Source organism: Flavobacterium sp. WC2430 (genome assembly GCF_040822075.1).
GTDB lineage: Bacteria > Bacteroidota > Bacteroidia > Flavobacteriales > Flavobacteriaceae > Flavobacterium.
Window position 1 is genome coordinate 1 of sequence record NZ_CP162007.1, and the last position, 57671, is coordinate 57671.

Genomic DNA, 57671 nt, shown 5'->3' on the forward strand with positions numbered 1-57671 from the left:
ATGAACAAAACTGCTCAATCAGTATGGGAAAACTGTTTGTCTTTTATAAAAGACAACATTCAAGACCAAGCATTCAAAACTTGGTTTGAACCGATCAAATCAGTTGAACTTACCGATAACGCATTATATATTCAAGTTCCAAGTAAATTTTTCTACGAATGGTTAGAAGAACACTATGTGAAATTATTAAAAGTTGCCTTAACTAAGGAACTTGGTAAAAACGCAAAGTTACTTTATAAAATTAAGATGGAAAACACTTATGGTAATAAACAACCGTTTACGGAACAATTACCAAGTGCCAATCGGGCTCCAATGAAACCACAAAATGTTGACGCCCCTTTTAAAAACTTAGATCCAGAATTAAAAAATCCTTTTGTAATTCCAGGAATTAGAAATTTAAAAATTGAATCCCAACTTAATGCCAACTATAGTTTTGATAATTTCCTTGAAGGAGATTCTAATAGGTTAGCTCGCTCAGCGGGTATGGCTGTTGCTAATAAACCTGGAGGAACGTCATTTAACCCGTTATTGATTTTTGGTGGCGTAGGACTTGGTAAAACACACTTAGCGCATGCTATAGGAGTTGAAATCAAAGACAAATACCCAGATAAAACTGTTTTATACATTTCTGCCGAAATATTCACTCAACAATACATTGATTCCGTTAAGAAAAATAATAGAAATGACTTCATTCACTTCTATCAATTGATCGATGTTTTAATTATTGATGATGTTCAATTTCTATCGGGTAAATCAGGAACACAAGATGTCTTTTTCCACATCTTCAATTATCTACACCAAAACGGAAAACAAGTAATTCTTACTTCAGACAAAGCACCAGTTGATATGCAAGATATTGAGCAACGCTTATTATCTCGTTTCAAATGGGGATTGTCTGCTGAATTACACCAACCAGATTACGAAACTAGAATTTCAATCTTGAAAAACATTCTATATCGGGATGGTGTGGAGATTCCAGAAGAAATTATTGAATATGTAGCACGCAACATTAAATCAAATGTGCGTGAATTAGAAGGAGCAATTATTTCCTTAATTGCACAATCTTCTTTCAATAAAAAAGAGGTTACAATTGAACTTGCCAAAAGTGTGGTAGAGAAATTTGTGAAAAATGTAAAACGCGAAATTTCTATTGATTACATTCAAAAAATTGTTTCTGATTATTTCCAATTGGATTTAGAAACATTACAATCAAAAACAAGAAAAAGACACGTGGTACAGGCGAGACAACTGGCTATGTTTTTTGCTAAAAAATTCACTAAAGCGTCCTTAGCCAATATTGGTTCGCAAATTGGAGATCGTGATCACGCAACAGTATTACACGCTTGCAAAACAGTTGACAATCTTGTGGCAACCGATAAACAATTCAAGAAATTTGTTGAAGATATCCATAAAAAATTAACGTTATAAACGCATCATGCCCGTAAAAATTTTAATGGTTTGTTTGGGCAATATTTGTCGATCACCGTTGGCAGAAGGTATATTAGCTTCTAAACTTCCAAAAGAAAAATTTACAGTAGATTCTGCAGGAACTGGTTCTTGGCATATTGGCCACGCTCCAGATTCTCGCTCCATTGCTATAGCAAAAAAGTACAAACTAGATATTTCAAAACAAAAAGGAAGACAATTCAAAACTTCTGATTTTGAAACTTATGATTACATCTATGTCATGGACAAATCCAATTATGACGATGTAATCGAATTATCTAAAACTCAAGAACAAAAGAATAAAGTACAAATCATTTTGAACGAATTGTACCCCAACGAAAATGTAGATGTACCTGATCCTTATTTTGGTATGCCCAATGGATTTGATATCGTTTACAATATGCTAAATGAAGTTTGCGAAATTATAGCTGCAAAAATTAAAGAGACCCACTCATAATTTTAGGAGTCCTTTTTTACCTGCAAAACAAATTCATTTCTTTATTAATGCCGTTCTTTGCATTTCTAAATTAGATTAAAAACATAAATCGATCAAAATGAAACCAAATACTTTACTAGGAAAACTCTATTTAATCCCAACTACAATGGGGGATTGTGACCCAATGGATGTTTTGCCTCAAACTGTTAAAAGGACCATCGATTTTATTGACCATTATATTGTAGAGAACGACAAAACAGCTCGAAAATCGATTAAAGAAGTTAATCCCGAAAAAAAACAATCGGACTTAGTTTTGTTTACTCTAAACAAACGCACTGAAGTAAAAGAACATCTTGATTTTATCAAACCATTATTAGAAGGTAAAAACATGGGATTAATGAGTGAAGCCGGTTGCCCTGGTGTTGCTGATCCTGGTGCTGTTATCGTAAAACTAGCACATGAAAAAGGAATTCAAGTAGTTCCCTTAGTTGGCCCCTCTTCTATTCTATTAGCCATGATGGCTTCAGGAATGAATGGTCAAAGCTTTACCTTTCACGGGTATTTACCTATTGAAAAAGACGAGAAAAGAGCCAGTTTTAAAACTTTAGAACGAATTTCTTTCGAAAAAAATCAATCACAAATATTTATTGAAACCCCTTATCGCAACAATAAATTACTCGAAGATTTATTACTGACCTTGCATCCTGAAACACACTTATGTATCGCTACAGACATTACATTACCAACAGAATACATCAAGACTAAAAAAATTGCGGCTTGGAAAAAAGAAACGATTGATCTACATAAACGTCCTACTATTTTTATTATTCATAAAATGTAATTTTTAAACTATAAACTTTTTTATATAATAGAAATCTCAAAACCATATCCATTTTCCTATAAAGTAACTGCTTTGTACGGAAATGGATTTTTGCTTTTTATTAATAATAGTCTTCAGCACTTTTTAATTTATAATATTAAATGGCATAAAATTCATTTTATTATCAAAAAATTAATATTAAACACTGATAATCAATATTTTATACTTAAATTTAATATCCCCTTATCTTAACCAAAAATCATCATTATAAATTTAAAAAAATTTAATTATGAAAAACAAGATTTTAAAAGGAGGATTAATGTTGGTTACTATGTCTTTACTGATAGCCTGTAATCAAAAAAAAGAGGCACCCATGACCGTAATTGACAAAGACGCAATCAAAACCGAAATTCAGTCGATGGAAGATGCATTTGCAACTAACTTTAATGCGAGAAGCACCGATAACATCATGTATTACGCTGATGATGCCATCAGTTTTTCAAATGAAAAAAAACCTTTAGAAGGGAAAGCTGCCATTCAAGCTTCAATAAAAGAGGATTTAAAAACTTTTCCAAAAGGAGCCAAAATCAGTTTTGAAACTAAAGAAGTTCATGTTTCAAATGATGCCAATCAAGTGGTAGAAATTGGCGGCTATGAGGTCAAAGATTCCACTGATGCAAAAATCATGAGCGGCAACTTCATTAGCCTATTTGAAAAAAAAGACGGCAAATACATTTGTATTCGAGACATGGGAAACTCTGATATGCCTAAACCAAAAAAATAAAATTCTATTATATAAACACAAAGTAAAGTACTTATAACAAAGTACTTTACTTTGTGTTTCCGTTTTAAATAAATACAATGTCGATTACAAAAAAATGAATCCAAAAAATGTATTTCTAAACTCAAATCAAATACCTACTTTTAGATCATTAAAAAAAGAAGCATGTCAAAACTCCCCAACATTGGTACAAGTATTTTTACAGTAATGTCTAAAATGGCAACAGAATATGATGCTGTCAACCTTTCACAAGGCTTCCCAAATTTCCCTGTAGACAAGCGTTTGACTACTATTGTAGCTCAGTTAGCCAGTGAAAATGTACATCAATATTTACCAATGGCAGGTTATCCTCCATTGTTAACCAAAATTGCTCAACTAACCTACCGTTCTTATAAAAGAACCATTCGAACAGACACTGAAATTCTTGTTACTGCTGGTGCGACCCAGGGTATTTTTACCACCATTCAAGCTTTAATTAAATCTAATGATGAAGTCATTATCTTAGACCCTAGCTATGATTGTTATGAAGCGCCAGTTCTTTTATGTAATGCAAAACCAGTGCGAGTTCCTCTTAATGATAATTATACTCCCAACTGGGAAAAGATAGAAAATGCGTGTTCTTCAAAAACAAAAATGATTATTATCAATAATCCGCATAATCCAACTGGGAAAATTTGGATTCATTCTGATTTTGAAGCATTAGAAAATATATTACAAAAATATCCTGAAATGATTGTTCTCTCAGATGAAGTGTATGAATACATCACATTTGAAAAAAAACATATTTCAGCTCATACACGTGAAAATATATTAAATCGTTGCATTATAATTTCTTCTTTTGGAAAATCCTTTCATGTTACCGGCTGGAAAATTGGCTATCTCATCGCTCCTGAACATTTGATGAAAGAAATCAAGAAAGTGCATCAATTTTTAGTTTTTAGTGTGAATAGCATTTGTCAGGTGGCTATTAGCAACTATTTAGACTTAGTATCTGTTGAAGAAATAAGTCAATTATATATTGAAAAACGGAACTATTTTTGCGCTTTATTAAAAGAGAGTCGGTTTAAATTACTGCCTTGCGAAGGCACTTATTTTCAAGTTGCATCCTATGCTTCTATATCAAATGAAAACGATGTTGATTTTTGCAAAAGATTAATCACAGAGCATGGAGTCGCGGCAATACCCATCTCTACTTTTTATGAAAACAACAAAGACAATCACCTTATTCGTTTTTGTTTTGCAAAAGACAATGCAACTTTAGAAAAAGCGGCAAAAAAACTATGTGCAATTTAGGTGTAGTCAATTACTTGATTTTATATGCATGCATACTATTTAATTTGTTATATTTACAATAAAAAAATTATATCATGGGTTATACAGATAAAATGTTACGCGATGATGCATTAAAAGGCAAAGTTATAGTCGTAACCGGAGGAGGAAGCGGTTTAGGTAAAGCAATGACAAAATATTTCTTAGAACTAGGTGCAAAAGTAGCAATTACGTCAAGAGACCTAGAGAAATTAAAAAATACAGCCTCTGAATTAGCATTAGAAACGGGTGGAACCTGTTTGCCTTTACAGTGCGATGTACGTCATTATGAAGAAGTCGAAAACATGCTGCAAGGGATTTTGAAAGCTTTTGGAAAAGTAGATGTACTTTTAAACAATGCTGCTGGAAACTTCATCTCTCCTACCGAAAGATTATCTGCAAATGCATTTGATACTGTAATTGATATCGTATTAAAAGGAACTAAAAACTGTACACTTGCTTTTGGAAAACATTGGATAGATACTAAACAAACATCATCAACTGTTTTAAATATTGTAACTACCTACGCATGGACAGGATCAGCTTATGTTGTGCCAAGTGCCACTGCCAAAGCTGGAGTATTAGCTATGACCAGAAGTCTGGCTGTAGAATGGGCAAAATATGGCATCCGAACTAATGCAATTGCACCAGGACCATTTCCTACTAAAGGAGCCTGGGATCGATTATTACCTGGAGATCTTGCCGAAAAATTTGATATGGCTAAAAAAGTGCCATTGAAGCGTGTGGGAGATCATCAAGAGTTAGCCAACTTAGCTGCCTATATGGTTTCTGATTTTTCTGCCTACGTAAATGGGGAAGTAGTTGTAATTGATGGTGGTGAATGGCTTAAAGGTGCTGGACAGTTTAATTTATTGGAAGCCATTCCAGAAGAATTATGGGACCAACTTGAAATGATGATTAAAGCAAAAAAGAATAAATAACTAAAATCAAAATTATTATAAAAAAAGAGCGCTAATTAATTAGCGCTCTTTTTTTTAAAGTTAGGCATTCAAAGCCATCAAAATCTCTGTTTTCAATAACCCGCTACCTCCACCGTAATGCTGTACCACTGCAGTATTAGAATTTTGTTTCCTAAAAAACAAACGCAAATGGGTTTCGCTTTCTTCAGTAATTCCAGGTCCCAATAAAACTATTTCGAATTTTTTTTCTTGAAAAAGAACTTTAGCTTCTTCATCATTCAAAACACCAATCCCAGACCAATCAGCATTTGCATTAATTAATCGGACTACCGTACGTAATATCTCAAAATTTCTGCCTACGTATAGAATATTTATATTTCCCATAACTATATCTAAAAAAACCTCAACTACATGAAGTACCTGAGGTTATGCTAAAAACCGATTATTCTTTTATAAATTGAAGTTCTATTGCCAATTTAACTTCTTCACCAACTAGTACACCACCAGTTTCAAGAGCTGAATTCCAAGTTAATCCCCAATCTTTTCTATTAATTTTACCTTCTAATGAAAGAGCTAATTTTGTATTTCCCCAAGGGTCTTTCATTAATCCACTAAATTCTGCTGGTAGCTTTACTGATTTTGTTACCCCATGCATTGTTAAATCACCTATCAATTCATATTCCCCTTCATTAATTTTAGAGAATGAAGTTGCCGAAAATTTAATTGTTGGAAATTGCCCTGCATCAAAAAAATCAGCGCTTAATAAATGGGTATCTCTATCCGCATTACCAGTTGCAATTGAATCGATTGCTCCGGTAAATTCAATTTTTGCATTTTCGAAATTCGAATCATCGGATTCGATTGACGCATCAAATTTTGTAAATTTACCTGAAATAGTAGTAAACATCATGTGTTTCACTTTAAAACCAATTTCTGAATGTGTTGGGTCAATTGCCCATTTTGTTGTTGACATAATAGTATTATTTTTAATTATTTAATTTATTTCGTAACTGATTATAATTTCATGGGTACTTCCATCAAAAGAATTTCGGCATTATCAGAATTAGCAATAAGATTGAATGAATCCGTATCAGTTATTCCCAGACCATCACGCTCATTTAAAGTAATACCACCAATAGTAAAGTCTCCTTTTAAAACAAAAGCATAAATACCGTTTCCTGCTTTCTTTAATTGGTATGAAGTCGAAAAATCTTTATCAAATTTTCCAATATGAAACCAAGCATCTTGATGAATCCAAACGCCTTCATCTTCTGGATTTGGAGATAAAATTTGTTGTAGATTATTGTGACGATCTTTCAAGTCCAAAGTGATTTGGTCGTAACGAGGTGTTACATTTTTTTTATTTGGATAAATCCAAATTTGCAAAAACTTAACCAACTGGTCTTTATTTTTATTATACTCACTGTGAAAAATTCCAGTTCCTGCACTCATCGCTTGAATATCTCCTTCTTTAATTACAGTAGTATTTCCCATACTGTCTTTATGTTCTAAATCGCCTTCGAGCGGGATAGAAATAATTTCCATATTATCGTGTGGGTGTTTTCCAAAACCCATTCCTTGACTTACTCTATCATCATTCAAAACGCGCAACACACCAAAATTCATACGTTCCGGATTGTGATAACCCGCAAAACTAAAAGTATGAAATGACTCTAACCATCCATGATTAGCATGTCCTCTGCTATTTGCTTTATGCAAAATAGAATTTGAAATCAAACCTTCTTTAGTACTATTTGTATTTTCCATTTTCGCTTTTGTTAATTATTATGATACAAAGTTGCGACTAAAAAGAAACTAAAGCATTGAACTAGGACAAGAAATGAAAATAGTTGAAATTAATTTTTAGCGAGTTTTGTTCTAATTTTACTTAGAAACTCAGGAGATATACCTAAAAAGGAAGCGATATAATGTTGCGCTACACGCTGAGAAAGTGTAGGATATTTATCTAAAAACTCCAGATATTTATCTGTTGCAGTTTTAGAAATAGCATTAAACAATCGTTTTTGTGTTACTGCTAGATTGCGTTGCATTAATATACGGAAAGCCCTTTCAAATCTTGGTGCCTTTGCAAATAACACCTCTTTAGATTCGGGATTGAACATAAAAAACTCACAATCTTCTAAGGTTTCAATAAATACATCACTCGGACTGTCCTCATAAATACTAAATGAAATATCACTTACCCAAGCATTTTCAATTGCTAATTGCAAAATCACTTCTATACCATTGGAATCTATATAATACTTGCGAACACAACCTTTTACAACAAAAGCTTCAAAATTGCATTTTTCACCTTCATGTAAAAGAATTGTCTTTTTTGGAATTTTTTTATTTTCTAATAAAGAATTAAAAATGCTCAATTCCTCTTTTTCAAAAGTGACATAACGGCTTATATTTTTATTGATTTGAGTATACAAAGTATTATTTTTAGGAAATTAAAGGTACTAAATTAATTCAAAAACTGGCGGGTAAATTGGCATTATAACTGAGTATCTCTTCGGTCAAACTAAAAATTAGTTATTTAATCTATAATGAATAATACGGATTTCCATTTTTAGTTTAAAAAAATTAATAAATACTAATTCTAATTTAGCAATTCTCTATTTTTCAATCTATAAATTCCTATTTTTGCTTCATCAATAAATAACTCAACTATTATATGCTTATTATAGGAATTGCAGGTGGAACTGGAAGCGGAAAAACAACCGTAGTTCATCAAATCATGAATGAATTACCCGAAACAGAGGTAGGAATTATTTCACAAGATTCATATTACAAGGAAAATCACGGTCTTTCATTCGATGAAAGAGCACTAATCAATTTTGATCATCCACGTGCAATTGATTTCGAGTTATTAGTCACACATCTTAAAGAATTAAAAGAAGGAAATAACATCAATCAACCCGTGTATTCTTTTGTGACGCACAATCGAAGCGATGATACTGTTTTTACACATCCTCGAAAAGTGATGATTGTGGAGGGTATTTTAATTTTAGCAAATCCAGAATTAAGAGATTTATTTGATGTAAAAATATATGTTCACGCCGATTCTGATGAAAGATTAATACGTCGAATGAAACGTGATATTGCTGAAAGAGGTCGAGATATGGAAGAAGTTTTAAACCGTTACCAAACGACATTAAAACCTATGCATGAACAATTTATTGAACCAACAAAAGCATTTGCAGATATTATCATTCCTAATGACAAATACAATACAGTAGCTATTGATGTAGTTCGGGCAGTAATAAATCAAAGAATTCTATAATTTTATTGTAATTTTATCAGAATATAGGATTCTAGAATTTAATTGCAATGGAAGGCATAAACTAAGCATTATTTTACGTTTTCAACTTTAGTTATGTTAATAAAACATTGGCTATTCGTTTAATAAGGACTTTAAAAAAAAAAGAAATGACAAATCCACATAAAGACAAACCTTGGTTTAAATTTTTAAGTAATAAATACATTTGGGTATTGCTTTTCTTTTCAACTTGGATGGTTTTTTTGGACAACTATTCCTATTTTGACCATCGATTTTTAGATACTCAAATCAATGAACTTGAGGATAATAAAGAATATTATCAAGAGGAAATAAAAAAAGACGAAGAACAAATTAAAGAACTAAAAAACCCAGAACAAATAGAAAAATATGCTCGTGAAAATTACTATATGAAAAAAGATAGTGAGGATATTTATCTGATCGAATTTGAAGGTGACAGTATAGAGAACAGCAATAAACCCTAAATTATAAAAACCAACAATTAAAATGGCTACTAATCTATTTGAAGATTTCGATCCTGTTTCTTCCAAACAATGGAAACAAAAAATCCAGTTTGAACTTAAAGGAGCCGATTATAATGATACCTTAATATGGAATTCTCCAGAAGACATTAAGGTAAAACCTTTTTATCACAAAGATGAGTTTACCAAAGCTTTCCCAATAACCACAAAGGCTTCCAACTTTAAAATTTGCCAAAATATATTTGTTTTTGATATTGAGAAATCAATAGAAAGAGCATTAGATTCTTTAAATAGAGGTGCTGAAAGTCTTCGTTTTACTATTGAAAATGATACTATTGACATTACTAAACTTTTAGAAAGTTTGCCATTAGAAAATATTTTTGTTTACTTTAATTTAAATTTTATTTCAATCGATTTCGTGAATAAAATTGATGCCATAGTAATACAAAAAAAAGCGATTGTATTTATCAATTTAGATCCAATAGGACAATTAGCCAAAGAGGGAAACTGGTTTACAACGAAAGACAAAAACAATTTTGACACACTTAATTTAATTACTACTGCCGTACCAAATTATTCATTATTAAGCATTTACACTAGTTTATATCAAAATGCAGGTGCCAATATGGTACAGCAAATTGCCTATAGTTTAGCGCATGCCAATGAATATTTTAATAGAATTCCTATTATCAATCAACCCATTGTTTTTGAAGTTGCAGTAGGTACCAATTACTTTTTTGAAATTGCAAAACTTCGAGCATTACGCCTTTTATTTAAGCTAATTGCAAAAGAATACAACCACAATGTGGATTGCCATTTATTTGTTACTCCTACAAAACGCAACAAAACCATTTACGATTACAATGTAAACATGTTACGTACCACAACCGAATGCATGTCGGCAATTATTGGTGGTGCGGATACTATTGCTAACTTACCTTATGATTCTTTGTATCATAAAGACAATGAGTTTGGAGATCGCATTGCTCGAAATCAGCTGTTAGTATTAAAAAATGAAAGCTATTTTGATAAAGTAAATAATCCCGCTGATGGAAGTTATTATATAGAAACACTCACCAATCAACTGGCCGAAAAATCGTTGACTTTGTTTAAAGACATCGAATCCAATGGTGGTTTTCTAAAACAATTGAATGAAGGAATCATTAAAAGAAAAATTCAGGAAAGTGCTGATAAAGAGCAAGATCTTTTTGACTCAGGAAAAGAAGTATTGTTAGGTACCAATAAATACCCAAACAAAGAAGATCGCATGAAACAGGATTTAGAACTTTATCCATTTGTAAAAATCAATCCAAGAAAAACGTTGATAACCCCTATTATAGAAAAACGCCTTGCCGAGAAAACGGAACAGGAACGTCTCGCATTAGAGTAATTTTCAATAAAAGGAATCAATTAAAAACGCACAAAAATTAGAGTCAAAATGATACGAAATGACCTCAGACATATTAAATTAGAAAGTACTAAGACAATAGAAGACAATCAAAATTCATTGTCTGAAAATTTCTTAACGGCAGAGGGAATCGAACTCAAACCAACCTATTCTGAAAAGGATATTGAAAATCTAGCGCATTTAGATTTTGGAGCTGGCTTTGCGCCAAATTTGCGCGGACCATACACTACGATGTATGTGCGCAGACCATGGACAATTCGTCAATATGCTGGTTTTTCAACTGCAGAGGAAAGCAATGCTTTTTACAGAAGAAATCTTGCAGCTGGTCAAAAAGGATTATCCATCGCATTTGATTTACCTACCCATCGGGGATATGATTCAGACCATGAACGTGTTGTAGGAGATGTTGGTAAAGCTGGAGTAGCAATAGATTCGGTTGAGGATATGAAAGTATTATTCGATCAAATCCCATTAGATGAAATGTCAGTTTCCATGACTATGAATGGTGCAGTATTACCCATTATGGCTTTTTACATTGTGGCAGCCGAAGAACAAGGAGTAGCTCCAGAGTTCCTTTCTGGAACGATACAAAATGATATTTTGAAAGAGTTTATGGTGCGTAACACTTACATCTACCCACCAACTCCATCCATGAAAATTATTGCCGATATTTTTGAATTTACAAGCAAGAAAATGCCAAAATTCAACTCGATATCTATATCGGGATATCACATGCAAGAAGCAGGTGCTACTGCCGATATTGAATTGGCTTACACATTGGCGGATGGATTGGAATACATTCGCACTGGACTAGCAACGGGAATGAAAATTGATGAGTTTGCCCCTCGTTTATCTTTTTTCTGGGCGATTGGAATGAATCACTTCATGGAAATTGCTAAAATGCGTGCTGGACGAATGATATGGGCCAAACTAGTGAAACAGTTTAATCCAAAAGATGATAAATCATTAGCATTAAGAACCCATTGCCAAACAAGTGGCTGGAGTTTAACAGAACAAGATCCTTTTAATAATGTAGCGCGTACTTGTATTGAAGCATCGGCAGCCGCTTTTGGAGGAACACAATCATTACATACTAATGCTTTGGATGAAGCGATTGCTTTGCCAACTGATTTTTCGGCAAGAATTGCTCGAAATACACAAATATTTTTACAAGAAGAAACCAAAATTACAAAAACTGTAGATCCATGGGCAGGTAGTTATTACGTAGAAAGCTTAACCGATGAGATTGTCCAAAGTGCTTGGAAACTTATTGAAGAAGTAGAAGAACTAGGTGGAATGACCAAAGCGATTGAAGCAGGGATTCCTAAACTAAGAATAGAAGAAGCAGCGGCTAGAAAACAAGCCCGCATTGATAGTGGACAGGACATAATTGTAGGGGTCAACAAATACCGCTTGGACAAAGAAGATCCTTTACAAATTCTAGATGTCGATAACCAGATGGTGCGAAAGCAACAACTGGAACAACTCGATCGTATAAAAGCAACAAGAGATACTAATAAGGTACAAGAATCAATTAAAAAATTAATCCTTTGTGCTCAAACTGGTGAAGGCAATTTACTGGAAATCGCAGTAGAAGCTGCAAGAAACAGAACTACGCTAGGCGAAATTAGTGATGCCTTAGAAACTGTTTTTGGAAGGTATAAAGCACAAATTAAATCCTTTAGTGGCGTGTATAGTAAAGAAATTAAAGACGATAAAAGTTTTGAAAAAGCAAAACAGCTAGCCGATACCTTTGCCAAACAAGAAGGTCGTCGTCCTAGAATCATGATTGCCAAAATGGGACAAGATGGGCACGATCGTGGTGCAAAAGTAGTTGCCACAGGTTATGCTGATGTAGGTTTTGATGTAGATATTGGCCCCCTTTTTCAAACTCCCGCCGAAGCGGCAAAACAAGCCATAGAAAATGATGTACATATTCTTGGTGTATCCTCATTAGCCGCAGGTCACAAAACTCTAGTTCCACAAGTGATAGAAGAGCTTAAAAAATATGGTCGTGAAGATATAATGGTAGTTGTAGGTGGTGTAATTCCAGCGCAAGATTATCAATTTTTATTTGATTCTGGTGCAGTAGCTGTTTTTGGACCTGGAACAAAAATTAGCGAAGCAGCTATAAAAATATTAGAAATTTTAATAGGAGAATAAACAATCACTACAAAATAAAAAAAGAAAACACCAACATAAAGTTGGTGTTTTTCTTTTTTATCCCTTTTCTAACAAATTATAAAGAAAACCACTTTCCTATTAAATAAATGACACTAAAAGTGTTTATTATTAACTAAACTTAAGCAAATACTTAACTATCAACGAAATGACAAAACCGTAACTTTACATATATAATCAACAATAAAAATATATTGCTCCAAATCTTAACTGTTGTTTTATTAAAACATGTAAATTAAATTATAATAGAAGGGGAAGAGAACAATAGGCCTTACTAATTTAATTCTACAAATAATTATTAATCAATTAAAAATCAACTATTATGAAAGCGTATATTATTGCCATGTTTGCATTTGGAATAACAAGTTTGTCCTATTCACAGGATATAATGAATGATGATACTGAGGATGTAAGTTATAAAGTAGAAAATTTACCCGCAGTTGTCATTAAAAGTGCAGGAACAGATTTTTCAGTTTATTTACCAGACCGTAATCCTGACAATACCATTAGGAAACTTGAAGATAAATTTATTGCTTATGACTTGGGTAAAGACTATGAAGGTTATGAAACATATTTAGTCGTAATGGAAGTAAAAGATGGCTCATTGGCAGCAACATATAATGAAAAAGGGAAATTAATTCGTGTGGTGGAAAATTACAAGAATGTAAAGCTACCTAGTAAAGTAATTTTCTCTGTTTACAAAAACTATCCTGGATGGCAGATTGTAAATGATAAATATTTATACTCACAAAAAGAAGGAGATATTCAAAAAAAACAATATCATTTAAAAATTAAAAAAGGAAATGAAACACGTAAATTAACGGTTCATCCAGACGGTAAAATTATTGCAGGTATCTAAGTTTATAAAATATAAAATCATTTGGCTGTTCTTAAAAAAGAACAGCTTTTTTTGTTTTAACTATCATCAATGATGAATAAATAGCGCTTCAATTTACTCCTAAAATAATACCTATTACAGTATAGAAAATATAATTTAATTTATCCAAAAGATGACAATTCTTAATAAAAAAAAGAAGTAGAAACCAATTTTATTAACATAAGATACGGATTAAATTAACAGAAATTAGATAAAAAAAAACTACCTTTAACAAGATTATTTATCTGATTATCAATGATTTAAAAAGACCTCAGTATTGAATTAACCTATAATATTATGTATAAATAAATATTAATTTAAAAACTAAATATTATGAAATCATTTATTATTATGTTATTAGTTGTAAGCCTATCTTTTTCCGCTTATTCGCAAGATACAGAAAAAGGAAAGGTTAGTGTTGAAGAATTACCCGCAGTGGTAATTAAACGAATTGGTTCTGATTTTTCTGTTTACATTCCAGACAATCATCCCGACCAAGACGTTAGAAATATGGAACAAAAATTTATTGCTTATGACATTGGGAAAGATTTTGAAGGATATGAAAACTATTTGGTATTAATGGAAACAAAAAACGGATCCCTATCAGCTACTTACGATGAAAAAGGAAAATTAGTTCGAGTTGTAGAAAATTACCAAAATGTAAGATTGCCTAATGAAGTAATTTATTCAGTCTATAAAACCTATCCCGGTTGGAATATTGTCAACGATAAGTACTTATATTCTCAAGAAGAAGGGGATATTGTTAAAAAACAATACAATTTAAAGATTGAAAAAGGCAAACAAAAAATGAAATTGTTAGTTCGTTCCAATGGCGAAATATTGAAAGCTAAATAAAAAAATGGCAGACCAAAAAAAATTGGGCTGCCATTTTTATTTTATCGTTATATTATTTAATTTAAGCTTGCTACTGCATTCACATTAGCTACAATAAATGAAGTGTCATATCCTCCAAACGCTTTCATATAACTTCTAATTGAAGTACCATAGGCATCTTTTATAAATTTCTTACCGTTGTGTTTAAAGTATCTTCTTACAGAACCCGCTCCACCAAGATGTGCAGCCGCTAAAATTCCTGATTCAGTTACCAAGATTCCATTAACAACCTTTCCATCATACTTCTCGATGATGTCTTGCAATATCCATTTGTTTTTTGATAAAAGCGCCACAAAGGCTCTTTCTTGTAATTTGGGGCTTTTAAGGAATAAAATACTATCCTTCACACCAACAGATCTTAAGGTTTCTATACCAAATTGGTATTTACCTAAATAACCGAGAGAATTAATTTTTTTGTACTTCCCTTCTGATTCTTTGAAACCAAGAGCTTCCTTAAAACCAATAAATAAATTTCCAGTAAAAGGGAAATTTAAATTGATATAATCTTCTTGTTCTATGGATGGATATAAGTATCGTGTTCCATCCGTGTTTTTTATTAGAAACCAATCATTTTTTTCTATTTTAAGAGGTTTAAAACCCGCACTTAAAAAGGCTATAATAATCGCCAAACTTGTATAAAAATACCACTTCTTTCCCATAAATTGTTTTTCTTCAAAACGCTGTCCCGTTAAGAAATTTCTGCGTGCAAAGATACAATAAATTTTATAAAGCTGAAAATCAACCTCTTAAATTTTTTAAAAATATAAAATTCGTCCTCTAAAACCCTCGTTAACTGAGTATTCAATCGTTGGAGCTGGAATTTTAAGCGTATTAAATACAGAGAAAAAAGTCTTCAAAAAATGAGATTTTGTTTCAATTTTCGTCAGGTCAACGTCAAAACTCAAATAAAACTGTCTGAATCTCTCTGTTTTCGGAAGGAGTAATTTATCAGAATTTTCGCTATTTCCACTCACCATTCCATCCGCTCCATAACCAATTGCGAGATTAAGCCATTTTGGTATTTTAGAACCTTTGGAAAAAGAATATAAATTAACCGAAAGCCAATACGTTTGACCGTTATAATCTTTAAGGATCTGCTCGGTTAAGTTACTTCCTAAAACGTTAGGCCTGTATTGAGCAAATTGTGTGGTGTGAAAAGAGAATTTGGGTATAATACGTTGTTCATTCCATAATAACTCTTGGGAAACATATAAAGCCGTTCCAGAAACATTTGCTATAACATCTCCGGGTGACGCTCCCCATTCTGACGAATAGCCATCTAAAACCTCAACAGCCGTTAAAAATGCAAATCCTAAACCAGCACCATATAGCAATTGCTTCTTTTTACTAGCTCCGCTCCATTCTAGCATTTCACTTCCCATTCTTCCCATTTGATACGAAGAATAGAAATGCCCTATTTTATCCATTTGAAGCCATTCTGCATTATCATTTATAAAATGAAAATTAGATCTTGGATAATCGGCATACCATAGCTGGTTTAAGCCTACTAACGCTGCAGAGGCCAATATTGATTCTGAAAGAATAACTGTATTTTGTCTTTTTATATTTAAAGTGTCCGAAGGTTTTAAAAAACGATCGAATTTACTTTGAGCATCTGCATCACGCAGTCCACTTACCAAAAAAAACATCAGAAAAAAAATAGCTTTATATTTCAAACCTATCTTTTTACTCCTTGGCTGTTGATCCAATCCGAATATTTTTTAGCATTTTTGTTATGCTCAGGTAAAGTCGCTGCAAATTCATGGTATCCAAAACGTTCTACACTAGCACAAAAATAAATAAAATCATTCTTTTCTGGATCCAATACTGCTTCTAGAGCTGTAATGTCGGGCATAGCAATAGGACCAGGAGGAAGTCCAACATTTACATAGGTATTATAAGGAGAAGACATAGTCAAGTCTTTAAAAAATACTCTTTTAATTACTTGATTAAAGTCATCGTCTTTTTTCTTGATAGCAAAAATTACTGTGGGATCCGCTTGAAGTGGCATACCCAATCGCAAACGGTTTAAGTAAACTCCTGCAATTCTTGGTCTTTCATCTTTTTTAACCGATTCTTTATGTACGATAGAAGCTAAAATTGTAGCTTCAATTGGGTTTAAACCTTGTTTTTCTGCTTTAGCAACTCTTTCTTTATTCCAAAAATTACGGTATTCTTTAATCATCTTATCTCGAAACTTCTCTGCAGATGTGTTCCAATACGTTTCATAGGTATTAGGAATAAACATGGCTAAAACATTATCTTCATTAAATCCGTTTTCTTTCAAGAAGATAGAATCTTTAAATGAAGTTAATAATGATAAACTGTCCGCCTCAATTTGGGATCCTACTCGGCCAGCAAGATTTTCCACTCGCTCTTGATTATTAAAAGCCAACTTTACAGGAACATTACTTCTTAAAGATTTGACTAATTCATAACTATTCATCCCTTTAGTAAAAAGAAAACGTCCCGATTTTACATTTTCAGGATAACTCATTTTACTAGCTACCATTTCTAAACGGTCGATATTTACGACATAATCTGCCAATATTTTTTTGACATCAGTATACGTTGCATTTGTTGGGATATGAACATAAACTTCTTTATCTGAAAACTTAGTGTTAGCAGCAAAAATTTGGCTCATCAAAACAAATCCATAAATGATTAGTCCACTTACTAGAACAACAGCTGCGATTGTAATATATTTTTTAAAATTCAAAACTTAAATATTAAAGTTGATTATTGATTAATTGAAAAACGGCTTCGTCTTTGTAAACACCATTCACTAGATTCCAATCTTTTTTTGTCCCTATATTTTGGAATCCAAATTTAGTAAAAAGAGCGATACTAGATTTATTTTCAGTCCCAATATTTGCATATAATTGATGTAAATTTAAATGGCGAAATGAATACTGAATTAAAAGCTCCAAAGCTTCGGACCCAATGTTCTGTTTTCGATTTTCCTGCCCTTGAATTACTATCCCTACTCCTGCTCTATTATTCTTTGGATCAAAATCAAATAAATCGATTAATCCCAATGCAGGAAAGTCTTGATCTTGACAAATTGCCAGACGCAATTGCTTGGCTTCATATATATCTTGATGCGCATTCTCCAAGTATTGTTTTACTAAAAATCGACTATATGGGGTTTGTGTATTGCTTACTTCCCAAATACGCTGATCATTCTCAATGGCATAGATGAACTCTAAATCATTAGGTTCCAATGCGCGGATGTATATATTTTCGCCTTTTAGAGTTATCATACAAATTTTGTGAGTTGAAGTTTTAGGCTTTTATTAAATTTCAATAACACCTTTAAAAACAAATTTGGCTGGTCCTATTAGAAAAACATTAGTATATACATTGTCCTTTTTATCAAAAGAAACGGCTAGTTTTCCACCTTCCACATTCAAATCGATAGTAGTTGCATCAGTAACTCCTTTGGCATTCATCGCAATTGCAACCGCAGTCACACCAGTTCCACAAGCTAATGTTTCATCTTCAACTCCTCGTTCATAAGTACGTACCGAAAAAGTAGTATCATCAATTTTATTTACAAAATTGATATTACTACCCGTTTTTCCATACAAATCACCGTATCGAATTGCAGCACCATTTACTTTTACATTATAATGCTCTAAGTCCTCTACTAATTGTACATGATGGGGAGATCCTGTATTCAAGAAAGAATAATCAGGAGTTTCTTTGATCTCTAAAACATCAATCATTTGTAGTGATACAATACCGTCTGATGCTACACTTGCATGATGTAAACCATCAATAGCGTTAAAAGTAGCATCGTTTTTAATCACGTTTAGCTTTTGGGCGAAAGCCACTAAACATCTTCCTCCATTACCACACATAGTACTTTGATTCCCATCTGAATTGTAATACACCATTTTAAAATCGGCTTCAGGATCATTTTCTAATAAAATAAGTCCATCTCCGCCAATTCCAAAACGCCTGTCACATAAATGAGCAATCAACTGTATATTTTCTTTTGGAAAAGTATTCGAACGATTATCAATCATTACAAAATCATTTCCGGTTCCTTGGTATTTATAAAATTCTATTTGCATTATTTTTTTAATTGTGTTTCACAAAAGTACGAACTATTAATGAAATGTTAATCATTGTTAAAGAGCGTTAAACTGTTTTTTAACAATCCAAATTAGCTTTATTTTTACTAGACAAATAACGTAAAACACACTCTATTATGAAAAAATACTCACACCTATTACTGGTGTCTCTGCTTAGCGGAGCCATAACATTAGGGGCTTACAAATTATTATTTGACACTAATGGTTATTTTTCCAACTCAAATCATTCCATAACTACCCTTGCAAACAACTCATTTACCAAAAATGTAGGCCTATCCCCAGATGTACTTGATTTTACCGATGCGGCAGAGAAAACAATTCACTCTGTAGTCCATGTAAAAAATGTTTCATACAAAACCGTTACCAATCCTATGCTGGAATATTATTATGGGTATAAAGGAGGACAAACCCAAGAACAAGTAGGAACAGGATCTGGAGTAATTATTTCTGAAGATGGTTATATTGTGACCAACAATCACGTAATTAAAGACGCGTCAGAAATTGAAATTACCCTAAATAATAAAAAAACATATAAAGCAAAACTGATAGGAACCGATTCTAAAATGGATATTGCTTTGTTAAAAATTGATGCAGACGAAAAGCTACCCTATACTGCTTTTGGAAATTCTGATTCCGTAAAAGTAGGTGAATGGGTTCTTGCCGTAGGAAATCCATACAACTTAACGTCTACAGTAACGGCTGGAATTGTTTCGGCTAAAGCTAGAGATATTGGAACAAGTGGAATCCAGTCCTTCATTCAAACTGATGCTGCCGTTAACCCTGGAAACAGTGGTGGTGCTTTGGTAAACACCCGCGGTGATTTAATAGGAATCAATACCATGATCTCTTCTATGACAGGTTCTTATGTAGGATATTCATTTGCAGTTCCTTCTAATATTGCTCGAAAAATTATTGAGGACATTATGGAATACGGTAATGTACAAAGAGGAATTCTAGGTGTAGAAGGTGGGGAATTGAACGGCCCTGTTTCTAAAGAATTAGGAATCAACCAGACAGAAGGATTTTACATTAAAAATGTAACCAAAAAATCAGGAGCTGAGAAAGCTGGACTTACAAAGGGAGATATCATTGTGAAATTAGACAGTCAAAACATTGCTACTTATGCTGACTTATCTGGATATATTAACACTAAAAGACCTAATGATAAAGTGGATGTAACCATTATTAGAGACGGAAGTAAAAGAACTCTACCTGTAATTTTGAGTAAAAATGAATTTTTTAGTACGGAGTTCAAAGGAATTGAATTAGAAAATATTGACGTCACTGATAAAAAGAAATTTCACTTGGATTACGGAGTAAAAATTAAATCTATCAATAACGAAAATTTGGTCCAATACACAGATGAATTAAAAGGAAATATCATTTTGAGTATTGACAACGTAAAAGCCAAAGACATCGAATCAGTTTCCAAACTTTTAAACAGCAAAGACGAAAGTCAAAGTGTAAGACTAGAAATGATCAACAAAAATGGAGAAGTATTTCGAATAATCATTTAATTCGATTCTTAAAAATCAAGGAAAGCCAGCTCATTCATTGAGTTGGCTTTTTTTATTTGAAAAAAAATGAAAAATAGTCTACGAAATCGATTGAAATGGGTATTTTTGCACCAAATTTAAAAAAATAACTACTCAATTTTTCAAATTTTCAAGTATGAAAAACACAGCTTTGTACCAAAAAGAAGTCTCATCTCAGGTAGATAGACGTCGGGCGGGAGTCAAATTAATTAAAATCGTTAGTGATTTATGGTATGACAAATCCATAGAAATGGTTTTATTCAAAAATCAATTATTAGACAAAAATGTAAGTGACATTATCAACTTGCATCAATATGCAGCCGATTTTGTAGGCAAACCTATTAGTATTTTTGATACCGTTGAAATTGCCAAAGTAGTTCGAGAATTAGACTTACCTCCTTCCAAATTGGACATTGGTAAACTAACTTACGAATATCTTTTAGAGGAAGACAAATTTGAAGATGCGAGACATTTTGTATTGGATAAACTGAAAGAAGCTAAAACTTCTGAAGAAATCCAACCCAAAGATGTAGTTCTTTATGGTTTTGGAAGAATTGGTCGTTTATTAGCTAGAGAGTTAATGTCTAAAACAGGAAAAGGAAATCAATTGCGATTGAGAGCGATTGTAACTAGAGATAAAAACGATGCTTCAAGTCTTGAAAAAAGAGCTTCTTTATTGCGTTATGATTCCATTCATGGTGATTTTCAAGGATCAGTTTCTGCCGATGTTGCCAATAATGCCTTAATTATCAACGGAACAACAGTACATATTATTACTGCTAATGCGCCTGAAGAAATTGATTATACAGTCTATGATATTGACAATGCTTTAATTATAGACAATACGGGTGCTTTTACAACTGAGGAAGCTTTAAGCAGACATTTAGTTTCAAAAGGAGCACACAAAGTATTGCTGACTGCACCAGGAAAAGGAGTTCCTAATATTGTTCACGGGGTAAACCAAAACGAATACAACCCAGACGAAATTAATATTTTCTCTGCAGCTTCTTGTACTACTAATGCCATTACGCCAATCCTAAAAGCAGTCGAAGATACTTTAGGCGTTGTAAAAGGACATTTAGAAACAATTCATTCGTACACAAACGACCAGAACTTAGTAGACAACATGCACAAAAAATACCGTCGTGGTAGAGCTGCTGCTTTGAATATGGTTATTACTGAAACGGGTGCTGGAACTGCTGTTGCAAAAGCACTACCATCATTAGAAGGAAAATTAACTTCAAATGCCATTCGTGTTCCTGTTCCTAATGGATCTTTGGTTGTATTGAATTTAGAAGTGTCCAAAAAAACTTCGATTAAAGAAATCAATGCCATCATGAAAAAATACGCTCTTGAAGGAGAGTTAGTAGAGCAAATCAAATACTCCATGAATAACGAATTAGTTTCTTCAGACATCGTCGGTACATCGGCACCATCCATCTATGATAGTAATGCAACTATCGTTTCTAACGATGGAAAAAACATAGTATTATACATCTGGTATGATAATGAATACGGTTACAGCCACCAAGTAATTCGCTTGGCAAAATATATTGCAAAAGTAAGACGTTTCACGTACTACTAGCAAATCGCTTACAGGTTGGAATTTGTAATTGCAGATTTTTAGTTTTTAGTTTTTAGTTCAAGTTTTAGATTTAAAGAGTATTGCAATCCAACCTGTATCAAATAAAAAATCCGTTTCGATTAATTTCGAAACGGATTTTTTTATTTTTATTAAAAAGAAAATAGAAGCTTGAATCAAAAAAAAAATCATGAAGCATAACAGATACTAATCTTTTGATTCTTCCCCCTTGATTCTTACTTTTTTTTCTTGATTCTAACTTCTTCTCTCTATATTAACCTACTCTTTCGCTTTTGTCAAATAATAAACTGGAATACCAATTAACATAATCAATACACCCCAGCCACTTGTACTCGTTTTAGTGTAAAGCAAAGCAATACAAATTGCACTAGCAATAATAATGTACAATGCTGGTATAAATGGATATCCAAAAGCTTTATAAGTACGTTCAGCATCAGGTAATTTTTTACGTAAAATGAAGATTCCCAAAATAGTCAAGATGTAAAAAATCAAAACAATGATGACTACAAAGTCTAATAAATCACCATATTTTCCAGTTAAACACAAAGCCGAAGCCCAAACACATTGTGCCCAAATAGACCAAGCAGGAACACTTGCTTTATTCAATTCAGCTGCTTTCTTGAAGAAAACACCATCTTGCGCCATCGTATAATATACACGCGCACCCGCCATAATCAATCCGTTATTGCAGGCAAAAGTCGAAATCATAATCATCACCGCAATAATCAAAGTTCCTATAGAGCCAAAAATATATTGAGAAGCCACAACGGCTACCCTATCTGACTCGGCTGTAGCGATTTCTTGCAAAGGTACTACTGCTAAATACATCAAGTTGGCTAAAATATAGATCACACTTACAATCAAAGTTCCTAAGAACAAACTCAATCCTACATTACGTTTTGGATTTTTAATTTCAGCAGCAATAAAAGTTACTCCTTCCCAAGCCACACTAGAAAACATGGATCCTACCAATGCAGCCGATATTCCCGATATCAAAGCCGTTCCACTGATTGGCATCCAAGAACCGCTTGCCACATCTAGTGATTGCGATGTCCAGGCATTGGCCCAGTTCGCATCCCAAACCTCGGCTTTAGCAGCAAAAAAACCAAAAAGAATTAATCCCGCCAACGATAAAATCTTAATAACTGTAAGTACCGTTTGTAAAATCTTAGAGTTTTTTACCCCACGACTGTTGATATAACTCAATAAAATAATCGTAAAAATAGAAACCAGTTGGGCTGCATTCAGTTTAAAATTCCCTATTTCATATAGGATGTTTTTATCACTAAACGACGGAAATAAATAGGCAGCAAACTTGGAAAAAGCTACACCCACGGCAGCAATCGTTCCGGTTTGAATCACTGCAAAAAAGCTCCAGCCATATAAAAACCCAATTAATTTACCGTATGCTTCCTTAATGTATACGTATTGACCGCCCGCTTTAGGAAACAAGGCACTCAACTCGCCATAACTCACTGCAGCAATCACCGTAATGACACCCGTAAGCACCCACATGGCAATCAACCATCCGGCCGAACCCAATTGACGAACCATATCAGAACTCACTATAAATATTCCCGAACCTATCATCGATCCCACCACCAGCATGGTTCCGTCTAGCAGGCCGAGTTCTCTCTTAAAATCGTCTTGGTTATTGTCTTGCATATTTGTTTTTGGTTTTAATGGTTGGCTAAAGATATACTTTTTTTCTAAAAACTTTAAGGTATCCTTAAAACTTACGTTTATTCTTTTTGGCGTGTCCTTGTTATAGAAAATTTCAGCAAAATAACTGCTTAAGTGCGGCAACAAGGTCAGGCTATCCGTTTCAATCTCCCTGAAAAACGGGAGGATTTCCACTGCTATCCTTCACGCAACACAAACATATAATTACTTAATTTACAATTTAGTAAAAATTGAACTCTAAAAAATGATTTGATTAAATAACAAGAAAAAACGCACTCAAGACATCGATTTGAAGATGAAATTTATATATATTTGATTAAAGCTTTAAGGTAATTACAACTTTAGATGATGAAAGTGTACAGAAAAAAAAGACAACATAATAAACCAACTTTTCCAAAAGTGACACTTCATCAACTTGACTGGTTGGAGTGGATTTCAATTGGGCTTTGTATTTGGTTTTGGTTTTATCCTCATCCATATAAATTAGTTTTTGGTTTAGTTCTTTCGTTACCTATAATTGGACTCATTATAAACGGACTCTCAAAACCAAACCTAGCTTCATTAGTTTCAATTACAAATCAGAAAGGCGAAGAGAAATACGATCTTGCTGACTTTATAGAATTTCCTGGGCTTATTATTTTTATTAGGGTTTTAATTGATTACGAATTTGAAAGTTTTTTTAGCATATTAAAAGTAGGTACTATTAGTTTTCTTTTATTGCTTGTTATACTTGGAACAACTCATAAACTTGTCCATAAAACGAATCCTAATATAGTACTAATTTATCTTACAGTTGTAGGTAATATTGCTATATATAGTTATGCAGCAACGTACGGAATTAATTGTGTTTTCGACAATTCCATCCCGAAAATTTATCAGGCTAAAGTAATCAACAAATCAATAAGCAGTGGAAGACGAAGTACAACATATTATTTTAGAGTTGAACCTTGGGGGCACCATCGTGATGCCGAAAATATATCAATAACAAAAACTCAATATAATGAAACAGAAATTGGACAAACAGTTTCAATTGATTTCAAAGAAGGTCTTTTAAATATACCTTGGTATTACATTGAATAATAATCTTATAACAAAAAACTAACCTCCATCTAACCTATGAAAAAAATAATTGCAATTTCAATATTACTATTTAGCCTAAAATCTTTATCACAACAAATAGACACAATTAAGCTTTCTGAAATAAAATTATGCGAATTAACCTTCGACAATCTAAAACAAAAAGACGCTACAATAATTCAAGTCAAGTTAGATGAAATGGACTTATGTACAGATGGCTTTGTACAAGATGAAAGATTTGAGAATCTAATTGGCTACGCCTCTATACTATATCCTGGTGTAATTTTTCAAAAATACAAATCAGATTTAAATACAATTGCAAAAATTCACTTAACCAAAGACTTTAAAGGATATTTACCTGATGGAAATTATGTTGACTTAAAGTATTTAAAAGCAAAAGATGTTCTTATAAAATATGATAGTTTGAATGTTTGGACTTCTAGAGGTTGTTCTGATTATTTAGGAATAAATAAAAGCAAAGCGCTTTACTTTTATGTAAAACTAAATAAGAAAAAAGAACCTCGTTATCCAATAGACTCAAAATACTACTCAGAACAGCAAATTGAAGGAATTGATATTGTTTCAGATTGTTACTCATTTAACAAAAAAGACAATCCAACAATTCAACCACTTTACATTCTTGATGGAAAAGAAGTGAATGAAGATATTTTGAGAGCAATTAAACCAGAAGATGTTGAGTCTATTAATGTTTTAAAAGATAAAAGTGCAGTTGACAAATATGGAGAAAAAGGAAAAAATGGCGTGATTGAAATATTTTCAAAAAGCAAATAATATAATTATTCCTGCAAAAAACAAATTAGCCTTCAAATAAAATTAGCTCAATATTTAAATTAATATTAATCAAATCTATGAAAAAATTAATACTACTACTCCTTGTACTTTCTTTTTATTCCAACGGAATAGCTCAAGAAACTAATAAAAATACTACAGATGCACTTTTAAAAGAATTAGCCAATAACGGTTGCAAATGTGTAGACTCAATAAACGTTTACAACAAAGCAAATGATATAGTAGCAAAAGAAATTAGTAAATGTATTGATGAACAAACTGGAGCACTTCAACTAGGTAAAAAACTAATGAATATCGAAGACTTGAAAAAAAATGCCAAAGAGAAAGAAGGCAAAAAACAAGTGGATATTTCAATTGATTTTAACAAAAATTCAGAAGAGTATAAAAAATCTTATTACGAATTAGAACGGTATATGATGAGTAATTGTAGCTCTATAAAAGACAAAGTGGCGTCAACTGAAAAACAAAGTACAAAATCAGTATCCGAGAACAAAATAGCTCTCGAATTCTATTCCAAAGGATTAAAAGAATCCAAAAATAAAAATTTCGAAAAAGCAATCGAATATTTTGAAAAAGCAGTAAAAGAAGATCCTGAATTTGCATTTGCTTGGGATAATTTAGGTATTAGTTATAGACAATTAAATAATTTTGACAAAGCCATTGAATCGTATTCAAAATCGTTAGAACTAGACCCAAATGGATTAATGCCTTTGCAAAATATTGCTATTGTATATCAATATAAAAAAGAATATTCTAAAGCCATAGAAGCCTATGAGAAATTAGCTAAAGTAGACAACAACAATCCTGAAGTTTTTTATGGCATAGGAAATGTTTACACAACAAACCTAAAGGATTACGAAAAAGGATTAGATAATATGTGCAAAGCCTACAATCTATACATCGATCAAAAATCACCTTATAGAACTGACGCCGAAAAAATTATTAATATCATTTATTCTGAAATGAAAAAACAAAGTAAAGAAGAACAATTCAATAAAATACTGGCAGACAATCACATTTCGCAAAACTGAAGCATTTAAAAAGAGCTGCGTTTTCTAGATAACACAGCTCTTTTAATTTTATTTCAATCTAAATATTATTTCGATTTCATTGGCGGTAAATCAAACGCAGCTGATTCATGGTCAAAACCGTTGCGGTGTGAACCATCGCAAAAAGGTTTGTTAGATGACAATCCGCAACGACAAAGTCCTAATGCTGTTCTTCCTTCTAATCCGTATACTTTTCCTTCACTATCCATTATTTCAAAATCTCCCTCTATCTTAATAGAACCGTTCTTGTTGATTATTAATTTTGTCTTGCTCATAATACTATATATTTCTTTTGTGTTCAAAGATTGTAAAATAAAATATACAATTTTGTATTCGTGGGTATTTTTTATAATTTAAATTCCTAATTTACATCAATTCTATTTTATATAAAGTGTACTTAAATTCAATTAAAGACATGAAAAATGAACCTTTAGATACTGATTTTTTGGCTTCTTTACAATTTCAACCTTTAACCAAAAAGAATTGGAATCAGTTTGTACAATTATTTGGTAACAATGGGGCTTGCGGAAACTGTTGGTGCATGTATTACCGACTTAAAAAAAGTGATTTTGATGAAGGAAAATGCAATGATGGGAATAAAGAAGCGATGAAAGAACTTGTGTGGGACAATCAACCCATGGGAATTTTAGCTTTTTATGAAGATATTCCCATTGCTTGGTGTGCCTTTGCTCCAAGAGAAGACTTCTCCAAACTGGCAAGGTCTAGAGTACATAAACCTATTGATGACAAATTAGTTTGGTCCATTCCCTGCACTTTTATTGCTAAAAAATTCAGACGCCAAGGTGTTTCTGTCGCGCTATTAAAAGGGATTGCAAACTATGCCAAAACAGTAGGTATAAAAATCTTAGAAGCGTATCCTACTATTCCCACTCAAGAAAAACTCCCCGATTCTTTTGCCTGGATTGGGTTATATAAATCATTTGAAAGAGCTGGTTTTGAGATTGTCGATAGAACTTCTAAGAATAGACCGATGGTTCGCTATTATATCGAATAACAAAATCATTTAATTTTTAAAACACGATAATAATTATAATTTATTACTGAAAAATAAACGGTAAATTAGTGCTTCTTTTCTGAGGTTTATAGAAAACCTCTATGCTCAAATAAAAATCAGATTATTTTTTTTAAAAACAAATTAGCGCTATAAAAATGAATACATTAAAATTAGGATGGATAGGCCTTGGAAACATGGGGAATCCAATGGTAATGAACTTGCTAAAAGCAGGTTTTGAGGTAACTGTTTTCAACCGTACCAAAGATAAAGAAACACCATTAATTGAAGCAGGTGCTACAACAGCAAATAGTCCACAAGAACTGATGGAAAAATGCGATGTTGTCATTACTATGTTATCCAATGATGCTGCAGTAAAAGAAGTTTTTGAAAGCCCAACGGGTTTATTATCCAAAGAGTATCCTGCGAAAGTTATTATCAACATGAGTACCGTTTCGCCTGAAACATCTCGTTATCTGGCAAGCAGTTGTAGTACCCATAATGTCCATTTTATAGATGCTCCAGTTTCAGGAAGTGTTAAACCTGCTCAAGATGGAACACTAGTAATTCTTGTAGGTTCAAGTACTACCGATTACGAATTAGCAAAACCTATATTTGACGTTTTAGGTAAAACTGCAATACACGTAGGGGAAGCGGGTGTAGCAAGTTCAGCTAAACTAGCGATTAATTACCTTTTAGGACTCAACCTACAAGGATTAGCCGAAACCGTATTGTTTGCCGAAAGTAATGGAGTGAGCAAAGAAGACATGTTAAACATAATTAATGCTGGTGCGTGTGGCAACGGAATTACCAATATAAAAGCACCTTCTATCTTAAATGATTCCTACCCTGCCACCTTTGCATTGAAACATCTAGTTAAAGATTTACGATTAGCCAAAGAAGCGGGACTAGATTCTCCATTGATACATCCATTATTTAATAGTTATGCTGCAGCAGAAAAAGAAGGATTAGGAGATCAAGATGTAATGGCAATTTTAAGTAGTTTAAAAAATAAACAATAATTTACAATAAAAATATATGGGATTATTTTCAGCGCTTTTGGGTAATGCAGGAACTGTAAGCCAAGAACAATTAATGAAAGAATACGGTCAACTTTTAATTGATGGAGAAGAAATAGAAATGGGTTTTAAACTCATTCGAGACACTTTTATTTTTACCACCAAACGACTAATTCTAGTGGACAAACAAGGTTTAACCGCAAGTAAAACCGAATACAAATCAATATCCTATAAAAGTATTTCAAGATTTAGTGTTGAAACAGCCGGAACATTTGATCTTGATGCCGAACTTAAAATTTGGGTCTCTAGTGAATTGCAGCCTAGCATCAGAAAACAGTTTAATAAATCAGTGAATGTATATGAAGTACAAAAAGTATTGGCGCATCATGTTTTAAAGTAATACCTAAAAAGAAGTTTACCTAGATTTTAAAGTATGGAACGTGCGCAAAAAAATATAGATAGTTATATCAAAGATTTTCCAAAAGAGATACAAATTATCTTGGAAAAAATGAGAGAAACCATTCGAAATAGCGCTCCCAAAGCAAAAGAAACTATTAAATATGGTATTCCGACTTTTACTCTGCATGGCAACTTGGTACATTTTGCAGCTTTTAAAAATCATATTGGTTTTTATCCTACACCAGGTGGTATAGATGCTTTCAAACAAGAACTTTCAATATACAAAGGTGCAAAGGGATCTATTCAGTTTCCTTTTGACAAAGAAATACCCTATGATTTAATACGCAAAATTGTTGATTATAGGGTAAAAGAAAATGAAATGAAGAGCCCTACAAATAAATAAAAGTGCAATACCATTAAATTAACTATCTAGTATACTAGCAAATAATCCCGATTCATTTAAAAAATTATTACTTTAGTAAAAAAAATATCATGAAAAAATTAGGTTTATTATTACTTGTACTTGTAGGTTCTGGTTCGCTTTGGGCGCAGGAATCTAATTTCTTTTCACTAACATTAAATCACGACGCCATATCGGTTAAGGATGTAAACCGTTCGGTTGATTTTTATAAAAATGTATTGCACCTTCAAGAAATTACGAATCGCACCGAAAAAGAAGGAATTCGCTGGATGTCATTAGGTGATGGGAAAGAACTACACCTTATTTCTACTATCAAAGAACCTGTTGTTATTAATAAAGCAGTGCACATTGCATTTACAACTCCGGAATTCGATCATTTTATGAATGTTTTAAAAGAAATGAAAATTACGTACTCTGATTGGGCAGGTTCGTTGAACAAAATTAGCATTAGAGCTGATGGGATTCAACAAGTCTACATTCAGGACCCTGATGGATACTGGATTGAAATAAATAGTGCTGAAAAAATATAAACTATTTTCGTGGCACTACACCAATAGCCCTGATGCAAGTGAAAGCATTATGAAATTGCTTCCCCTCTTTTTCTTGAACTAGAAGAGCGACTAAAAGAAGCTCCTTTTAGGGCATTAGAAAAAAGGGAAGAAATAAAATAAGGCTGCAACGGCAGCAGGAAAAAGCTCCATAAAAAAACTCCCAAGTGACCTTGAGAGTTTTTTTTATATATCTAATATATGATTTATATTACAAAACACGATTGATTTGAGTTAACTTCTTACTATAATACTTTTCTTTTATCGAAGAAATAATAACTCCGCCGCCTACAGAAGCGTGGATGAATTTAATATCTCCATCATTTACTTCGACTACCATTCCAACATGATTAATTTGTCTTCTTCCATTAGTTTTAAAGAAAATTAAATCTCCTTTTTGTGCATCTTCATTGTTTATTTTAACACCATAACGAGACTGCTCAATAGAAGTTCTAGGCAAATCGATATCAAATGCACCAAAAGTAGTACACATTAGACCGGAACAATCAAAACCCTCTTTTGTAGTTCCACCTGTGCGGTAGCGAGTCCCTATATTTTCAGAAGCGGTTGAAACTAATTGATCTAGAAAATCAGTTCCGTGAAAACCTTTAACATTATAATCTGGGGTTTGTGACGTTTCTGCAATTACTTCTTTTACTATAACTGGTTCCGCAATTTTAAGGCTACGAATTGACAATTTATAGCCTACAGGTAGTCTTTTTACTATTTTAGGATTTTGTCTTTCTAATTCTTTAACTGAAATACTAAACTCTTTTGCTATTCCATATTTAGTTTCTTTAGGTAAAACTTCACGGGTTATTACTGAAGTTTCAACTATTTTATTATCTAATACAACTGGCTGAACAGGGTCTAAAATTACTTTTTCAGTTACTGTTTTATTATTATTATTATTATCAACAGTTGCGATTGGCTTAGTACTATTTTCTGGTTTCACAGGAATAATAATCTTTTGACCAATTTTTAATGCTTCTGTCTCCAATATTGGATTTGCTTTGTCTAAATCGGCAACCGTAATTCCATATTCTTTAGCAATAGCATACTTCGTTTCACTAGGTTGTATCTCACGAACAATTCCATCAAAAGGAGCTTCAGCAAAAATTGAATTTGTTTCTGTTTCTTTTTTTGATGGTGTTTTTTCGGGAACTGTTGTTTTTGGATTTTCTTTTACTGATTGTTGAACAGCTACTTGTTGCGTTGTAGTATTTAGTTCGTTTCCAGGAATAGTAATTTTTTGTCCTTTCTTTAAACCTGATTTTTCAAGTGTTGGATTGCTTTTGTATAGATCATTGACCGTAACTCCATATTGTTTAGCAATACCGTAAAGTGTTTCTTTGGAAAGAACTGTATGTGTTTTTTCAGGAAAATTGGTAGTAATTTCGGTAGTTGCAATTTTACCTTTTACTGTCGTTGAAGGAATTAATAGAACGGTGTGAAACTTTATCCCTTTTTTGGCATCAGGATTAAGTTCATAAATAGCACTTGTCTTGACATGGTATTGTTGTGCTATTTTAGTAATTGTCTCTCCTTTAGAAACGGTATGTTTTGTATACTTTTCTTGCGAAAAAGAACTGAGCCCAGTTAAAAATACCATCCATAAAATCCAATTACTATACCTCATAAAATACATTTAAACGCTACATACAAAAAACAACACCTTAATTACCAGCAATATAAAAAAAACTTTAATAAAAATCAATTATTTATTATACTTTAAATTATAAAAAATCAAAAAAATCATTTGATAAAAGCGAATTTAACCAATTAATACAAATATCGTATTTTTTTAACAACTCTTTATATAGAATTTAACAAACCACAAAAATTAAAAAAACTTTTTAAAATACAGTCATATTATCCTTACTTTTAATTCTAAAATAGAATCTCATATTAAAATTAATGCTTTGAAAAAATTAATACTCCTTTTTACATTTTCCTCTTTACTTACGTACGCACAAAATATAAAAGGAGTTGTCCTAGATAAAAACACAAACCTAGTTATTGAGGATGTCAATATTACATCCCAAAAAACAACGGCAACTACATTAACGGATGAAGACGGCAAATTTAACTTAAAATTAAAAAATGAAATTCAATATAATGATTCTATCTATTTTTCGCATATAGGTTATATTACAAAAGGAATTCTTATTTCAGAATTCAAAAAAAATAATTTTTCTATCCAACTAGAAACTGAAATTGAAAATTTAAAAGAAACGACTATATACAGTACCAAAAATTTAAAAAGTAAAATTAGCTTCACCAAGTTAAGCAACTTAAAAAAAGGGATTTACTCTTTTGGCTCTGTATTAATTGATGGTAAAATATACGTAATTGGTGGTGATACTTCATTTGAATCAGATGCTTTCAAAAAATTGCAATACGAAAACCCCGACTTTACTTTGGAAGATTATATGAGAGAATTAGCTACGCAGTTCAGTGGTACTGCATTTTCAGGCAATTTATATATTTACAACATAAAACAAGATTATTGGGAAAAATCAACAGCTGACTTCAGAAAAAGAGCGTATCATAATCTTAATTATTATGACAATAAAATATACGTAATAGGTGGCAGAAGAAGATCTAGAAATGGTGTCTATGATTATTTAGAAAATACTATTGAAGTATACGATTTGAAAAATAAAACAATTGAAATTGATAAAACAAATCCACACCAAGCCACCAATTTTTCTTCATTTACCTATAAAGATAATATAATCCTCTTGGGAGGATCCACAAAATCAAATGAAAAAGGGGAGAAAATATATTCGAAAGAAGTTCACAACTATGATACTAAATCTGGATATTGGTACAAACTAGAAGACATGCCTACTGCAAAGGAAACATCCGGTGTTCTAGTAGGAGACAAAATTTATTTAATTGGTGGCTACGACAATAAATCATTAACAGAAATTACAACTCTCAATTTACTAACTGGAAAGTGGGATACAGTTGGCAATCTACCATATGCAATGGGAAAACCTGCTTTGACAGTAAATAATGATACAATATATATATTCGAAAACGGAAAAATTATCACATTGGACATCAATTCCAAGATTTTAAAGGAATACTTAATTGACTTACCCATGAAGACTTCTCAATTGTATTTCTATAATGATACTATATATTTACTTGGGGGTTCAATAGAAAACTATTATTCGAAGAGCCCATCTGCTAATCTTTACAGTATTGATCTAAATGAATTTACTAATACAAAAATTTACCACTTCAAAACTTTATAACCTGATAAGATTACAAACAAAAAACGCTCTGTTTTCACAGAGCGTTTTTAAATATATAATAAAACTAAAAATTAAGCTTCAGCTGCAATTAAGTTTAATGCTGATCCAGCAACATACCAACCAATTTGCCCTTCATTGTATGTATGGTTAGCCAAGATAATATCTTTACTTCCATCAGCATGAACAAATTCTATTGATATTGGTTTCGCTGGAGCAAAATCGACTAAATCAATAAAGTTGATTGTATCATCTTCTTGGATTTTATCGTAATCTGCTTCATTAGCAAAAGTCAATCCTAAAAGTCCTTGTTTTTTAAGATTCGTTTCATGGATACGAGCAAATGATTTTACTAGTACTGCTTTTACTCCTAAGAAACGAGGTTCCATTGCAGCATGCTCACGAGAAGAGCCTTCTCCATAGTTATGATCTCCAACAACAACGGAAGGAACTCCAGCTGCTTTGTATGCACGAGCAACTGCAGGAACTGCATCATATTCACCTGTTAATTGATTTTTAACTGAATTTGTTTTTTGTGTGTACGCATTTACTGCACCAATCAACATATTATTAGAAATATTATCTAAATGTCCACGAAAACGCAACCATGGTCCAGCCATAGAAATATGGTCCGTTGTACATTTACCAAATGCTTTAATAAGCAATTTAGCTCCTGTAATATTTTTTCCGTCCCACGCATCAAATGGAGCTAATAATTGTAGTCTATCAGATGTTTCACTAACCACTATTTTAACACCAGAACCATCGGAAGCAGGCGCTTGAAATCCATTATCATCAACATCAAATCCTCTTTTTGGTAATTCATCACCATAAGGAGCTTTCAATTTAACTTCTTCTCCATTATCATTCAATAAAGTATCCGTTAATGGATTGAAATCTAATCTTCCTGAAATTGCTAACGCAGCTACCATCTCTGGTGAAGTTACGAAAGCATGTGTATTTGGGTTACCATCTGCTCTTTTTGAGAAGTTACGGTTGAAAGAGTGCACAATTGTATTTTTCTCCTGTTTATCAGCTCCTGCTCTATCCCATTGTCCAATACATGGTCCACAAGCATTTGTAAATACTTTTGTACCCATTTTTTCAAATGTAGCAATGATACCATCTCTTTCAATTGTAAATCTAATTTGCTCTGAACCTGGATTAATTCCAAACTCCGCTTTTGGAGTAATTCCATGCTCAACCGCTTGATTTACGATAGATGCTGCACGAGCCATATCTTCGTAAGAAGAGTTGGTACAAGAACCAATTAATCCCCATTCTACTTTTATAGGCCATCCATTTGCAGCAGCTTCTTCTTTCATTTTAGAAACTGGAGTACCTCTATCTGGAGTAAAAGGACCATTAATATGTGGTTCTAATTCTGATAAATTTATTTCAATTACTTGGTCAAAATAGTGCTCAGGATTAGCATAAACTTCAGGATCGCCTGTTAAATAATCAGCCACTTTATCAGCAGCATCCACTACATCTTGACGACCCGTTGCAGATAAATACCTACGCATAGAATCATCATAACCAAATGTTGAAGTTGTAGCACCAATTTCGGCACCCATATTACAAATTGTACCTTTACCAGTACAAGACATATTAGTAGCACCTTCACCAAAATATTCAACAATAGCACCCGTCCCCCCTTTTACAGTAAGAATATCAGCCACTTTTAAGATTACATCTTTTGGTGCTGTCCAACCAGATAACTTTCCAGTTAACTTAACACCAATTAATTTAGGAAATTTTAATTCCCATCCCATTCCGGACATTACATCAACGGCATCAGCTCCACCAACACCTATTGCCAACATACCTAATCCACCTGCATTCACAGTATGAGAGTCAGTACCAATCATCATTCCGCCTGGAAAAGCATAATTCTCCAAAACGATTTGATGAATAATCCCGGAACCAGGTTTCCAGAATCCAATACCGTATTTATTTGAAACAGAAGAAAGGAAGTCAAAAACTTCACTTGACTGTTGTTTTGCTACTGCTAAATCTTTCTCAGCACCTACTTTCGCCAAAATTAGGTGATCACAATGTACCGTTGTAGGCACCGCTACCGTTTTCTTACCTGCATGCATGAATTGCAACAAAGCCATCTGAGCAGTTGCATCTTGACAAGCTACTCTATCTGGAGCAAAGTCAACATAATCAACTCCTCGTCCGTACGCTTGCTTTGCCTTTCCGTCCCACAAGTGGGTATATAAAATTTTCTCTGTTAAAGTTAGCGGACGACCCACTACCTCGCGTGCAGCATCAACACGAGTAGCCATGTTGTCATACACTTTTTTAATCATATCAATATCAAAAGCCATAATATATAAGTGTTTTGTTGTTCAATTTTAAACACCACAATATACAAAAAAATGAGGAGCTATAAAAAAAAGCCTGAGTTAATAACTCAGACTTTTCATATATTTAATAAAGATTAACAATTACCTAACTAATTGCTTATGAGGAGGTGCAAACTTAGTCAAATTGATTCCTTTTACAGCTACTTTGTATTCTTCTATAGTAGGAGTTCTACCTAAAATTGTGGATAAAACTACAACAGGTGTAGACGAAAGTAATGACTCTCCTTTTTTACCTTCAGTATCCTCAACAACTCGTCCTTGGAAAAGACGTGTAGAAGTTGCCATTACCGTATCTCCTTTGGCGGCTTTTTCTTGATTACCCATACATAGGTTACATCCTGGACGTTCTAAGTACAACATTTTTTCGTATGAAGTACGTGCTATTGCTTTAGGTATGTTATCATCAAATTCAAAACCAGAATACTTCTGTAAAATCTCCCAGTCTCCTTCTGCTTTAAGTTCATCTACGATATTATAAGTTGGTGGCGCCACTACAAGCGGTGCTTTGAACTCTACCTTACCTTGTTGCTCATCTATGTTTTTAAGCATTTGAGCAAGAATTTTCATATCTCCCTTGTGAACCATACAAGAACCTATAAAACCAAGATCTACTTTTTTATCACCACCATAGAAAGAAAGTGGTCTAATTGTATCGTGCGTATATCGTTTAGAAACATCAATATTATTTACGTCTGGATCTGCAATCATTGGCTCTGCAATCACATCAAGATCAACAACAACTTCAGCAAAATACTTAGCATCTACATCTGGAGTCAATGCTGGTTTGTCACCTGATTTGATTTCCGAAATTCGCTTATCAGCAATAGCAATCAATCCTTTTAAAACTTGTGATGCATTATCCATTCCTTTATCAATCATGATCTGGATTCTACCTTTTGCAATCTCTAAAGATTCGATTAATGTAGCATCTTCAGAAATACAGATAGAAGCTTTCGCTTTCATCTCTGCAGTCCAATCCGTAAATGTAAAGGATTGGTCAGCTGTAAGAGTACCAATATGTACCTCAATAACTCGTCCTTGGAACACGTTATCTCCTTTAAACTGATGAAGCATCTGAGATTGAGTAGCATGAACTACATCACGGAAATCCATATATTCCTTCATTTCACCTTTGAAAGTTACCTTCACAGATTGCGGGATTGGCATAGAAGCCTCACCTGTAGCCAATGCAAGCGCAACGGTTCCTGAGTCAGCACCAAAAGCAACTCCTTTAGACATTCTGGTATGAGAATCACCACCAATAGTAATTGCCCAGTCATCAACTGTAAGGTCATTTAATACTTTATGAATAACATCCGTCATTGCAAGATATTCTCCTTTCGGGTCACGTGCAGTAATCAAACCGAAGTCGTTCATAAACTTCATTAATCTAGGGATATTTGCCTTAGACTTATTATCCCAAACTGAAGCAGTGTGGCACCCTGATTGATAAGCACCGTCAACAATTGGCGAAATCACAGTAGCAGCCATAGACTCTAACTCCTGAGAAGTCATCAAACCAGTTGTATCTTGCGAACCCACAATATTTACGGTAACACGCACATCAGAACCAGCGTGCAATACTTTACCTGGAGTAGTTCCAACAGCGTTTTTATTGAATATTTTTTCAACTGCAGTTAGACCTTGTCCTTCAATAGAAATTTCTTTTGATGCAGCGTACACTTGAGGTATATCAATATTTAAAGTTTTACAAGCAAATGTTTGTAATTTTTTACCAAAAACGATAGCATAAGACCCACCCGCTTTTATAAATTCCACTTTTTGAGGAGTTAAAGAAGATGAAATATCAATCAACTCTTTGTCCTCATTATATAATTTCTTAGTCTTTGTGTTGATTGTAAGAACAGTTCCTGTAGCAACAGAGTACACTTCTTCAAGAATAGCCTCTCCTGCTGCATCAACGAGAACATTTCCTTCTGCATCTAATTTTTTAGCCCAGTTTTTAAGATCAATCCCAATCCCACCTGTTACCCCAACAGTTGTTAGGAAAATTGGTGAAATACCGTTTGTACCGGCAATAATTGGAGCAATATTGATAAATGGAACATACGGACTTGCTTTTTTACCTGTCCATAATGCCACGTTGTTAACACCTGACATTCTTGATGAACCTACGCCCATAGTACCTCTCTCAGCAATTAACATAACGCTTTTATCAGGATTAGCTTCTGCCAATGCTTTAATTTCATCTTGTGCTTCAGGAGAAATCAAACATTTACCATGCAATTCACGATCTGATCTTGAGTGTGCTTGGTTTCCTGGAGAAAGTAAATCAGTTGAAATATCTCCTTCACCAGCGATATAAGTAATTACCTTAATTTCTTCAGCTATTTCTGGTAATTTTGTAAAGAATTCTGCTTGAGCATAGCTCTCTAAGATTTCTTTTACTACAGCATTACCGCTTTTATAAGCCTCTTCTAAACGATCAGTATCTGCTTCATAAAGAAAAACTTGTGTTTTTAATACTGCCGCAGCATCTTTTGCAATAGCAGCATCAGTACCTAAAGCTAAGTCTAGCAACACTTCAACCGAAGTCCCACCTTTCATATGTGATAATAACTCTAAAGCAAAAGCAGGAGTAATCTCAGCAACAACTGATTCTCCTAAAATAATTTCTTTCAAAAACTTAGCTTTTAAACCTGCCGCAGGAGTAGTACCCGGCACCACATTATAAATAAAGAAATTCAGAGAATCCTCTCTGTCCTTGTTATTTACATCTTTAATTTGCGAAATAACATCGCTTAATAATTCTGCACCATCAATTGGCTTTGGGTTAAGTCCTTGGCTTTTTCTTTCTTCAATCTCTTGGATGTAATCCTGATACGTATTCATAATAGAAGTCTTTTTCAATTTTAATAGCAGATTCCATTGATAATTTCAATATCAAAAAGCCATTATATATAGGTGATTTTTGTTTTTTTCAAGTGCAAATTTACATATTAAAGATGAGAATTAAAAAAATTTAATAGAGGTGCCCTTTTCAAAAATTATTATTATCTAATACTGATTTTTAATGCGTATAATTAGCAAAATATTAAAATTTTAACATTTTAATGATTAATCCGTAATCAAACATTTGTATTAGTATTTTTTCTAAAAAGCAAAAACCACACTCAACAAGAAAACGTTGTAGTTCTATTCAAAACCCAACTATAAACCAGCTAATAAATTTCATTTTAAAGTAACTTTGAGATTATAATCTCTTCAGTTATCCCCTCAGCATCTGCTTTGTAATTCTTAATAATTCTATGGCGAAGTATACCAATTGCCACCGCTTTTACATCTTCAATATCTGGTGAAAATTTACCGTTGAAAGCGGCATGCGCTTTGGCTGCCAAAATTAAATTTTGTGATGCCCTAGGTCCTGCACCCCAATCTAAATAATTTTTAACAAACCCATCAGACAAAGCATTATCAGGACGTGTTTTACAAACCAAACTTACTGCATATTCAACCACATTATCGGCAACTGGTATTCTACGTATCAAATGCTGAAAGTCTATTATTTCTTGAGCCGTAAAAAGAGGATTAATACTTGAACTCACATCAGATGTAGTTCTTTTAACCACTTCTACCTCTTCATCAAATGAAGGATATTCTAATTTTATAGCAAACATAAAGCGGTCTAACTGCGCTTCTGGCAACGGATAAGTTCCTTCTTGCTCAATAGGGTTTTGTGTAGCTAAAACGAAATAAGGCAGATCCAGTTTGTAATTCTCACCTGCTATTGTAACAGAACGCTCTTGCATCGCTTCTAATAAAGCGGCTTGTGTTTTTGGAGGTGTTCTATTGATTTCATCCGCAAGAATGATATTCGAAAAAATAGGTCCTTTTATAAATTTAAATTGGCGATTTTCATCTAATATTTCACTACCTAAAATATCGGAAGGCATCAAATCTGGTGTAAATTGTATTCTTTTAAAATGAAGCCCTAAAGCTTGAGCCAGTGTATTTACTAACAATGTTTTTGCTAATCCTGGAACACCAACTAAAAGAGCATGACCTCCTGAAAAAATACAGAGTAAAATTTGATCTACTACTGCATCTTGACCCACTATTATTTTGGCGATTTCGTTTTTAAGATCGTTCCGTTTCTGTACTAAATTATGTATTGCTGCTACATCAGACATTTATAAACCTATTTAAATTAAAAAAGAGTTAACGCTATGAAAATCCATAAAGCTAACTCTTTTTATTTATTTTATAAAAATTATTTTTTCTTCAACCAGTTATTGGTAAAATCACAATCTCTGTATTCACCAAGAACCTTAATATACGTTTCATTTATTTTCTCATCAAACCATTTTCCAACAGCTTTAATTTGTTTTTCTTTTAAAGCCAACTCTTTTATTTTAAGATAATCAGTGGCATAATCCGCAACATGTTCGTTGATTCTATTTGTCACAGTAATAAGCTTAAAACTTTTTTTACCGTTTTCATCCGTATCCAATATAGGTTGTGAAATCGCATCATCTTTTAAATTTGAAACTTGACTGTACAGACTAGGATCCATTTTTGTCAATTCGAAACGCGTATCTTGCGTTTTTGGATTAATCAAAACACCACCATTTGCTTTAGTTTCCTTTTGGTCAGATTCCGTTCTAGCCGCTTCCGAAAAAGATATTTTTTTATCTACAATTTTACTTCTAATTAAACTGATCTTCTCTTTGGCCTCATTAATAGCTTCGTCAGAAACTGTTGGCATCAATAATATATGGCGTAATTCAATTTCTTGTCCTTTAATTTTCTCTATGTATATAATATGAAACCCGTAAATAGTTTCAAAAGGAGCTGATATCTCCCCTTCTTGCAAACTAAAAGCCACATCTTTAAACTCTTTTACAAATGGTGTTTTTCTATTCATTTTATAATAACCCCCATTTGTTGCTGAACTTGGATCCTTAGAGTACAAAACGGCTTTTGTCGCAAAACTAGAACCTTCTTCTACTTCTTTCTTAAACCCATTAAGTTTATCAATTACTTTTTGTTTTTCAGCATCCGAAACTTTAGGAGTAATTACGATTTGCGCCACTTCCATTTCTGCACCAAAAAGAGGCAATTCATCCTTAGGTATTTTTTTGAAAAAATTACGAACTTCTTCTGGTGTAATTTCAACTCCTTCAACAATCTTTTTTGTCATTTCAGAAGTTAATCTTTGCTCTTTCAAAATATCAAAAAAGTAACTTTTAAACTCCTCTTCTGAATTTTTTTTATAGTATTTTACTACTTTTTCAAGAGATCCAATTTGACCAACCATATAGGCTAATCTATCTTCCAACATCCCTTTTACCTCAGCATCAGTTACTTTAATACTATCCTGAATTGCTTGATGCGCGTACAGTTTGTCTTCCATTAGTTTTCCTAACATCTGACACCTTGTTATATCTTTAATTGAACCTCCTTGACTTGAAATTTCTAAATACGATTTATCAATATCTGAATCCAATATAATGTAATCCCCTACAGTAGCAACTACACCGTCTATTTTTTGTCTTTGATTGAATTGGATTTTCTTAACAGGAACAATAACACTATCTTTAATTATCTCTTGAGCTCTAGTAATTGTACTTGAAAATAGTAAAAGAAAAAAAATAAGTGCAATTTTATTATTTATGGACTTCATTTGTATTTTGTTTAATAGCATTATTTGAAATTTATATTACGACAAAGGGTTCTGCTCATCGGTTCTTCACAATTTATTTATAAAAGCCTTTACTTTCGCGACCAAATATACGCTATAAGTATCAAGAAATAAAAATGTTCTTACAAACCTTTTTCCATAATTAAAACGAACAAAAATAACAATTCAATTACATAATACAAGTTTCCTCACTAGTATTAACAAAATTTTATAGCAGCACTATTCTTCTATAGAATTATATTACATTACTGCAACGACTACTAGTTAAAATCGAATCTCAATCAACAAGAATTAAAACATCCCTCCTGTAATTTCACTGCCTAAGTATTCTAATTTTCCGCAAACAAGAAGCTAAAGCAAACCCATCTTTCAACCTGAAAAACAGAACACCTGACTTAAATTGAACCAAATCGCTCATTTTTAACAAAATACAAATAAGTTGTCAACACTATTACGTTATCGTAACGTAAATCGCAACCACTACAGTTAAACTGTCTTAAATTTATATAAATTAGCCAAATATCAATATAATTCTTAATAAAAAGCAACTAAAAAAACTGATTATATAAATAAATACTACTATTTATGCTAAAAAACCAATATATAAAAATCACCCTGAATCTATTAATTAACCCAAATTAACCATTTTATGAAAATCAAAAAAATTAAATTTTACCTACTAGCTTCCTTATTTATAGGATTTTATTCGTGTAATCCTAATGATGAATTACAAAAAACTTCTACAGAACTAATTGTTCATGATAAAGTAGTTGATGTCACACACCATGATGGACACCCTTTTAGTACTGGAATAACGACATCTACAACAGGAAAATATGTTGCAAATCCAGGTGGAGGAGTAATGATGCAAGCGTTCTATTGGGATGTTCCTGCTGGTGGAAACTGGTGGAACACCCTAAGCACAAAAGTTACTGACTGGGCTAATGCTGGAATTGGTTCAATTTGGCTGCCACCTGTTTCGAAAGCCCAAAATGGAGCTTATTCAATGGGATATGACCCTACAGATTATTTTGACTTTGGAGACTACAATCAAAATGGTACCATTGAAACACGTTTTGGTTCCAAAACTGAATTGGTCAGTTTAATTACAAAAGCGCATACTGAAAACATGCAAGTGTATGCTGATATGGTTCTTAATCATAATAGCGGAGGACAGCTAGAAAACAATCCATATACTGGAACTCAAACGTACACCAACTTTACAGGTGTGGCCTCTGGAAAGTTTCCAAGAACAAGTGCTGATTTTTATAAAAATGCTTATGCTAATAATGATGAAGGAGCTTTTGGAGGTTTTCCAGATTTAGCCCATGTAACCCCGAATGTTCAAAACTGGTTGTGGTTAAGAACGGATGGTGTTGGAAAATACTACAAAAACATTATGAAGTTTGACGGATGGAGATTTGACTATGTAAAAGGTTTTGGTTCATGGGTAATTAAAGACTGGAATTCAAACGTAGGCGGTTTCTCGGTTGGCGAATTATGGGATTCAAACGTGAACACTTTGAACGATTGGGCAAACAGTGCCAACAGTTCTGTATTTGATTTTGCGTGTTATTACAAAATGAATGATGCCTTTGATGGGAATAATTTAAACCTTTTAAATGACGACATGATGTGGAAAAGAAATCCATACAAAGCGGTTACTTTTGTTACCAATCATGATACAGATGAAATATGGAAAAAAGAATTGGCCTACGCATACATTTTAACTCATGAAGGTTATCCTACGATTTTCTATAGAGATTATGAGGAATGGTTGAACAAAACAAAGTTGAATAACCTTATCTGGATACACAACAACAAAGCAACTGGAACTACATCTATTTTATATACTGATAATGATCAATATATTGCTCGAAGAAATGGTTACAATGGAAATCCAGGTTTAATTGTATATATTAATAATTCATCAACTTGGCAAGAAAGATGGATTCCTACCAATTGGGTTAATGCACAAATTAAAGATTTCACAGGGAACTCTACTTGGTTACCGACAACTCAAGGCGACAAATGGGTAAAAATACAATGTCCACCAAATGGATATTCAGTTTGGTCAATAAACATGTAAACACCAATTACTACTAATATAAATGAGGCTATTCTAAAAGAGAGCCTCATTTTTTTTTATTAGCATTTATAAATAGTACTTTTGCAAACTATTTACAGTAAATATGAGCTTTTTAAAAGAAATACAAAGAAGAAGAACTTTCGGAATTATCTCGCATCCCGATGCAGGTAAAACAACACTAACAGAAAAATTGTTGCTTTTTGGAGGAGCAATTCAAGAAGCTGGTGCAGTAAAAAATAATAAAATTAAAAAAGGAGCTACGAGTGACTTTATGGAAATTGAGCGTCAGAGAGGAATTTCGGTTTCTACCTCTGTTTTGGCTTTTAATTACCAAGATAAAAAAATCAATATTCTTGATACTCCTGGACATAAAGATTTTGCCGAAGATACTTTTAGAACTTTAACCGCTGTTGACAGTGTTATCGTTGTAATTGACGTAGCAAAAGGGGTTGAAGAACAAACAGAAAAATTAGTCGCAGTTTGTAGAATGCGAAAAATTCCTATCATCGTTTTTATTAATAAAATGGACCGTGAGGGAAAAGATGCTTTTGACTTGATGGATGAAGTGGAACAAAAATTAGGACTTACTGTCACACCTCTTAGTTTTCCAATAGGAATGGGGTATGACTTTCAAGGTATTTATAATTTATGGGAACAAAACATCAATTTATTTAGCGGAGACAATCGTAAAAATATTGAAGAAACAATCGCTTTTTCTGATGTTCAAAACCCTGAATTAGAAAAAATAATAGGCCAAAAACCTGCTGATACTTTACGAGAAGAATTAGAATTGATTGATGAAGTTTATCCAAAATTTGATCGTCAAGACTATTTAGACGGTAAACTACAACCCGTTTTTTTTGGATCAGCATTGAACAATTTCGGGGTAAGAGAATTACTGGATTGTTTTGTTGCTATTGCACCTTCACCTAGACCAAAAGAATCCGAAACAAGATTAGTAGATCCAAAAGAAGAAAAAATGTCTGGTTTTGTATTTAAAATCCATGCAAATATGGATCCAAAACACAGAGACCGTCTTGCTTTTATAAAAATTGTTTCTGGAACATTTGAAAGAAACAAACCGTATTATCATGTACGCCAAAAAAAGAACTTGAAATTCTCCAGTCCAAATGCATTTTTTGCAGAAAAAAAGGAAATCGTAGACATTTCTTATCCTGGTGATATCGTTGGTCTTCATGATACTGGAAATTTCAAAATTGGCGACACTTTAACCGAAGGAGAAATCATGAGCTTTAAAGGAATCCCTAGTTTCTCTCCAGAGCATTTTAGATACATTAATAATGCAGATCCAATGAAAGCAAAACAACTGGATAAAGGTATCGATCAATTGATGGATGAAGGGGTTGCACAGTTGTTCACACTTGAAATGAATAACCGTAAAATCATTGGAACTGTAGGTGCACTTCAGTATGAAGTAATCCAATACCGACTAGAACATGAATATGGTGCTAAATGTACTTATGAAAACTTTCCTGTACACAAAGCATGTTGGGTAAAACCAGATGATGCTAAAAACAATGAGTTTAAAGAATTTAAAAGAATCAAACAGAAATTCTTAGCTCATGATAAATACGGACAATTAGTGTTTCTAGCTGATTCCGACTTTACAATCCAAATGACTCAAAATAAATACCCAAGTGTAAAATTATTTTTTACATCAGAATTTGAATAAGGTTATAAAAAAATAGAAGAACAAAAAAAACGCTAATTCACATTAGCGTTTTTTTTATCCCTTTTAAATTTTATTTTGTTTATGCTAAAGCACTTTCAAAATTCACTGCTTTTTTCAAGAAAGCTTTAATCAATAAACGATTAGGTGCCAACCCAGAAGTCATAATTTGTTTTTTTGTATTTATACCCTCAGTAGATATTGTACTGTTTGGATCTTGTTTTGAACCCATGAACCAAAGAACAAATTCCATATTAGCTGCTTTGTTATTTTCTTGTTTAACCTCATTAGTAGATTCTGTAGTATTTGATACTAAAGAATTAACAATTTGAGTTTGAGAAAATGAAACATTAGACAACAAAATAAAAGCAAACATTAAAAATAATGTTATTGAATTTCTCTTGTTATTTATAGCTACTGAATTGATCATAATTTTTGTTTTTCAATAAGGATTATTAATTTATCTCCTTATTCTTTAGCAAAAATACAACCGCATTAGACTTTTAAAAAATATTTCCGATGAACACCACTTAAACTCGTTAACTAACAAAAGAACAGTTTAAACGCTAATATGTACGTTCACTGACCTACTAATTTTCACATTAACAACAAATATTTACTACTTACTACGAATATCCCATTTGCAATAATAAGATATAACAAAAAAGGCTCCATAAAAATGGAGCCTTTAATAAAAATTATGCTTGTCCTGCAGGACCAAAATTCAGCGGTATTGGAGGTTGTTCAGTATCTTTAATCTCACCATGGGCAAGTTCAAAACGATGAATATTTTCTCCAATTGCTTTCAACAATCTTTTGGCATGCTGCGGAGTCAAAACTATTCTTGACTTTACTTTAGCTTTAGGAATACCAGGCATGATACTTACAAAATCGAGAACAAACTCTGAAGATGAATGATTAATAATTGCTAAATTGGAATAAATTCCTTCAGCAGTTTTTTCATCCAACTCTATATTAATTTGTTCCTGTTGTTGTTTAGAATTACTCATATCTTAATAAATATATTCCTCTTTATTAGCCATCATATCATTATAATCTTCTTTTGAACCTACTATCGTGTGATCGTATTCTCTCATACCTGTTCCGGCAGGGATTCTATGACCAACAATAACATTTTCTTTCAATCCTTCTAAGTAATCAATTTTACCCGCAACAGCAGCTTCGTTTAATACTTTAGTTGTTTCTTGGAAAGATGCAGCAGAAATAAATGATTTTGTTTGTAATGACGCTCTCGTAATACCTTGTAAAACTGGAGTACCAGTAGCAGTAATAACATCGCGTGCTACAACAATATTTTTATCATTACGTTTTAAAAGTGAATTTTCATCACGTAATTCACGAGGAGTTATAATTTGACCTTCTTTTAGGTTAGTCGAATCACCAGCTTCTTCAACAACTTTCATACCATAAAGCTTATCATTTTGAACGATAAAATCTTTAGTATGAATCAATTGATCTTCTAAGAATAAAGTATCTCCAGGATCTTGAACTCTCACTTTACGCATCATTTGACGTATTACTACTTCAAAGTGCTTGTCATTAATTTTCACCCCTTGTAAACGGTATACTTCTTGAATTTCATTAACCAAATACTGTTGAACAGCAGCAGGTCCTTTAATTCTTAAGATATCATCTGGTGTGATTGCTCCATCAGATAAAGGTACACCAGCTCTTACAAAGTCATTCTCTTGTACAAGGATTTGACTTGAAAGTTTTACTAAGTACTTTCTGATGTCACCAAATTTAGATTCGATAACAATCTCACGGTTACCTCTTTTGATTTTTCCAAAAGAAACAACACCATCAATTTCAGAAACTACAGCTGGATTAGATGGATTACGAGCTTCTAACAACTCTGTAATTCTTGGTAAACCTCCTGTAATATCTCCTGATTTAGAAGAACGACGTGGAATTTTAACCAATACTTTACCTGCTTTAATTTTCTCCCCATTTTCAACCATTAAGTGGGCACCTACTGGTAAGTTGTAAGAACGAATCAATTCACCTTCTTTACCGTAAACCAATAAAGTAGGTATTAATTTTTTAGCTCTTGACTCAGAAATTACTTTTTCTTGGAAACCAGTTTGCTCATCAATTTCAACCATGAATGATTGACCTTGCTCTAAATCTTCGTAAGCAATTTTACCTGTGAATTCCGAAACAATAACTCCATTATATGGATCCCATTTACAGATTACATCTCCTTTTGCAACGGATTGACCGTCTTTTACAAAAATACTTGAACCGTAAGGGATATTATGAGTATTTAATAAAATACCTGTTTTTTCGTCAATTAATTTTAATTCAGTTGAACGAGAAACTACGATATCAACTGCATTACCATCATTGTCTTCACCTTTAACAGTTTTTAAATCTTCAATTTCTAGTTTACCGTTAAATTTAGTAACGATGCTAGATTCTTCAGAAATACCACCCGCAACCCCTCCAACGTGGAAAGTACGTAATGTCAGCTGTGTACCTGGTTCTCCAATAGATTGTGCTGCAATTACACCAACTGCCTCACCTCTTTGTGTCATTTTACCAGTAGCTAAGTTTCTACCGTAACATTTAGCACAAATACCTTTAGGAGCTTCACATACAAGAGGCGAACGAACTTCCACTTTCTCGATTGGAGAAGCTTCAATTACTTTCATTATTGCCTCAGTAATTTGTTGTCCAGATTGTACTAATACTTCATTAGTTAAAGGATTAATAACATCTTGCAATGCAACACGCCCTAAAATTCTTTCTCCTAATGATTCAACAATTTCTTCATTCTTTTTCAATGCTGAAACTTCAACACCTCTTAATGTTCCACAATCTTCGATATTAACAATAACATCTTGAGAAACATCATGCAATCTTCTTGTTAAATATCCTGCATCCGCCGTTTTCAAGGCAGTATCCGCAAGACCTTTACGCGCACCGTGAGTAGAGATAAAATACTCAAGGATAGAAAGACCTTCTTTAAAGTTAGACAAAATCGGGTTTTCAATAATTTCCCCACCACCAGCAGTAGATTTTTTAGGCTTAGCCATCAAACCACGCATACCAGTTAACTGACGAATTTGTTCTTTGGAACCCCTTGCTCCAGAATCAAGCATCATATACACTGAGTTAAAACCTTGTTGGTCTTCTCTAATGTTTTTCATTGCTAATTCAGTAAGCTGAGCATTTGCAGAAGTCCATACATCAATAACTTGGTTGTAACGCTCGTTATTTGTAATAAGACCCATGTTATAATTAGCAGAGATACCTTCAACTTGCTCTCTAGCATCTGCAATTAATTTTGGTTTTTGCTCTGGAATTCTAATATCACCTAATGAGAATGATAATCCTCCTCTAAAGGCGAATTTATACCCCATATCTTTCATATTATCCAAGAAAGCTGCTGTTTCAGGTACACTAGTCGCGTTTAATACGTGACCAATAATATCTCTAAGGTTTTTCTTAGTTAATACATCATTGATATAACCTGCTGCTTCTGGTACTACTTCATTAAATAATACACGACCCGCAGTAGTTTGAATGATTTTATATACTAATTCTCCAGCATCATTAAAATCTTTAGCTCTAATTCTAACACGAGCATTCAATTCTAATTTACCTTCGTTTAATGCAATATTTACTTCTTCTGCAGAATAGAAAGTCAAATCTTGACCTAATATAATGTGTTCAGGAGTTGAGATACGTTCTTTGGTCATATAGTATAGACCCAAAACCATATCCTGAGAAGGTACAGTAATTGGCGCACCATTTGCAGGATTCAGAATGTTATGAGAAGCCAACATTAATAATTGTGCTTCAAGGATAGCTTCTGGTCCTAATGGTAAATGTACTGCCATTTGATCCCCATCAAAATCCGCATTAAATGCCGTACAAACTAAAGGGTGCAATTGGATTGCTTTTCCTTCAATTAATTTTGGTTGGAACGCTTGTATACCAAGTCTGTGCAAAGTAGGAGCACGATTCAGTAATATTGGGTGTCCTTTAATTACATTTTCAAGGATATCCCAAACTACAGGCTCTTTCTTATCTATAATTTTCTTAGCTGATTTTACAGTTTTAACAATACCTCTTTCTATCAATTTACGGATAACAAAAGGTTTGTATAGTTCAGCTGCCATATCTTTAGGGATACCACATTCGAACAATTTCAATTCAGGTCCAACAACAATTACCGAACGAGCAGAATAATCCACACGTTTTCCAAGTAAGTTTTGACGGAAACGTCCTTGCTTACCTTTAAGGGAATCAGATAATGATTTTAATGGTCTGTTAGATTCTGTTTTAACAGCAGATGCTTTTCTAGTATTGTCAAATAATGAATCTACTGATTCTTGCAACATACGTTTCTCGTTTCTTAAGATCACTTCTGGAGCTTTAATCTCCATTAATCTTTTCAAACGGTTGTTACGTATAATTACACGACGGTATAAATCATTTAAATCTGAAGTTGCAAAACGACCTCCATCAAGTGGCACAAGTGGACGTAATTCTGGTGGAATAACAGGAACTACTTTCATAATCATCCATTCTGGACGATTCTCACGGTTCAAGTTAGATTCACGGAAAGACTCAACAACTTGTAATCTTTTTAATGCTTCTGTTTTACGTTGTTTAGACGTTTCATTGTTAGCACTATGTCTTAATTGGTAAGATAACTCATCAAGATCAATACGAGCTAATAAGTCCATAATACATTCAGCTCCCATTTTGGCAACGAATTTATTAGGATCGAAATCATCTAAATACTGATTATCAGCAGGAAGTGTATCTAAAATATTCAAATATTCCTCTTCAGTTAAGAAGTCTAATCTTTGAACTGATTCACCTTCTGCATTTTTAGCAATACCAGCTTGGATTACTACGTATCTTTCGTAGTAAATGATCATGTCTAATTTCTTAGATGGAAGACCAAGGATATAACCAATTTTATTTGGAAGAGAACGGAAATACCAGATGTGAGCGATAGGCACAACAAGGTTGATATGACCCACTCTATCTCTACGTACTTTTTTCTCAGTAACTTCTACTCCACAACGGTCACAAATAATTCCTTTGTAACGAATTCTTTTGTATTTACCACAAGCACATTCAAAATCCTTAACTGGTCCAAAAATTCTTTCACAGAAAAGACCGTCACGCTCAGGCTTGTGCGTACGGTAATTGATAGTTTCTGGTTTTAAAACTTCACCTCTTGATTCTTTCAAGATAGATTCTGGAGAAGCAAGACCAATCGAAATTTTATTAAACCTTTTTACAGGATTCTTATCTTTATTATTATTTCTATTATTCATCATAGTTTTTACTATTGATTTATTAGCAATTGAAAATTGATTCTCGTTTTAGTCTAAAGTCAAATGCCATAAAGTTTTTAAAGTCATAAACGACTTTGGACTTTCGACTTTCAAACTTTCGACTATAACATTACCTCGGCTTACTTCTCTAAACTTCAAACGACTTGAAGTGCTAATTAAAAACTAAATTTAGTTCATTAAAAAATCGGAACGGGTTACGGGTATAAATCCTAAAAACTCTTAAAAAATGAGAATTCAGCCCCGAAAAAATCAAGGCTGAAAACTACTAAATATTATTATTCTTCTAATCTAATGTCTAATCCAAGACCTTTCAATTCATGCATTAATACATTGAATGATTCAGGTAATCCTGGTTCTGGCATAGACTCTCCTTTTACGATAGCTTCGTAAGTTTTAGCTCTACCAATTACATCATCAGACTTCACTGTCAAGATTTCTCTAAGTGTACTTGACGCTCCATAAGCCTCAAGTGCCCAAACCTCCATCTCTCCAAAACGTTGACCTCCAAATTGAGCTTTACCTCCAAGTGGTTGTTGTGTAATCAACGAGTATGGTCCGATAGAACGTGCGTGCATCTTATCATCAACCATGTGTCCTAATTTTAACATATAGATCACACCTACAGTTGCTGCTTGATGGAAACGCTCTCCAGTACCACCATCATAGAGATGTGTATGTCCAAAACGTGGCACTCCAGCTTCGTCAGTCAATTCATTAATTTGGTCAAGAGAAGCACCATCAAAAATTGGAGTAGCAAATTTTCTACCTAAGTTTTGTCCAGCCCAACCTAATACCGTTTCATAAATTTGACCGATGTTCATACGTGAAGGTACCCCAAGTGGATTCAACACAATATCAACTGGCGTTCCGTCTTCAAGGAAAGGCATATCTTCATGACGAACAATACGAGCAACAATACCTTTGTTACCGTGACGTCCAGCCATTTTATCCCCAACTTTTAACTTACGCTTTTTTGCAATATATACTTTAGCTAATTTCAAGATTCCTGCTGGCAATTCATCTCCAACAGTAATAGTGAATTTCTCTCTTCTTAATGCACCTTGTAAATCATTCAACTTAATTTTATAGTTATGAATTAATTCATTCACCATTTTATTAGTTGAGTCATCCGCAACCCATTGACCTTTGCTTAAGTGAGCAAAATCTTCAACAGCATAAAGCATTTTTTGAGTATATTTTTTACCTTTTGGTAAAACTTCTTCACCCAAATCATTCATTACACCTTGAGATGTTTTACCGTTTACGATTAAGAAAAGTTTTTCAACTAATTTGTCTTTTAATTCAACAAATTTAGTTTCGAATTCCATTTCTAAAGCGCCTAAAGCATCTTTATCTTGAGTACGTTTGCGTTTATCTTTTACTGCTCTTGCAAATAATTTTTTGTCTAAAACAACACCATGTAAAGAAGGAGAAGCTTTTAATGAAGCATCTTTTACATCACCTGCTTTATCCCCGAAGATTGCACGAAGCAATTTCTCTTCTGGAGTAGGATCTGATTCCCCTTTTGGAGTAATTTTACCAATAAGAATATCACCAGGTTTAACCTCGGCACCAATTCTAATCATACCATTTTCATCTAAGTCTTTAGTAGCCTCTTCAGAAACGTTTGGTATATCATTTGTCAATTCTTCGTTACCTAATTTAGTATCTCTAACTTCTAATGAATAATCATCAACGTGAATAGAGGTAAAAATATCGTCACGAACTACTTTTTCAGAAATTACAATCGCATCCTCAAAGTTGTATCCTTTCCATGGCATAAACGCCACTTTCAAGTTACGACCTAAAGCTAGCTCTCCGTTTTGAGTCGCATAACCTTCAGATAAAACCTGTCCAGGAATAACTCTATCTCCTTTTCTTACGATAGGCTTCAAGTTAATACTAGTCCCTTGATTGGTTTTTCTAAATTTAATTAGATTATATGTTTTCTCATCAGATTCAAAACTCACCATTCTTTCTTCTTCAGAACGATCGTATTTAATTGTGATAATGTTAGCATCAACATATTCAACAGTTCCGTTTCCTTCTGCATTGATCAATACTCTAGAATCAGAAGCAACTTGACGCTCTAAACCTGTTCCAACAATTGGTGCTTCAGGACGAATTAATGGTACGGCCTGACGCATCATGTTAGATCCCATCAAAGCTCTATTCGCATCATCATGTTCCAAGAAAGGAATAAGAGATGCAGAAATTGAAGCGATTTGGTTAGGAGCAACGTCTGTATAATCTACTTGAGCAGGATCAATAACAGGGAAATCACCTTCTTGACGCGCAATTACGTTTTCGGCAATGATTTTTCCAGAATTGTCCATTTCAATATTCGCTTGTGCGATTAACATTCCTTCTTCTTCTTCAGCACTTAAGTAAATAGGAGTAGACTCTAAATCTACAACTCCATTAGTTACTTTACGGTAAGGTGTTTCAATGAATCCCATTCCGTTTACTTTAGCATAAACTCCAAGAGATGAAATCAAACCAATGTTTGGTCCCTCTGGTGTTTCAATAGGACATAAACGTCCGTAATGTGTATAGTGAACGTCACGAACCTCAAATCCAGCTCTTTCTCTCGAAAGTCCACCTGGTCCTAGTGCAGATAATCTTCTTTTGTGCGTTATCTCAGCTAGTGGATTCGTTTGATCCATAAATTGAGATAATTGGTTTGTTCCAAAGAAAGAGTTGATAACAGATGATAATGTTTTAGCATTAATCAAATCTATTGGTGTAAACACCTCGTTATCTCTAACGTTCATACGCTCTCTAATAGTTCTAGCCATACGCGCTAAACCAACACCGAATTGTTGCGACAATTGTTCTCCAACTGTTCTAACACGACGGTTTGATAAGTGGTCAATATCATCAATATCTGCTTTTGCATTTATTAATTCAATCAAATACTTAACGATAGTTATGATATCTTCTTTGGTAAGCACTTGCTTTTCCATTGGGATATCTAAACCAAGTTTTTTATTCATTCTATAACGACCTACTTCACCTAAGTTGTAACGTTGGTCAGAGAAGAATAATTTATCTATAATACCACGAGCAGTTTCTTCATCAGGCGGTTCTGCGTTACGCAATTGTCTGTAGATATGCTCAACAGCTTCTTTTTCAGAGTTTGTTGGATCTTTTTGTAACGTGTTATGGATGATAGCATAATCAGCTTGATTAGCATCTTCTTTATGTAACAAAATAGATTTAACGTTAGAATCAATGATTTCTTCCACATTATCTTTGTCGATAATAGTATCTCTATCAAGGATTATCTCGTTACGTTCGATAGAAACTACTTCACCAGTATCTTCATCTACGAAATCTTCATGCCATGTATTTAATACCCGAGCAGCTAATTTTCTACCGATATATTTTTTAAGTCCTGTTTTAGAAACTTTAATTTCTTCAGCAAGGTCAAAAATCTCAAGGATATCCTTGTCTCTTTCGAAACCTATTGCACGGAATAAAGTAGTTACAGGTAATTTTTTCTTTCTGTCGATATAAGCATACATTACGCTATTGATATCTGTAGAAAATTCTATCCAAGATCCTTTAAAAGGAATTACTCTGGCAGAATATAATTTTGTTCCATTCGCATGAAAAGACTGTCCAAAGAAAACCCCTGGAGATCTATGTAACTGAGAAACAACAACACGTTCAGCACCATTGATTACAAAGGTACCACTTGGAGTCATATAAGGAATTGTTCCTAAATATACATCTTGAACAATTGTTTCAAAGTCTTCGTGCTCTGGATCTGTACAATACAGTTTTAACCTTGCTTTTAAAGGTACACTATGTGTTAAACCTCTTTCTATACATTCTTGAATTGTATAACGTGGTGGATCCACAAAGTAGTCAAGGAATTCCAATACAAAGTTGTTTCTTGTATCTGTAATTGGAAAATTTTCCATGAAGGTATTATAAAGTCCTTCATTGCCTCTTTCATCAGATTTAGTTTCTAATTGAAAAAAATCTTGAAAAGATTTTACCTGAACATCTAGAAAATCTGGATAGTTCGGGATATTTTTTGTAGAGGCAAAATTCAATCTTTCAGTCTGATTTGTTATCATCAATGGACAAAATTTTGATTAAAAAGTAATTTTTTGTGTATAAACAAGAATTTATTTATACTTTTCTTTTACGACCATTACATCTTTAAAAACCAATTTAAGATAACTACTTTCTTATTATCTGTTAATTTTTTTTCCTCGTAATGGGTAAAAGGAATTTAATCTGAAAATCTATTTTGCAGTAAAACAAGATAGACTTTTATTATACGAAAAATGGTTTAGGTCTTTAGGCGACTAAACCCAAGACCTAAACCTAATTCTAAACTAAGAATGAATTATTTTAATTCAACTACAGCTCCAGCTTCTTCTAATGATTTTTTAAGACCTTCAGCCTCTTCTTTAGAAACACCTTCTTTAACGTTTGATGGAGCAGAATCAACTACATCTTTAGCTTCTTTCAAACCTAAACCTGTAAGTTCTTTTACCATTTTCACAACAGCTAATTTAGAAGCACCAGCTTCTTTCAATACAACTGTGAATTCAGTTTGAGCTTCTTCAGCAGCTTCTCCACCACCTGCAGAAACTACTACAGCTGCAGCAGCTGGTTCGATTCCGTACTCATCTTTTAATATTGTTGCTAATTCGTTAACTTCTTTTACAGTTAAATTAACTAATTGTTCTGCGAATTGTTTCAAATCTGCCATTTTTTCTATCGTTTTAAAATGATTTGTAAAATTATATTTTGTTTATTGTGCGCATTGTAAATAATAAAATTGAAGGAAACCTCCTTTTTTTATTATGCTTCTTCTGTTTGCTCTTCTCCAGCAAATTTGTTTTGAAGTGCAGAGATAATTCTTTGTGCTGGTGATTGAAGTAATCCAATAAGTTCACCAAGAAGCTCTTCTTTAGATTTGATAGTTGCTAACGCATCTAATTGATCATCTCCAATATAAACTTCAGCATTAATATAAGCTCCTTTTAAAACTGGCTTAGCCGATTTTTTACGGAAGTCTTTAATTATCTTACCAGGTGCATTTGCAACATCTGAGATAAAAATAGCACTATTCCCAGTTAAAACTGTAGGCAAGTCACCATATTCATTTTCAGAAACCTCCATTGCTTTTACAAGCAAAGTGTTTTTTACCACCTCTAATTTTATACCTGCTTTAAAGCAAGCTCTTCTCAACTTTGAAGTTGTATCTGCATTTAGTCCAGAAATATCTGCTATATAAACAATATTTGTACCAGCTAACTGTGCAGTTAAATCTTCAATCGCGATTGATTTTTCTTCTCTAGTCATACTAAAAATTTTTAACTACCAATTATACTGCTTTAGGGTCAAGCGCAATAGCTGGACTCATAGTGCTTGTAAGGTAGATACTTTTGATGTAAACTCCTTTAGCCGCAGTTGGTTTAAGTTTGATTAATGTTTGAATAATTTCGTGAGCATTGTCAAAAATTTGTTCAGCCCCAAAAGAAACTTTACCAATTCCTGCATGCACTATACCAGTTTTATCAACTTTGAAATCGATTTTACCAGCTTTCACCTCTTGAACAGCTTTTGCAACATCCATAGTTACAGTACCTGTTTTAGGGTTTGGCATTAAACCACGTGGTCCTAAAATACGACCTAATGGACCTAATTTACCCATAACACTTGGCATAGTGATGATAACATCAACATCTGTCCAACCATCTTTAATTTTTTGTAAATACTCGTCAAGACCTACATAGTCTGCTCCAGCTTCTTTAGCTTCCGCTTCTTTGTCTGGAGTAACTAATGCCAATACTTTAACATCTTTACCTGTTCCATGAGGCAATGTTACCACACCTCTAACCATTTGATTCGCTTTTCTTGGATCTACACCCAATCGAACTGCGATATCAACAGACTCATCAAATTTTGCAGAAGAAACAACTTTAATTAATGCCGCAGCATCTTTTAAAGTATATAGTTTGTTCTTTTCAATTTTTGAAGCAGCCTCTTTTTGCTTTTTTGTCAATTTTGCCATGTTTTTCTCTTAATTAAAAAGGAGAATCTCCTGATACAGTTATACCCATAGATCTAGCTGTTCCAGCAACCATACTCATCGCAGCTTCCATAGTGAACGCGTTTAAGTCTGGCATTTTATCTTCAGCAATAGCTCTAATTTGTTCCCAAGTAACACTAGCTACTTTTTTACGATTAGGTTCACCTGAACCAGATTTTAGCTTTGCAGCTTCCAATAACTGAACCGCTGCTGGAGGAGTTTTAACAACAAAATCAAATGATTTGTCTTTATACACAGTAATTTGTACTGGGCATATTTTGCCGGGTTTATCTTGAGTTCTAGCATTAAATTGCTTACAAAACTCCATAATGTTTACCCCAGCAGCTCCTAAAGCAGGTCCAACCGGTGGCGACGGATTCGCAGCACCTCCCTTAACTTGTAGTTTAACTACCTTACTAATTTCTTTAGCCATTTTTTAAAAAATTTAACACTACAATCTTTGGAAGCGATTGTAATGGATATTATATGTAATGTAACAAAAATTATACTTTTTCAACTTGCATAAAACTCAATTCTAAAGGTGTTTTTCTTCCGAAAATTTTCACCATTACTTCAAGTTTACGCTTTTCTTCATTGATTTTTTCAACCGTTCCGTTAAAACCATTAAAAGGACCATCAATAACCTTAATAGTTTCTCCTAAATTGAAAGGAATAGCACGAGTATCAGTATTAACTGCCAACTCATCTACTTTACCTAGCATTCTATTAACTTCAGAAAGTCTTAGAGGAACAGGCTCACCACCTTTAGTCTCACCCAAAAAACCAATAACACTAGTTATAGACTTAATAATATGAGGTATCTCTCCAACAAGATTTGCTTCAATCATAACATAACCAGGAAAATAAACTTTATCCTTGATTATTTTTTTTCCTTCTTTTACAGTAACTACTTTTTCAGTAGGAACTAGAACTTGAGAAACATAATCACCCATCTCTAATCTAGAGATTTCAGTTTCTATGTAAGCTTTCACTTTATTCTCTTGCCCACTTACTGCACGAACAACATACCACTTTTTTACATTATTATCTGCCATCACAAAAACTACGCTTTTATCCAGTTAAAAAATCCAGCTAATGCT

Annotated in this window: 51 protein-coding genes (1 of these 51 running past the window's edge); 25 read left to right on the forward strand and 26 right to left on the reverse strand. The window is 33.1% G+C overall.

Annotated elements, in window-relative coordinates:
- The 6 genes from dnaA (at position 1) to AB3G36_RS00030 (ending at position 5732) form a co-directional block, all read left to right on the forward strand.
- Complete coding sequence (gene dnaA / locus AB3G36_RS00005; protein ID WP_367754774.1) at positions 1-1428, forward strand: chromosomal replication initiator protein DnaA; 1428 nt, start codon at positions 1-3, stop codon at positions 1426-1428.
- Positions 1429-1435: 7 nt separating this feature from the next.
- Complete coding sequence (locus AB3G36_RS00010; RefSeq protein WP_367754776.1) at positions 1436-1903, forward strand: low molecular weight protein-tyrosine-phosphatase; 468 nt, start codon at positions 1436-1438, stop codon at positions 1901-1903.
- 97 nt (positions 1904-2000) lie between these two features.
- Positions 2001-2723: an SAM-dependent methyltransferase gene (locus tag AB3G36_RS00015; protein ID WP_367754778.1), complete on the forward strand. Its 723-nt coding sequence runs from the start codon at positions 2001-2003 to the stop codon at positions 2721-2723.
- Positions 2724-2991: 268 nt separating this feature from the next.
- Positions 2992-3486 carry a DUF4440 domain-containing protein gene (locus tag AB3G36_RS00020; protein ID WP_367754780.1) on the forward strand — a complete coding sequence of 165 codons (495 nt, stop codon included), beginning with the start codon at positions 2992-2994 and terminating at the stop codon, positions 3484-3486.
- Between the two features lie 162 nt (positions 3487-3648).
- Positions 3649-4776, forward strand: a complete 1128-nt coding sequence (locus AB3G36_RS00025) for a methionine aminotransferase (protein WP_367754782.1) — start codon at positions 3649-3651, stop codon at positions 4774-4776.
- Between the two features lie 74 nt (positions 4777-4850).
- Entirely contained in the window at positions 4851-5732 is an 882-nt protein-coding gene (locus AB3G36_RS00030; RefSeq protein ID WP_367754783.1) for an SDR family oxidoreductase, read from the forward strand.
- 60 nt (positions 5733-5792) lie between these two features.
- On the opposite strand, the gene AB3G36_RS00035 is transcribed toward AB3G36_RS00030, so the two are convergent.
- The 4 genes from AB3G36_RS00035 to AB3G36_RS00050 all read right to left on the reverse strand — a co-directional run bounded on the left by AB3G36_RS00035 (position 5793) and on the right by AB3G36_RS00050 (position 8149).
- Positions 5793-6095 carry a hypothetical protein gene (locus AB3G36_RS00035; RefSeq protein WP_367754785.1) on the reverse strand — a complete coding sequence of 101 codons (303 nt, stop codon included), beginning with the start codon at positions 6093-6095 and terminating at the stop codon, positions 5793-5795.
- A 58-nt stretch (positions 6096-6153) separates the two neighbouring features.
- Positions 6154-6684, reverse strand: a complete 531-nt coding sequence (locus tag AB3G36_RS00040) for a YceI family protein (protein WP_367754787.1) — start codon at positions 6682-6684, stop codon at positions 6154-6156.
- Between the two features lie 41 nt (positions 6685-6725).
- A complete protein-coding gene (locus AB3G36_RS00045) occupies positions 6726-7478 on the reverse strand; it encodes a pirin family protein (RefSeq protein WP_367754789.1) in 753 nt (250 codons plus the stop codon).
- Between the two features lie 89 nt (positions 7479-7567).
- The gene (locus AB3G36_RS00050; RefSeq protein ID WP_367754791.1) at positions 7568-8149 is read right to left on the reverse strand and encodes a Crp/Fnr family transcriptional regulator; all 582 of its coding nucleotides are present in this window, start codon (positions 8147-8149) and stop codon (positions 7568-7570) included.
- Positions 8150-8391: 242 nt separating this feature from the next.
- Here AB3G36_RS00050 and udk point away from each other — a divergent pair, with 242 nt between their 5' ends.
- The 6 genes from udk to AB3G36_RS00080 all read left to right on the forward strand — a co-directional run bounded on the left by udk (position 8392) and on the right by AB3G36_RS00080 (position 14797).
- Entirely contained in the window at positions 8392-9000 is a 609-nt protein-coding gene (gene udk / locus AB3G36_RS00055) for a uridine kinase (protein WP_367754793.1), read from the forward strand.
- A 146-nt stretch (positions 9001-9146) separates the two neighbouring features.
- Positions 9147-9479 carry a septum formation initiator family protein gene (locus AB3G36_RS00060; RefSeq protein WP_367754795.1) on the forward strand — a complete coding sequence of 111 codons (333 nt, stop codon included), beginning with the start codon at positions 9147-9149 and terminating at the stop codon, positions 9477-9479.
- Positions 9480-9501: 22 nt separating this feature from the next.
- Positions 9502-10866, forward strand: a complete 1365-nt coding sequence (locus tag AB3G36_RS00065) for a methylmalonyl-CoA mutase subunit beta (RefSeq protein ID WP_367754797.1) — start codon at positions 9502-9504, stop codon at positions 10864-10866.
- Between the two features lie 48 nt (positions 10867-10914).
- Positions 10915-13047 (forward strand): methylmalonyl-CoA mutase, encoded by a 2133-nt coding sequence (gene scpA, locus AB3G36_RS00070; protein ID WP_367754799.1) that lies wholly within the window; start codon positions 10915-10917, stop codon positions 13045-13047.
- A gap of 340 nt (positions 13048-13387) precedes the next feature.
- Complete coding sequence (locus tag AB3G36_RS00075) at positions 13388-13924, forward strand: hypothetical protein (protein ID WP_367754801.1); 537 nt, start codon at positions 13388-13390, stop codon at positions 13922-13924.
- A gap of 351 nt (positions 13925-14275) precedes the next feature.
- On the forward strand, positions 14276-14797 hold the full coding sequence (locus tag AB3G36_RS00080; protein ID WP_367754803.1) for a hypothetical protein: 522 nt from the start codon (positions 14276-14278) through the stop codon (positions 14795-14797).
- Between the two features lie 56 nt (positions 14798-14853).
- Here the strand turns inward: AB3G36_RS00080 and AB3G36_RS00085 are convergent, their stop codons facing one another.
- The 5 genes from AB3G36_RS00085 to dapF form a co-directional block, all read right to left on the reverse strand.
- Positions 14854-15495, reverse strand: a complete 642-nt coding sequence (locus tag AB3G36_RS00085; RefSeq protein WP_367754805.1) for a peptidoglycan-binding protein LysM — start codon at positions 15493-15495, stop codon at positions 14854-14856.
- 96 nt (positions 15496-15591) lie between these two features.
- The gene (locus AB3G36_RS00090) at positions 15592-16485 is read right to left on the reverse strand and encodes a DUF2279 domain-containing protein (RefSeq protein ID WP_367757969.1); all 894 of its coding nucleotides are present in this window, start codon (positions 16483-16485) and stop codon (positions 15592-15594) included.
- A gap of 29 nt (positions 16486-16514) precedes the next feature.
- Positions 16515-17555, reverse strand: a complete 1041-nt coding sequence (gene mltG / locus AB3G36_RS00095) for an endolytic transglycosylase MltG (RefSeq protein WP_367754807.1) — start codon at positions 17553-17555, stop codon at positions 16515-16517.
- 10 nt (positions 17556-17565) lie between these two features.
- A complete protein-coding gene (locus AB3G36_RS00100; RefSeq protein ID WP_367754808.1) occupies positions 17566-18099 on the reverse strand; it encodes a GNAT family N-acetyltransferase in 534 nt (177 codons plus the stop codon).
- A gap of 33 nt (positions 18100-18132) precedes the next feature.
- Entirely contained in the window at positions 18133-18915 is a 783-nt protein-coding gene (gene dapF / locus AB3G36_RS00105; RefSeq protein ID WP_367754810.1) for a diaminopimelate epimerase, read from the reverse strand.
- 137 nt (positions 18916-19052) lie between these two features.
- Between dapF and AB3G36_RS00110 the strand changes: the two genes are divergently transcribed.
- Both AB3G36_RS00110 and AB3G36_RS00115 read left to right on the forward strand, forming a co-directional pair.
- Entirely contained in the window at positions 19053-20453 is a 1401-nt protein-coding gene (locus tag AB3G36_RS00110; protein ID WP_367754812.1) for a trypsin-like peptidase domain-containing protein, read from the forward strand.
- 154 nt (positions 20454-20607) lie between these two features.
- A complete protein-coding gene (locus tag AB3G36_RS00115; protein WP_367754814.1) occupies positions 20608-22056 on the forward strand; it encodes a glyceraldehyde-3-phosphate dehydrogenase in 1449 nt (482 codons plus the stop codon).
- Positions 22057-22332: 276 nt separating this feature from the next.
- Here AB3G36_RS00115 and AB3G36_RS00120 read toward each other — a convergent pair whose 3' ends face one another.
- Entirely contained in the window at positions 22333-23739 is a 1407-nt protein-coding gene (locus AB3G36_RS00120; protein ID WP_367754816.1) for an APC family permease, read from the reverse strand.
- A gap of 366 nt (positions 23740-24105) precedes the next feature.
- On the opposite strand from AB3G36_RS00120, the gene AB3G36_RS00125 reads away from it, so the two are divergent.
- From AB3G36_RS00125 to AB3G36_RS00135, 3 genes are all read left to right on the forward strand, one after another.
- On the forward strand, positions 24106-24837 hold the full coding sequence (locus AB3G36_RS00125) for a hypothetical protein (protein WP_367754818.1): 732 nt from the start codon (positions 24106-24108) through the stop codon (positions 24835-24837).
- Between the two features lie 36 nt (positions 24838-24873).
- Complete coding sequence (locus AB3G36_RS00130) at positions 24874-25626, forward strand: hypothetical protein (RefSeq protein ID WP_367754819.1); 753 nt, start codon at positions 24874-24876, stop codon at positions 25624-25626.
- Positions 25627-25703: 77 nt separating this feature from the next.
- The gene (locus AB3G36_RS00135) at positions 25704-26675 is read left to right on the forward strand and encodes a tetratricopeptide repeat protein (protein WP_367754821.1); all 972 of its coding nucleotides are present in this window, start codon (positions 25704-25706) and stop codon (positions 26673-26675) included.
- 65 nt (positions 26676-26740) lie between these two features.
- Here AB3G36_RS00135 and AB3G36_RS00140 read toward each other — a convergent pair whose 3' ends face one another.
- The gene (locus AB3G36_RS00140) at positions 26741-26968 is read right to left on the reverse strand and encodes a CDGSH iron-sulfur domain-containing protein (protein ID WP_367754823.1); all 228 of its coding nucleotides are present in this window, start codon (positions 26966-26968) and stop codon (positions 26741-26743) included.
- Between the two features lie 140 nt (positions 26969-27108).
- Here AB3G36_RS00140 and AB3G36_RS00145 point away from each other — a divergent pair, with 140 nt between their 5' ends.
- From AB3G36_RS00145 to AB3G36_RS00165, 5 genes are all read left to right on the forward strand, one after another.
- Positions 27109-27708, forward strand: coding sequence for a GNAT family N-acetyltransferase (locus tag AB3G36_RS00145; protein ID WP_367754825.1), 600 nt, complete (start codon positions 27109-27111; stop codon positions 27706-27708).
- 155 nt (positions 27709-27863) lie between these two features.
- Positions 27864-28727, forward strand: coding sequence for an NAD(P)-dependent oxidoreductase (locus AB3G36_RS00150; protein ID WP_367754827.1), 864 nt, complete (start codon positions 27864-27866; stop codon positions 28725-28727).
- Positions 28728-28743: 16 nt separating this feature from the next.
- The gene (locus AB3G36_RS00155) at positions 28744-29124 is read left to right on the forward strand and encodes a PH domain-containing protein (RefSeq protein ID WP_367754829.1); all 381 of its coding nucleotides are present in this window, start codon (positions 28744-28746) and stop codon (positions 29122-29124) included.
- Between the two features lie 33 nt (positions 29125-29157).
- The gene (locus AB3G36_RS00160; protein ID WP_367754831.1) at positions 29158-29526 is read left to right on the forward strand and encodes an iron chaperone; all 369 of its coding nucleotides are present in this window, start codon (positions 29158-29160) and stop codon (positions 29524-29526) included.
- An 89-nt stretch (positions 29527-29615) separates the two neighbouring features.
- A complete protein-coding gene (locus tag AB3G36_RS00165; protein ID WP_367754833.1) occupies positions 29616-30074 on the forward strand; it encodes a VOC family protein in 459 nt (152 codons plus the stop codon).
- Positions 30075-30303: 229 nt separating this feature from the next.
- Here AB3G36_RS00165 and AB3G36_RS00170 read toward each other — a convergent pair whose 3' ends face one another.
- The gene (locus AB3G36_RS00170) at positions 30304-31731 is read right to left on the reverse strand and encodes a LysM peptidoglycan-binding domain-containing protein (RefSeq protein WP_367754834.1); all 1428 of its coding nucleotides are present in this window, start codon (positions 31729-31731) and stop codon (positions 30304-30306) included.
- Between the two features lie 283 nt (positions 31732-32014).
- Here AB3G36_RS00170 and AB3G36_RS00175 point away from each other — a divergent pair, with 283 nt between their 5' ends.
- Entirely contained in the window at positions 32015-33358 is a 1344-nt protein-coding gene (locus tag AB3G36_RS00175) for a kelch repeat-containing protein (protein ID WP_367754836.1), read from the forward strand.
- A 71-nt stretch (positions 33359-33429) separates the two neighbouring features.
- On the opposite strand, the gene AB3G36_RS00180 is transcribed toward AB3G36_RS00175, so the two are convergent.
- From AB3G36_RS00180 to AB3G36_RS00195, 4 genes are all read right to left on the reverse strand, one after another.
- Positions 33430-35691, reverse strand: coding sequence for an aconitate hydratase (locus tag AB3G36_RS00180; protein ID WP_367754838.1), 2262 nt, complete (start codon positions 35689-35691; stop codon positions 33430-33432).
- Between the two features lie 120 nt (positions 35692-35811).
- A complete protein-coding gene (locus AB3G36_RS00185) occupies positions 35812-38583 on the reverse strand; it encodes a bifunctional aconitate hydratase 2/2-methylisocitrate dehydratase (protein WP_367757971.1) in 2772 nt (923 codons plus the stop codon).
- A gap of 344 nt (positions 38584-38927) precedes the next feature.
- Positions 38928-39881: an AAA family ATPase gene (locus tag AB3G36_RS00190; RefSeq protein ID WP_367754840.1), complete on the reverse strand. Its 954-nt coding sequence runs from the start codon at positions 39879-39881 to the stop codon at positions 38928-38930.
- Between the two features lie 80 nt (positions 39882-39961).
- Complete coding sequence (locus AB3G36_RS00195; protein WP_367754842.1) at positions 39962-41395, reverse strand: peptidylprolyl isomerase; 1434 nt, start codon at positions 41393-41395, stop codon at positions 39962-39964.
- 646 nt (positions 41396-42041) lie between these two features.
- Here AB3G36_RS00195 and AB3G36_RS00200 point away from each other — a divergent pair.
- Positions 42042-43481, forward strand: coding sequence for an alpha-amylase (locus AB3G36_RS00200; RefSeq protein WP_367754844.1), 1440 nt, complete (start codon positions 42042-42044; stop codon positions 43479-43481).
- A 103-nt stretch (positions 43482-43584) separates the two neighbouring features.
- Positions 43585-45174: a peptide chain release factor 3 gene (locus AB3G36_RS00205; RefSeq protein WP_367754846.1), complete on the forward strand. Its 1590-nt coding sequence runs from the start codon at positions 43585-43587 to the stop codon at positions 45172-45174.
- A gap of 79 nt (positions 45175-45253) precedes the next feature.
- Here the strand turns inward: AB3G36_RS00205 and AB3G36_RS00210 are convergent, their stop codons facing one another.
- From AB3G36_RS00210 to secE, 10 genes are all read right to left on the reverse strand, one after another.
- Entirely contained in the window at positions 45254-45601 is a 348-nt protein-coding gene (locus AB3G36_RS00210) for a hypothetical protein (RefSeq protein WP_367754848.1), read from the reverse strand.
- 268 nt (positions 45602-45869) lie between these two features.
- Positions 45870-46181, reverse strand: a complete 312-nt coding sequence (locus AB3G36_RS00215) for a DUF3467 domain-containing protein (RefSeq protein WP_331578288.1) — start codon at positions 46179-46181, stop codon at positions 45870-45872.
- A gap of 3 nt (positions 46182-46184) precedes the next feature.
- Positions 46185-50495 (reverse strand): DNA-directed RNA polymerase subunit beta', encoded by a 4311-nt coding sequence (gene rpoC / locus AB3G36_RS00220; RefSeq protein ID WP_367754850.1) that lies wholly within the window; start codon positions 50493-50495, stop codon positions 46185-46187.
- Between the two features lie 293 nt (positions 50496-50788).
- Positions 50789-54601 (reverse strand): DNA-directed RNA polymerase subunit beta, encoded by a 3813-nt coding sequence (rpoB, locus tag AB3G36_RS00225; RefSeq protein ID WP_367754852.1) that lies wholly within the window; start codon positions 54599-54601, stop codon positions 50789-50791.
- Between the two features lie 275 nt (positions 54602-54876).
- Positions 54877-55245, reverse strand: a complete 369-nt coding sequence (gene rplL / locus AB3G36_RS00230) for a 50S ribosomal protein L7/L12 (protein WP_026708579.1) — start codon at positions 55243-55245, stop codon at positions 54877-54879.
- Positions 55246-55337: 92 nt separating this feature from the next.
- Positions 55338-55841: a 50S ribosomal protein L10 gene (gene rplJ / locus AB3G36_RS00235; protein ID WP_367754854.1), complete on the reverse strand. Its 504-nt coding sequence runs from the start codon at positions 55839-55841 to the stop codon at positions 55338-55340.
- A gap of 22 nt (positions 55842-55863) precedes the next feature.
- Positions 55864-56553, reverse strand: coding sequence for a 50S ribosomal protein L1 (gene rplA, locus AB3G36_RS00240; RefSeq protein ID WP_367754857.1), 690 nt, complete (start codon positions 56551-56553; stop codon positions 55864-55866).
- A gap of 13 nt (positions 56554-56566) precedes the next feature.
- Positions 56567-57004, reverse strand: a complete 438-nt coding sequence (rplK, locus tag AB3G36_RS00245) for a 50S ribosomal protein L11 (protein WP_367754859.1) — start codon at positions 57002-57004, stop codon at positions 56567-56569.
- Positions 57005-57074: 70 nt separating this feature from the next.
- Positions 57075-57626, reverse strand: a complete 552-nt coding sequence (gene nusG, locus AB3G36_RS00250) for a transcription termination/antitermination protein NusG (protein ID WP_367754861.1) — start codon at positions 57624-57626, stop codon at positions 57075-57077.
- An 8-nt stretch (positions 57627-57634) separates the two neighbouring features.
- Positions 57635-57671 carry the 3' portion of a preprotein translocase subunit SecE gene (secE, locus tag AB3G36_RS00255; RefSeq protein ID WP_367754863.1) on the reverse strand. The gene runs 161 nt beyond the window's last position, so only the last 37 of its 198 coding nucleotides appear in the window; its start codon lies beyond the right edge, outside the window — the gene reads right to left on this strand; the stop codon is at positions 57635-57637.

Bases quoted from the DNA above. Each gene is read 5' to 3' on its own strand.
- dnaA (WP_367754774.1), top strand. From the start codon at position 1: ATGAACAAAACTGCTCAATCAGTATGGGAAAACTGTTTGTCTTTTATA.
- AB3G36_RS00010 (WP_367754776.1), top strand. From the start codon at position 1,436: ATGCCCGTAAAAATTTTAATGGTTTGTTTGGGCAATATTTGTCGATCA.
- AB3G36_RS00015 (WP_367754778.1), top strand. From the start codon at position 2,001: ATGAAACCAAATACTTTACTAGGAAAACTCTATTTAATCCCAACTACA.
- AB3G36_RS00020 (WP_367754780.1), top strand. From the start codon at position 2,992: ATGAAAAACAAGATTTTAAAAGGAGGATTAATGTTGGTTACTATGTCT.
- AB3G36_RS00025 (WP_367754782.1), top strand. From the start codon at position 3,649: ATGTCAAAACTCCCCAACATTGGTACAAGTATTTTTACAGTAATGTCT.
- AB3G36_RS00030 (WP_367754783.1), top strand. From the start codon at position 4,851: ATGGGTTATACAGATAAAATGTTACGCGATGATGCATTAAAAGGCAAA.
- AB3G36_RS00035 (WP_367754785.1), bottom strand. From the start codon at position 6,095: ATGGGAAATATAAATATTCTATACGTAGGCAGAAATTTTGAGATATTA.
- AB3G36_RS00040 (WP_367754787.1), bottom strand. From the start codon at position 6,684: ATGTCAACAACAAAATGGGCAATTGACCCAACACATTCAGAAATTGGT.
- AB3G36_RS00045 (WP_367754789.1), bottom strand. From the start codon at position 7,478: ATGGAAAATACAAATAGTACTAAAGAAGGTTTGATTTCAAATTCTATT.
- udk (WP_367754793.1), top strand. From the start codon at position 8,392: ATGCTTATTATAGGAATTGCAGGTGGAACTGGAAGCGGAAAAACAACC.
- AB3G36_RS00060 (WP_367754795.1), top strand. From the start codon at position 9,147: ATGACAAATCCACATAAAGACAAACCTTGGTTTAAATTTTTAAGTAAT.
- AB3G36_RS00065 (WP_367754797.1), top strand. From the start codon at position 9,502: ATGGCTACTAATCTATTTGAAGATTTCGATCCTGTTTCTTCCAAACAA.
- scpA (WP_367754799.1), top strand. From the start codon at position 10,915: ATGATACGAAATGACCTCAGACATATTAAATTAGAAAGTACTAAGACA.
- AB3G36_RS00075 (WP_367754801.1), top strand. From the start codon at position 13,388: ATGAAAGCGTATATTATTGCCATGTTTGCATTTGGAATAACAAGTTTG.
- AB3G36_RS00080 (WP_367754803.1), top strand. From the start codon at position 14,276: ATGAAATCATTTATTATTATGTTATTAGTTGTAAGCCTATCTTTTTCC.
- AB3G36_RS00085 (WP_367754805.1), bottom strand. From the start codon at position 15,495: ATGGGAAAGAAGTGGTATTTTTATACAAGTTTGGCGATTATTATAGCC.
- AB3G36_RS00090 (WP_367757969.1), bottom strand. From the start codon at position 16,485: ATGTTTTTTTTGGTAAGTGGACTGCGTGATGCAGATGCTCAAAGTAAA.
- AB3G36_RS00100 (WP_367754808.1), bottom strand. From the start codon at position 18,099: ATGATAACTCTAAAAGGCGAAAATATATACATCCGCGCATTGGAACCT.
- dapF (WP_367754810.1), bottom strand. From the start codon at position 18,915: ATGCAAATAGAATTTTATAAATACCAAGGAACCGGAAATGATTTTGTA.
- AB3G36_RS00110 (WP_367754812.1), top strand. From the start codon at position 19,053: ATGAAAAAATACTCACACCTATTACTGGTGTCTCTGCTTAGCGGAGCC.
- AB3G36_RS00115 (WP_367754814.1), top strand. From the start codon at position 20,608: ATGAAAAACACAGCTTTGTACCAAAAAGAAGTCTCATCTCAGGTAGAT.
- AB3G36_RS00120 (WP_367754816.1), bottom strand. From the start codon at position 23,739: ATGCAAGACAATAACCAAGACGATTTTAAGAGAGAACTCGGCCTGCTA.
- AB3G36_RS00125 (WP_367754818.1), top strand. From the start codon at position 24,106: ATGAAAGTGTACAGAAAAAAAAGACAACATAATAAACCAACTTTTCCA.
- AB3G36_RS00130 (WP_367754819.1), top strand. From the start codon at position 24,874: ATGAAAAAAATAATTGCAATTTCAATATTACTATTTAGCCTAAAATCT.
- AB3G36_RS00135 (WP_367754821.1), top strand. From the start codon at position 25,704: ATGAAAAAATTAATACTACTACTCCTTGTACTTTCTTTTTATTCCAAC.
- AB3G36_RS00140 (WP_367754823.1), bottom strand. From the start codon at position 26,968: ATGAGCAAGACAAAATTAATAATCAACAAGAACGGTTCTATTAAGATA.
- AB3G36_RS00145 (WP_367754825.1), top strand. From the start codon at position 27,109: ATGAAAAATGAACCTTTAGATACTGATTTTTTGGCTTCTTTACAATTT.
- AB3G36_RS00150 (WP_367754827.1), top strand. From the start codon at position 27,864: ATGAATACATTAAAATTAGGATGGATAGGCCTTGGAAACATGGGGAAT.
- AB3G36_RS00155 (WP_367754829.1), top strand. From the start codon at position 28,744: ATGGGATTATTTTCAGCGCTTTTGGGTAATGCAGGAACTGTAAGCCAA.
- AB3G36_RS00160 (WP_367754831.1), top strand. From the start codon at position 29,158: ATGGAACGTGCGCAAAAAAATATAGATAGTTATATCAAAGATTTTCCA.
- AB3G36_RS00165 (WP_367754833.1), top strand. From the start codon at position 29,616: ATGAAAAAATTAGGTTTATTATTACTTGTACTTGTAGGTTCTGGTTCG.
- AB3G36_RS00170 (WP_367754834.1), bottom strand. From the start codon at position 31,731: ATGAGGTATAGTAATTGGATTTTATGGATGGTATTTTTAACTGGGCTC.
- AB3G36_RS00180 (WP_367754838.1), bottom strand. From the start codon at position 35,691: ATGGCTTTTGATATTGATATGATTAAAAAAGTGTATGACAACATGGCT.
- AB3G36_RS00185 (WP_367757971.1), bottom strand. From the start codon at position 38,583: ATGAATACGTATCAGGATTACATCCAAGAGATTGAAGAAAGAAAAAGC.
- AB3G36_RS00190 (WP_367754840.1), bottom strand. From the start codon at position 39,881: ATGTCTGATGTAGCAGCAATACATAATTTAGTACAGAAACGGAACGAT.
- AB3G36_RS00195 (WP_367754842.1), bottom strand. From the start codon at position 41,395: ATGCTATTAAACAAAATACAAATGAAGTCCATAAATAATAAAATTGCA.
- AB3G36_RS00200 (WP_367754844.1), top strand. From the start codon at position 42,042: ATGAAAATCAAAAAAATTAAATTTTACCTACTAGCTTCCTTATTTATA.
- AB3G36_RS00205 (WP_367754846.1), top strand. From the start codon at position 43,585: ATGAGCTTTTTAAAAGAAATACAAAGAAGAAGAACTTTCGGAATTATC.
- AB3G36_RS00210 (WP_367754848.1), bottom strand. From the start codon at position 45,601: ATGATCAATTCAGTAGCTATAAATAACAAGAGAAATTCAATAACATTA.
- AB3G36_RS00215 (WP_331578288.1), bottom strand. From the start codon at position 46,181: ATGAGTAATTCTAAACAACAACAGGAACAAATTAATATAGAGTTGGAT.
- rpoC (WP_367754850.1), bottom strand. From the start codon at position 50,495: ATGATGAATAATAGAAATAATAATAAAGATAAGAATCCTGTAAAAAGG.
- rpoB (WP_367754852.1), bottom strand. From the start codon at position 54,601: ATGATAACAAATCAGACTGAAAGATTGAATTTTGCCTCTACAAAAAAT.
- rplL (WP_026708579.1), bottom strand. From the start codon at position 55,245: ATGGCAGATTTGAAACAATTCGCAGAACAATTAGTTAATTTAACTGTA.
- rplJ (WP_367754854.1), bottom strand. From the start codon at position 55,841: ATGACTAGAGAAGAAAAATCAATCGCGATTGAAGATTTAACTGCACAG.
- rplA (WP_367754857.1), bottom strand. From the start codon at position 56,553: ATGGCAAAATTGACAAAAAAGCAAAAAGAGGCTGCTTCAAAAATTGAA.
- rplK (WP_367754859.1), bottom strand. From the start codon at position 57,004: ATGGCTAAAGAAATTAGTAAGGTAGTTAAACTACAAGTTAAGGGAGGT.
- nusG (WP_367754861.1), bottom strand. From the start codon at position 57,626: ATGGCAGATAATAATGTAAAAAAGTGGTATGTTGTTCGTGCAGTAAGT.